We start from the raw sequence: 56445 nt of genomic DNA, 5'->3' as shown, positions 1-56445 counted from the left end.
TCTGGCTCAAGGGCCGATGCTCGAACACCCCGTCGGTCTCGTCGCGAACCTTCGCGATGCGCATCGACGCATTGCCCGCATCGACGGGACCGGATGGTTCGCCGGCGGGTAAGCGGCATCGGCGCAATCGCTCCGGGGCGGTCGCTGTGCACACGGCGATGTCGCGGACCGCCGTGCGACCGGGTGAGCGGCTCAGCATGAATGAGATAGAGGAAGCCCCTTCGCCACACCGGCCGATATCGGCGACGTACAACCCAAGGCTGCGCAGCCTCGGGCCGGCAGGGATCGTCGCGACCTGACCGGCACCGGCCGGACGGTACGTATGAACCGGCGCGATTAGACCCCCAATTTCGCTCCGGCCCGCATAGGGCCGCGACAGGCGCTGGATCCGCAAACCACGCCGCAAGCCGTACGGCGATCGCCCTCACGCTTCGCGATGGTTTTCCAGGAAACTATTGACAAGCCCTGAGCGCGCATGGTCTTCTCGACCCATGACGCAGCGCAGCAACCACCGCCGGACGAATTCGCAGGCCATCGCGGCCTCGAACGAATCCGCGCGCGCCGCGCAGCTCCGCGCCACCCTGCTCAAGGCCGCTCCGGCCATCGCAAGCATTATTCTTGCCCTCGTACTTATTACCTCGCTCACCAGCGCGGGATACGGGTTCGTGTAGAAAACCACACCACCCGAAGGTCGAAAGAACCTGAACCCCGCGCCCAAAAGGCGCGGGGTTTTTCGTTATACGGCCTCGGGTTCCTGGCAACACCGCACGCGGACGTGCGGCAACGGCGAAGGATTCGCCTCCAAGGAACGCCGTTCGTGAGAAGCAACGCCATCAAGCAAGGCCCGGCCCGAGCCCCCGCGCGCGCGATGTTGCGCGCCACCGGCTTGGATGACGCGGCCATCGCCAGACCGCTGGTCGCCGTGGTCCACACCTGGAGCGACGTTTCGCCCTGCAACATCACCCTGCGCGATCTGGCCCAGCACGTGCGCCGCGGCGTCGTTGAGGGCGGCGGCACGCCGATCGAGTTCAACACCATCGCCGTCACCGACGGCATCGCCATGGGCAGCGACGGCATGCGCGCCTCGCTGGCCTCGCGCGAGACCATCGCCGATTCGATCGAACTGGCGGTGTCGGGCCATTGCCTGGACGCGATGGTGCTGCTGGTCGGCTGCGACAAGACCATCCCCGCCGCGGCGATGGCCGCCGCGCGTTTGGATATCCCCACCGTGATCCTCTACGGCGGCACGATCATGCCGGGCCATTGCCCGTCGAAGAAAGGCACCGCGCAGGACAAGCCGCTGACCGTGCAGGACGTGTTCGAAGCGGTCGGCGCGCATTCGGCCGGACGCATCGACGACGCCGAGCTGCACCGGATCGAATCGCACGCCTGCCCCGGCGCCGGCGCCTGCGGCGGCCAGTTCACCGCCAACACCATGGCGATGGTGCTGACCTTCCTGGGCCTGTCGCCGCTGGGCTATAACGATGTTCCGGCGATCCACGAAGACAAGCCGGAAACCGCGCGCCTGTGCGGCGAACTGGTGATGCAGCGCCTGCGCGACGGTTCGCCGACGCCGCGCGAACTGATCACCGCCGCCTCCTTGCGCAACGCCGCGCGCGCGGTCTCGGCCACCGCCGGTTCGACCAACGCCGCGCTGCATCTGCTGGCGATCGCCCACGAAGCCGGCGTCGCCTTCGACCTGGAAGAATTCGAAGCCGCCGCGCACACCCCGGTGATCGCCGACCTGAAACCCGGCGGTCGCTACACCGCCGCGGAAATGTTCGAATTCGGCGGCGCGGCGCTGGTGGCGCGCGAGCTGGAGACGGCCGGTCTGATCGAGGATATTCCGACGGTCACCGGCCGTTCCTTTTTCCAGGAGCTGCGCGAGGCGACGATGGCCGCGCAGCAGGACGTGGTGCGCCCGATCAGCGATCCGCTCAAGCCGCGCGGCGGCTACTCGATCATCTACGGCAACCTGGCCCCGGAAGGCTGCATCCTGAAACTGGCCGGCCACGGCCGCGAGCACTTCGAAGGCCCGGCGCGGGTGTTCGATTCGGAAGAAGCGGCGTTCGCCGCGGTGCAGGCGCGGCAGATCGACGCCGGCGACGTGGTGGTGATCCGCTTCGAAGGCCCCACCGGCGGTCCGGGCATGCGCGAGATGCTGGCGGTGACCGCGGCGCTGGTCGGCCAGGGCCTGAGCAACGACGTCGCGCTGATCACCGACGGCCGTTTCAGCGGCGCGACCCACGGCTTCATGGTCGGCCACATCTCGCCCGAGGCTGCGCACGGCGGCCCGATCGCGCGGCTGCGCGAGGGCGACCGCGTCGTCATCGACGTCACCACCCGTACCTTGAGCGTCGCCGCCGACCTGGCCGCGCGCGAACCCGCGCGCATCGCCCCGCGCGTGACCACCGGCGTGCTGGCCAAGTACGCGCGCAGCGTCGGCTCGGCCTCGCGCGGCGCGGTCACCGCGCCCGGCCCGCTGCAGGCGCCGAAAAAGATCGAAGCGACCTTGATCGAAAACGCAGCTCTAGAACCCGAAGCATCCGAACCCGCCTGACCCGCTCTGCCTCACTCCTCACTTCTCTCCGCTCACTCCTCCCTACGAGATCCCGCCATGACCAGCACCGCCTCCCGTCCCAAGATCGCCGTCGTCGGCTACGGCAGCCAGGGCCGCGCCCACGCGCTCAACCTGCGCGATTCCGGCTTCGACGTCACCGTAGGCCTGCGCCCGGGCGGCCCGACCGAGATCAAGGCCAAGGCCGACGGCTTCACCGTCAAGAATCCGGCCGAAGCGGTCGCCGACGCCGACCTGGTCGCCGTGCTCACGCCGGACATGGTCCAGGCGCAGCTCTATCGCGACGTGATCGAGCCGAACATCCGCGAAGGCGCCTGCCTGCTGTTCGCGCACGGCTTCAACGTGCATTACGGCCAGATCGCGCCGCGCGCCGACCTCGACGTGGTTTTGGTCGCGCCCAAGGGCCCGGGCGCACTGGTGCGCCGCGAGTACGAGATCGGCCGCGGCGTGCCCAGCGTCTACGCCGTGCATCAGGACACCAGCGGCCGCGCCGAAGAGTTCGCCCTGACCTACTGCGCCGGCATCGGCGGCGCGCGCCAGAACGCGATCAAGACCACGTTCAAGGAAGAGACCGAGACCGACCTGTTCGGCGAACAGGCGGTGCTGTGCGGCGGCGCGACCAAGCTGGTCCAGGCCGGCTGGGAAACCCTGGTCGAAGCCGGCTATCAGCCGGAAGTGGCCTATTACGAGTGCCTGCACGAGCTGAAGCTGATCGTCGACCTGTTCTACGAAGGCGGCATCACCCGCATGCACGAGTTCATCAGCGAGACCGCCCAGTACGGCGCGCTGACCCGCGGCAGCTACGTCGTCGACGACAACACCAAGGCGCAGATGCGCAAGGTGCTGACCGAGATCCAGGACGGCACCTTCGCCAAGCAGTGGATCGCCGAATACGCCTCGGGCAACGCCAACTACAAGGCGCTCAAGCGCGGCGACCTGGAACACCCGATCGAAGCGGTCGGCAAGAAGCTGCGCGCGAACATGAAGTGGCTGGACAACGCTCCCAAGACCGCGGCCGCTCCGGCGGCCGCCCCGGCCGCGTCGCGCGGCGAACGACAGGAAGAGGCCGCCTGATGAACGGTGCCCGCTGGCTGGCGCAAGCGCTGGCCGCAGAAGGCGTGGATACGCTGTTCGGTTATCCGGGCGGCACGATCATGCCTTTCTACGACGCCCTGCACGGCTCGGACCTGAAGCACATTCTGGTCCGCCACGAGCAAGGCGCGGCTTTCGCGGCCAACGGCTACGCCCGTGCCAGCGGGCGAGTCGGCGTTTGCGTAGCCACCTCCGGCCCTGGCGCGTCGAACCTGGTCACCGGCATCGCCGATGCGATGCTGGACTCGGTGCCGATGGTCTGCATCACCGGCCAGGTCGCGACCTCGCTGATGGGCACCGATGCGTTCCAGGAACTGGACGTGTTCGGCATGACCCTGCCGATCGTCAAGCACAGCTTCCTGGCGCGCAGCGTTGACGACCTGCCGCGCATGCTCGGCGAAGCGTTCCGGCTGGCGCGTTCGGGCCGGCCGGGTCCGGTGCTGATCGATCTGCCCAAGGACGTGCAGAACGCCGACGCTTCGCATCTGCCCGCGCACACGCCGCTGCCCACCGATGCGGTTCCGGCGGCGCCGGACGCGTCCTACCACGAGGCCGCGGCGCTGATCGCGCACGCACGCAAACCGCTGGTCTACGGCGGCGGCGGCATCTCGCTGGGCGGCGCGGTCGAGTCGTTCCGCGCCTTCGTCGAGGGCAGCCAGATTCCGGCGGTGCTGACGCTGAAGGGATTGGGCGCGCTGCCGGCCGATCACGCCCTGAACCTGGGGATGCTCGGGATGCACGGCAACCGCGCCGCCAATCTGTCGGTGCAGGAATGCGATCTGCTGATCGTGGTCGGCGCGCGCTTCGACGACCGCGCCACAGGCAAGCTGGCCGAGTTCGCGCCGAACGCGCGGGTGGTGCACATGGACCTGGACGCCTGCGAGATCGGCAAGCTGCGCCACGCCGACGCCGGCGTGCGCGGTTGCCTGCGCCGCTCGCTGGACGCGCTGACCCCGGCGATCACCGCGCAGTTGCAGGGCCGCAACGGCGGCGCCCGCCGCGCCTGGCGCGATACCTGCCTGCAGCGCAAGCGCGAGTGCGCGCCGCGCTACGACGCGCCGGGCGAAACCGTGTACGCACCGGCGCTGCTGCGCACGCTGTCCGAGCGCGCGCCGCAGGCGGTGGTCGCCTGCGATGTCGGCCAGCACCAGATGTGGGTCGCCCAGCATTGGCGCTTCGACGACCCGCGCAAGCACCTGACCAGCGGCGGCCTGGGCGCGATGGGCTTCGGCGTGCCGGCCGCGCTGGGCGCGCAGTTGGAAAATCCGGAAGCGACCGTGATCTGCGTCAGCGGCGACGGCTCGTTCCTGATGAACGTGCAGGAGCTGGCGACCATCGCCCGCTATCGCCTGCCGGTGAAGATCGTGCTGCTCGACAACCAGGCCCTGGGCATGGTGCGGCAGTGGCAGGAACTGTTCTTCGAACGCCGCTATTCGGAGATCGACCTGTCCGACAACCCGGACTTCTGCGCGATCGCCGCAGCGTTCGGGATCAAGGCGATGTACGTCGACCGCGCCGATTCGGTCGAAGAAGCGCTGACTTACATGCTCGATACCCCCGGCCCCGTGCTGCTGCACGTGGCCATCGACCAGGCCGCCAACGTCTGGCCGCTGGTTCCGCCGAACCACAACAACGCGCAGATGCTGGATCCGGAAGCCAACGACGCCGACGCGATCGTCAGCCTGACGCCCCCCGCCGCCGAACAGGAGAGCGCCCATGCGATACCAGCTTGATCTGACCCTGCGCCAGGCCGAAGGCGCCCTGGCCCGGGTATTGGGCGCCGCCGAACGCCGCGGCTTCCGTCCCCTGTCGGTGGACGGCGAGGCGCAACCCGACGGCGACCGCTGGCACCTGCGCATGACGGTGGAAGGCGACCGCGCCGACACCGCGCTGCAGAGCCAGCTCGCCAAGCTCTACGACTGTCTTGCTGTCGAGGTTTCCTCATGCACATGAACACCGAAGTTCTGGAACGTCCCGAAGCCGCGCAGTCGCCGGCGCAGGCCGCTGCGGCCGTGCGCGAGCGTTCGCAGGCGCCGAGCCGCAGCGGTGAGGCTTTCGATGCGGCAGAAAGCTCTGAGTCCCGCGCTCGCAGCGAAGTCCCGGTTTCCCAACGCCAACCTCTCGTTTGGTTCGACGGCAAGTTCATCACCGCCGACGCCCCCGAAGCGCCGCTGACCACCCACGCCATGCACTACGGCACCGCGGTGTTCGAAGGCATCCGCAGCTACGCCACCGCCGACGGCGGCGCGGCGGTGTTCCGCCTGCCCGAGCACCTGGAGCGCATGCGCAAGGGCGCGGACATGTTCGGCATCGAGTTCGATATCGAACGCGCCGGCCGCGCGGTGCTGGACACGCTGCGCGCCAACGGCCACCGCGACGCCTACATCCGCCCGCTGACCTGGATGGGCACCGGCACGATCGGCCTGGACGTCGACCCGCTGACCCAGCACCTGATGGTCGCCACCCTGGCCAAGGTCGTGCATCTGGGCGGCGCGCGCACGCGCCTGACCGTGTCGCCGTGGAAGCGCAATCCGGCGACCTCGCTGCCGCCGCTGAAGCTGTCGGGCGCCTACGTCAATTCGATCCTGGCCAAGCGCGAAGCCAAGCAGCGCGGTTTCGACGAGGCGCTGTTCACCGACGACAAGGGCTATGTGGTCGAGTGCACCGGCGCCAACGTGTTCATGGTCAAGAACGGCGAAGTGACCTCGGTCGAGCATCGCGACGCGCTGCCGGGCATCACCCGCGACACCATGATCGCGCTGTCGGGCGCGCAGTCGCGCGAAGTCACCCTGCACGAGCTGCTGGATGCCGACGAAGTCTTCGTCTGCGGCACCGCGGCCGAAGCCTGCGCGATCAGCGTGCTGGACCGCCGCGAGTTCGGCGACAACCCGGTCACCCGCGAACTGGCGGCGCTGTACGCCCAGGTCGTGCGCGGCCAGGACGGCCGCTACGCGCACTGGCTGACGGCGGTCTGAGCATGGACGGCGACGTAGTACGCACCGAGACGACCGTCGGCGCCGCCGATCTGCTGGCGGCGCAGGCGCGGCTGCGCCGCTACCTCGCCGTCACCCCGCTGCATCATGCCGAACGCTTCGGCTGCTGGCTGAAGTTGGAAAACCTGCAGCGCACCGGTTCCTACAAGGTGCGCGGCGCGCTCAACGCGCTGCTGGCCGCGCGCGAACGCGGCGACCACCGTCCGGTGATCGCCGCCTCGGCCGGCAACCACGCCCAGGGCCTGGCCTGGGCCGCCTACCGCCTGGGCGTGAACGCGATCACGGTGATGCCGCGCTGCGCGCCGCAGACCAAGATCGCCGGCGTCGCCCACTGGGGCGCGACCGTGCGCCTGCACGGCGAGACCTACGACGAAGCCAAGGCCTTCGCCATCGAACTGGCGCAGCAGCACGACTACCGCCTGCTGTCGGCCTTCGACGACCCCGATGTGATCGCCGGCCAAGGCACGGTCGGCCTGGAGCTGGCCGCGTTCGCGCCCGACGTGGTGCTGGTGCCGATCGGCGGCGGCGGCCTCGCTGCCGGCGTGGCGTTGGCGCTGAAATCCCAGGGCGTGCGCATCATCGGCGCGCAGGTCGAAGGCGTGGACTCGATGGCGCGCGCGCTGCGCGGCGACCGCCGCCTGATCGAACCGGCCGCGACCCTGGCCGACGGCGTGCGGGTGAAAGACCCCGGCCGCCTGACCGAACGCCTGCTGTCGCAGTTGCTGGACGACGTGGTGATCGTGCGCGAAGCCGAGCTGCGCGAAACCCTGGTCCGGCTGGCGCTGGAAGAACACATCATCGCCGAAGGCGCCGGCGCGCTGGCGCTGGCCGCCGGCCGCCGCATCGCCGCCAAGCGCAAGTGCGCGGTGGTCTCCGGCGGCAATCTCGACGCCCTCGTGCTGGCGCAGCTGTTGTCGGATGTGCGACCGCGCGCACCGCGGCGGCCGCGCCGTCGCAATCGCGACACCTCGCTGTCGCGTGCCGGCGCCACCATCGAGGCGGACATTTACAAGCTCGCCAATCTGCCGCCGCCGCGCGCGGCCGCGTCGCCCCCTTCTTCTTCCCCTTCCCCGCATCGCACCGTTACAGAGGATGTCCCCGCATGAACGAGTCGCCCGGTCCGGTAGCGTCGATTAGCGACGCCCCCCAGCACGTCACCATCTTCGACACCAGCCTGCGCGACGGCGAGCAATCGCCCGGCTGCAGCATGAGCGCCAGCCAGAAGCTGCGCTTCGCCCATGCGCTCAGCGAACTCGGCGTGGACGTCATCGAGGCCGGCTTCCCCGCAAGCTCGGAGGCCGACCTCGAGGGCGTGCGCGCGATCGTGCGCGAAGTGCGCGGTTCGTCGCTGGCGACTCTGGCGCGCTGTCACCCCGGCGACATCGAAGCCTGCGCGCGCGCGCTGGAAGGCGCGGCCAAGCCGCGCATCCATGTGTTCATCTCCACCAGCCCGCTGCACCGCCAGCACAAGCTCAACCTGGACCGGCAGCAGGTGCTGGAACGCGCCGTCGCCGCGGTCGAGCAGGCGCGCCGCTACGTCGACGACGTCGAGTTCTCCTGCGAAGACGCGCTGCGTACCGAGCCCGAATACCTGGTCGAGATCTGCAGCGCGGCGATCGCCGCCGGTGCGCGCACGCTGAACATTCCCGACACCGTCGGCTACACCACGCCCAGCGAGATCCGCTCGCTGTTCGAATACCTGCGTTCCAACGTGCGCGACGCCGACAAAGCGGTGTTCAGCGCCCACTGCCACAACGACCTGGGCCTGGCCGTAGCCAACAGCCTGGCCGCGATCGAAGGCGGCGCGCGCCAGGTCGAGTGCACCATCAACGGCATCGGCGAGCGCGCCGGCAACTGCGCGCTGGAAGAACTGGTGATGGCGCTGCGCGTGCGCAACGCTTACTACAACGCCAGCACCCGCATCGACACCCGCCGGCTGGTGCCGACCTCGCGCCTGCTCTCGCGCATCACCGGCATGGTGGTCCAGCGCAACAAGGCGGTGGTCGGGCAGAACGCGTTCGCGCACGAGTCGGGCATCCACCAGCACGGCATGCTCAAGCACCGCGGCACCTACGAGATCATGGCGCCCGAAGACGTGGGCTGGGCCCAGTCGCAGATGGTCATGGGCCGCCACAGCGGCCGCGCCGCGCTGAACGACCGCCTGCAGGCGCTGGGCTTCAGCGTCGACGAGGCGCGCTTGAACTCGGTGTTCGCCGCGTTCAAGACCCTGGCCGAGAAGAAGCGCGAAGTGTTCGACGCCGACCTGGAAGCGCTGGTGCTCGGCGCCGATGCCAAGGCCGCGCGCGGCTACCGGCTGGTGCGCGCCCACGTCAGCACCGGCGTGGCCGACGGCAGCCTGCCGACCGCGAGCGTGCAACTGGTCGATCCCGACGGCGCCACGATCAGCGAAGCCGCGGTCGGCGACGGCCCGGTGCACGCGCTGTTCGCCGCGCTGGCGCGCGCCACCGGCCTGCGTCTGGCGATCGACAGCTACAACGTCTCCAGCGTGACCACCGGCGACGACGCGCAAGGCCAGGCCAGCCTGACCGCGCGCGTGGACGGCGTCGAGCTGACCGGTTCGGGCACCAGCACCGACATCATCGAGGCCAGCGCGCTGGCCTGGCTGGAGCTGGCGAACCGGCTGGTGCGCACGCAGCGGCAGACGGAGCCGGCGACGCAGCCGCGCAAGGTCGCCGCGACCGCATGAATTATCAAAGCCCCTCTCCCGCTCGCGGGAGAGGGGTTGGGGTGAGGGCACGCCCTCATCCGGCCCTTCGGGCCACCTTCTCCCGCTCGCGGGAGAAGGACGCATCAAACACCTTCAACGCCTAGAGCCATAGTCGCCTCCATCATGACTTCAGCCACTCAACCCACCACGCTGTTCGACAAACTGTGGACCGCCCACCTGGTCGCGCCCGAATCCGAGGCCGCGCCGGCGGTGCTGTACATCGACCTGCACCTGATCCACGAAGTGACCTCGCCGCAGGCCTTCGCCGAACTGGAATCGCGCGGGCTCTCGCCGCGCCGCCCGGATCTGACCAAGGGCACGCTCGACCATTCCACCCCGACCCTGCCCGCCGGCGCTGACGGCCGCCTGCCCTACTACACCGCCGAAGCCGAAAACCAGGTCGACACCCTGCGCCGCAACTGCGCGCGCCACGGCGTCGAGCTGTTCGATTACGACAGCGACCATCGCGGCATCGTCCACGTGATCGGCCCGGAACTGGGCCTGACCCAGCCCGGCCAGACCATCGTTTGCGGCGACAGCCACACCGCCACCCACGGCGCGTTCGGCGCGCTGGCCTTCGGCATCGGCACCAGCGAGGTCGGCCACGTGCTGGCCACCCAGTGCCTGCTGCAGCGCAAGCCCAAGACCCTGGCGATCAATGTCGAAGGCGAACTGGCGCCCGGCGTCGGCGCCAAGGACTTGATCCTGCACATCATCGGCGCGATCGGCGTCAACGGCGGCACCGGCCACGTCATCGAGTACCGCGGCTCGACCATCCGCGCGCTGTCGATGGACGAGCGCATGACCGTGTGCAACATGTCGATCGAGGCCGGCGCGCGCGCCGGCCTGATCGCACCCGATCAGACCACCTTCGACTACCTCGCGCAGACCCCGCGCGCGCCGCGCGGCGCCGACTGGGAGCGCGCGGTCGCGCGCTGGAGCGAGTTCAAGACCGACGAGGGCGCGCAGTTCGACCGCGAAGTGCGCATCCACGCCAGCGCGATCAAGCCGACCCTGACCTGGGGCACGCACCCGGGCCAGGTCGCAGCGATCGACGCGCACCTGCCGCAGGCGAACGACGCCGACGAAGCCAAGGCGCTGGCCTACATGGGCTTCGACGGCGGCGCGGCGATGGCCGGGCGGCCGGTGGACGTGGTGTTCGTCGGCAGCTGCACCAACTCGCGCCTGTCCGATCTGCGCCAGGCTGCGCAGGTGCTGCGCGGGCGCCGCGTGCATCCGCGCGTGCGCATGCTGGTGGTGCCCGGTTCCGAACAGGTCAAGCGCGCCGCCGAAGCCGAGGGCATCGATGCGGTGGTGCGCGCGGCCGGCGCCGAATGGCGCGAGCCGGGCTGCTCGATGTGCATCGCCATGAACGGCGACCTGGTCGGCGCCGGCCAGTTGGCCGTGTCCACCAGCAACCGAAATTTCGAAGGCCGCCAGGGCAAGGGCGCGCGCACCCTGCTGGCCTCGCCGCTGACCGCCGCGGCCTGCGCCGTGGCCGGGCACGTGGTCGATCCGCGCGACTATCTCGACGCTGTGAAGGAGGTTGCGTAATGTCCGCCGGTTTTTCCGAAGTCGTCTCGCGCACCGTAGTGCTGCGCGAACGCAACATCGACACCGACCAGATCATCCCAGCGCGCTTTCTGACCACGACCGAGCGCAAGGGCCTGGGCAAGTTCGCCTTCAACGACTGGCGCTACCTCGCCGACGGCTCGCCCAACCCGGAGTTCGAACTCAACAAGCCGGCCAACGCCGGCGCCGCGATCCTGGTGGCCGGGCGCAACTTCGGCTGCGGCTCCTCGCGCGAGCACGCGCCGTGGGCGCTGACCGACCTGGGCCTGCGCGCGGTCATCAGCAGCGAGATCGCCGACATCTTCCGCAGCAACTCGCTCAAGAACGGCCTGCTGCCGATCGTGGTCGAGCAAGACCTGCTCGACGAACTGCTGGACCAGCCCGGCATCGAGCTGCGCATCGACGTGCGCGAGCGCCGCCTGCACCTGCCCGACGGGCGCAGCGCGCCGTTCCCGCTCGACGCCTTCGCCCAGACCTGCCTGCTCGAAGGCGTCGACCAGCTCGGCTACCTGCTGCGCCAGCTCGACGCCATCCACGGGTTCGAACAACGCCGCGCCGCGGCCCAACAAGCATCGTTTTCACAGGAGCAAGTCCATGCGCGCTGACATCGTCGTTCTCGAAGGCGACGGCATCGGTCCGGAAGTCACCGCCGCCGCGGTCCAGGTACTGCAGGCGGTCGCCACCCGTTATCGCCATCAGTTCCAGTTGCATCGCCATCTGATCGGCGGCGCCGCCATCGACGCCACCGGCGAGCCGCTGCCGGCGGCCACGCTGCAGGCCTGCCAGCGCGCGGACGCCGTGCTGCTCGGCGCGGTCGGCGGCCCGAAGTGGTCCGACCCCAAGGCCAAGGTGCGCCCCGAGCAAGGCCTGCTGGCGCTGCGCAAGGGTCTGGGCCTGTACGCCAACCTGCGCCCGGTGCAGCCGCACGCGGCCACCCTGGGCGCCTCGCCGATCAAGCCGCATCTGCTGGCCGGGGTCGACCTGATCGTCGTGCGCGAACTCACCGGCGGCATCTATTTCGGCGACAAGCAGCGCAGCGACACCAGCGCCAGCGATCTGTGCGAGTACAGCGTGGCCGAGATCGAGCGCGTGGTGCGCCGCGCCTGCGAGCTGGCGCGCGGCCGCCGCAGCCACGTGGTCAGCGTGGACAAGGCCAACGTGCTGGAAACCTCGCGGCTGTGGCGCGAAGTCGCATCCAGGGTGGCGCGCGAGGAATTCCCCGACGTGACCTTGGAGCATCAGCTGGTCGATTCGATGGCCATGCACCTGATCGCCAAGCCGCGCGCGTTCGATGTCATCGTCACCGAGAACATGTTCGGCGACATCCTCACCGACGAGGCTTCGATGCTGGCCGGTTCGCTCGGCCTGCTGCCGTCGGCGTCGCTGGGCGAAGGCAAGGTCGGCCTGTACGAGCCGATCCACGGCTCGGCCCCGGACATCGCCGGCCGCGGCATCGCCAATCCCTGCGGCACCATCCTCAGCGCCGCGCTGCTGCTGCGCCACTCGCTGGGCCTGGAGGCCGAAGCGGCCTGCATCGAACAGGCCGTGGCCGCGGTGCTCGACGCCGGCGTGCTGACCGCCGACCTCGCGCCCGCGGGCGAAGCGGCGACCACCGCCGAGGTCACCGCCGCGGTGCAGGCCCAGCTCGACCTGCCCTGCCACGTCGCCGAACTGCGCGACTGAGCGCGCCCGGCGTCCCTCTCCCGCGCGGGAGAGGGACGCGGCCGCGATGGCCTGCGAACGATGCGAACTCCATGCACCACGACGGTCCGCCACTCATAACAAAGCGAACCCCACCGCTCTCTCCAGCAACACCATCCCCTCGCCCGATGCCCCCCCGCATCGGGCTTCTTTTTTGTGCCTCCAGTCCACGACCGACATCGATCCCTCACCCGTCATTGATGTGAACCCAGGCAACAATCGCCGCATCACGCTGTGCCATGATCCCGAGGCACCCTGGGCCGGCGCCAAGCAGCCCGCAGCCAGACGCGAACGCGCCCCGAAGCCGCATGACCGAAACAGAAGTACCCACGGCCGACCTGCTGATCGTCGGCGGCGGCATCAACGGCGCAGCGATCGCGCGCGACGCGGCAGGACGCGGTTTGTCCGTGATCCTGTGCGAACAGGGCGACATCGCCTCGCACACCTCCAGCGCCAGCACCAAGCTCATCCACGGCGGCCTGCGCTATCTGGAACAGTTCGAATTCGCCCTGGTCGGCAAGGCCCTGGCCGAACGCAAGCGCCTGCTGCGCATGGCCCCGCACATCATCTGGCCGCTGCGCTTCGTGCTGCCGCACCAGCCGCATCTGCGCCCGGCGTGGATGATCCGCATCGGCCTGTTCCTCTACGACCGCCTCGGCGGACGCCGCAGCCGCGACCTGCCGGGTTCGCGCTCGGTCAACCTGCGCAAGCACATCGCCGGGCGCGCGCTGCGCGAGGAGTTCAGCCGCGGCTTCGTCTATTCCGACGCCTGGGTGCAGGACGCGCGGTTGTCGGTGCTCAACGCGATGGACGCGGCCGAGCGCGGCGCGCAAGTGTCCGTGCGCACCGCCTGCGTCGCGGCCGAACGCGGCGCGGCGCACTGGGACGCGCAGCTGCGCGGCGCCGACGGCGCGGTACGCACGGTCCGCGCGCGCGCCCTGGTCAACGCCACCGGCCCGTGGGCGGCGAGCTTTCTCGACCGGGTCGCGCACGTCGCGCACAAGCGCAACCTGCGCCTGATCAAGGGCAGCCACATCGTCGTGCCGCGGCTGTTCGAGCACGACCACGCCTACATCTTCCAGCAGCCCGACCGCCGCATCGTGTTCGCGATTCCCTACGAACACGACTACACCCTGATCGGCACCACCGACGTCGACTATCGCGAAGACCCGTCGGCGCCGCGCATCTCCGGCGAGGAGATCGACTACCTGTGCGCCGCCGCCTCGCGCTATTTCCAGCGCCCGGTGCTGTCCGAAGACGTGGTGTGGACTTACAGCGGCGTGCGCCCGCTGCTCGACGACGACAGCGACAAGGCCTCGCAGATCACCCGCGACTACGTGCTCGACCTCGACCGCGAAGGCGCGCCGCTGCTGAGCGTGTTCGGCGGCAAGATCACCACCGCGCGCAAGCTCGCCGAAGAGGCCTGCGACACCCTGGCGCCGCTGCTGGGCAACCGCCGCCCGGCCTGGACCGGCGCCTCCAAACTGCCCGGCGGCGACCTGCCGAACGCCGATTTCGAGGGGTTTTTCGAGGATTTCAGCCTACGCCGGCCGTGGCTGCCGGATCCGCTGGCCTACCGTCTGTGCCGCAACTACGGCAGCCGCGCGCTGCGCATCGTCGAGAGCTGCGTGCGCCTGGAAGACCTCGGCCAGCGCTTCGGCGCCGACCTCTACCAGGCCGAAGTGGACTACCTGATCGACTTCGAATGGGCGCGCACCGCCGAGGACATCCTGTGGCGGCGCTCCAAGCTCGGCCTGCGCTTCGACGCAGCCGGCCGTGACGCTTTGCAGCGTTACATCGCACAGCGCGCCACAGCATGATTGCCGTGGGCTCTCGATTGCTCCCTGTAGGAGCGGCGCAAGCCGCGACCGCGACCTCGCGCTTGCGTCGTAGATGCGATGTCGCAGTCGCGGCTCGCGCCGCTCCTACAGGGAGATACCCAACCTCCGCGACATAAGGAAATCCACCGCAATGGCCTCACCGATGTCGCAATACCTCAGCGAGTTCATCGCCACCGCCATGCTGATCCTGCTCGGCAACGGCGTGGTCGCCGGCGCGCTGCTCAACCAGTCCAAGGCGCAAGGCGCCGGCTGGGGCGTGATCACCGCGGCCTGGGGCCTGGCGGTGCTGATCGGCATCTACATCGCCGGCCCGACCAGCGGCGCGATCATGAACCCGGCGCTGACCATCGCCCTGGCCGCGATCGGCAAATTGTCCTGGGCCGTGGTGCCTGGCTTCGTGCTCGCCCAGGTCGCCGGCGCCTTCCTCGGCGCCACCCTGGTGTGGCTGACCTATCTGGCGCACTGGCGGGTCAGCGACGATCCCGAACTCAAGCGCGCGATCTTCTGCACCTCTCCGGCGATCCGCGACACCAAGGCCAACCTGCTGACCGAAGCCATCGGCACCTTCGCCCTGACCTTCGGCGCGCTCGCCATCGGCGCCAACACCCTCGCCCCCGGCATGGGCCCGCTCGGCGTCGGCCTGCTGGTGGTGGTGATCGGCATGTCGCTCGGCGGCCCCACCGGCTACGCCATCAACCCCGCGCGCGACCTCGGCCCGCGCATCGCCCACGCGCTGCTGCCGATCGCCGGCAAGGGCGGCTCGGACTGGGGCTATGCCTGGGTGCCGGTGGTCGCGCCGATCGTCGGCGCGGTGCTGGGGGCGTTCGCGTTTCAGGCCGCTTATGGCTAGGCGATAGCGGACAGACGTTAGCGAACGCAGTCGCTCCCTATCCGCTCCCTGGCGCTTTTACTATCTCCCAACTCCTATCCGCTATCTCCTGACCCGGCGGCCGACCATGACCCAGCGCTACATCCTCGCCATCGACCAAGGCACCACCAGCTCGCGCGCCATGCTGTTCGACCGCGACGGCCGCGTCGTCGGCGTGGCGCAGCGCGAGTTCGAACAGATTTTCCCGCGGCCGGGTTGGGTCGAGCACGATCCGCGCGAGATCCTCGCCAGCGTGCAGACCACCGCGATCGAGGTGATGACCAAGGCCCAGATCAGCGCATCGCAGATCGCCGGCATCGGCATCACCAACCAGCGCGAGACCACCGTGGTCTGGGACCGCCACACCGGCCAGGCCGTGCACAACGCCATCGTCTGGCAGTCGCGCCAGACCGCGCAGATCTGCGAGCAGCTCAAGGCCGACGGCTATGAAGAAATGGTGCGCGAACGCACCGGCTTGCTGATCGACGCCTATTTCTCCGGCACCAAGGTCAAGTGGATCCTCGACAACGTCGAAGGCGCGCGGGCCAAGGCCGAGCGCGGCGACCTGCTGTTCGGCACCATCGACACCTGGCTGATCTGGAACCTGTCGGAGAACAAGGCTCACGTCACCGACTACTCCAATGCCTCGCGCACGTTGATGTACGACATCCACAAGCGCCAGTGGTGCCCGGAACTGCTGGAGATGCTCGGCGTGCCGGCCTCGATGCTGCCGGAGGTGCGCTCCAGCAGCGAGGTCTACGCCCACACCGGCGCGCGCCACTTCTTCAACAATTCGGTGCCGATCTGCGGCGTCGCCGGCGACCAGCAGGCGGCGCTGTTCGGCCAAGCCTGTTTCGAAGCCGGCATGGCCAAGAACACCTACGGCACCGGCTGTTTCCTGCTCATGAACACCGGCGAGAAGGCGGTGCGCTCCGACAACGGCCTGCTCACCACCATCGCCTGGGGCGTGGACGGCAAGGTCGAGTACGCGCTGGAAGGCAGCATCTTCGTCGCAGGCTCGGCGGTGCAGTGGCTGCGCGACGGCCTGCGCATGCTCGGCAAGGCCAGCGACTCGCAGGCCTACGCCGAACGCGCGCGCTCCACCGACGGCGTCTATTTCGTCCCCGCCTTCGTCGGCCTGGGCGCGCCGTACTGGCGCAGCGACGTGCGCGGCGCGGCGTTCGGCCTGACCCGCGGCACCAGCAAGGAACATTTCATCCGCGCCGTGCTCGAGTCCTTGGCCTACCAGACCCGCGACGTGCTCAGCGCGATGCAGGCCGACGCCGGCATCGAACTGACCTCGCTGCGCGCCGACGGCGGCGCCATCGCCAACGACTTCACCGCGCAGTTCCAGGCCGACATCCTCAACGTCGCGCTGCAACGCCCGCAAGTCAACGAGACCACCGCGCTAGGCGCGGCCTATCTGGCCGGGTTGGCGGTCGGTTTCTGGGAAAGCCGAGAGCAGATCGCGCAGCAGTGGCAGGTCGAGCGCAGCTTCGAGCCGCAGATGCTGGAGGCCGAGCGCGAGAAGCTGTATGCCGGGTGGAAGCGGGCGATCGAAGCGACGTTGGCGTTCAGCGTCGAGCACGCCTGAGAACGACCGGCATCGAATATCTCTTTCGTCATACCTAAATCGTTTTCCGACCTCTGCCGATCGAACCATGCAGGCAGACGGACACGGCTGCCTAATTGCCGCAACCACGGATCACTCCTTTGCTCCAATTGCAAACGAGCCCGTCGAAGCGCGCCACAAGAACGCAGCAAACCGCGAGCGCGAAAACCCGACTGAGATAGAAATCTCGTCCTAGCAGAGCAATGTCGGCCGGCCGCGCCGCAGTGGGGCCCGCAAGATCGGCACCATCGGGCGCCTTCACCTCGACCACTATCGCGCACCGGAACTGCAGAAGCGCCGTAAGCAATCGATATTGCGATCACCAAACCCGAAACATTGATCGGATCATGGCTACGGAAATTGCGGCCACCATCGACGCACCCTGCAACACTGCCATGCGCATAGGACTTTAGCTTCGTAAACAGTCTCTCCGCGACCGCGCACCAGATCCAGCGCTCTACACCTCAAGGACGCATGACCGTCACCCCGCCCCTAACAAGACGGCTCAATAAATGTTTATCGACACTTAGTCATATTCACATTTTTTCTACCTTTTCTTTGCGACCGAAGGGAAAGTACGCTTTGCCCCAGGCGACGACGCACGGAAAAGATCGAACGCATGGCATATAGCTCTGAAAATTCGCCCCTTCAGATCGACTCTAGCCCCTGCGGCTCTTCAACATCTTGCTCGATCGTGCGCACTCCTCGCATCGCTCTTCTCCTTCTAATGCTCTTCATGGCAACAAGCTGCCATCGGGAGGATGAGGGCCACACCCCGCCGCAACTCGCCCAGTCAGAACCTGCAAGCCAGCATGCAAATGCATCGCGCGCCCTTCCTTCCACCGAGGGAGGTAGCCGCCCCATCGCGGCCGCACGAATTGTTGCAACCACGACGAAGTACGCAGACCGCTACCCGGCGCTCAGCGCCTTGGCAGAATCGGGAGATGCGAGCGCGGCATTTCAGTTGTACGAAGACCTTAAGCGGTGCGCTTCCGCTGAAGCTCGCGAAGAAGCCATGGAAGCGCTTGCCGCAGAGTCCGGGGACAAGGCTCTCGTCTCCAACATCGTCGCTTCGCTTTCCGAAGATCGTGTCGTGTGCGCCGGCCTCAGCGACGAACAACTGGCCACAAGGGATCACTGGATCGACGTCGCGGCCCGACTCGGACAGCCCGAGGCCCAACTCGCATATTTCTCCGTAGCGACGGAGAAATTCGACACGCCCGAGAAAGTGGTCGCCAACATCGAAGAAATTGCGCGAATCAAGACCCAGGCATTGATCTACCTGACCTCGGCGGCCGAAAAGGGAAACCGCACGGCGATCTTCAATCTCGCGAATCATTATCACGATGGAACGCTGGCCAGGCGCGACCCCGTGAAGGCCTACGCGTACATGCGACTTCTGCAGCAACGAGGCGGAGTCGATTCGGCAACGAAGTATCTCGACCTTTGGCGCCGGGATATGACAACCGAACAAGTAATGAGCGCAGAGGCCATCGCGGCCGATGCAAACAAGCGGAGGGGCGCGAGATGAAATCGAAGTGGTTGTTAGGCACTGCGGGTATCGTCGGCATCGGTCTTGCGATCGCAGCGAACTATGGGACGTTCAACTGTACGAGCGGCTGCACTTTAGAGGGAGGAACGCCCGATCCGGAGACGGTGAGCTTCATCGTTTCCACAGTAAACCAGAAAGTCGAACAGTGGAAAGCAAAGGACACCGTAACCGTCTGCAATACCAGTACATGTGCGACCTATCTTATGGTTTCGGTCATGGGAGGCGTTTCTGGGATGCAACAGATTTCCAAAGTACAACGAGGCACCGGCGGCAGCGGCGGCCCAGACGGAGGTAGCGGCGGCGGCGGCAGCGGCGGTGGCTGGACGGGTGTCGGTGGCAGTGAATGCTTTGGCGACTGCGGCGGCAAGGTCATCGTTGGGCCGGTAAGGCCGCCGAATAAGGGATAAGACACCTCAATAGCATCGCTCCACCGACGGCGGCGCTTGATACTGCGCCGCCGTTACAAGTCCCCAAGCAGCGATCCGCGAATATCCCTACTTGAGAGGCTTACGTCTCCTGCGGCACCTTCACCTTGAACCACGCCGCATACAACGCCGGCAGGAACAACAAGGTCAGCGCCGTCGCCACCATCAACCCGCCCATGATCGCCACCGCCATCGGCCCGAAGAAGGCGCTGCGCGACAACGGAATCATCGCCAGGATCGCCGCCAGCGCGGTCAGTACGATCGGGCGGAAACGCCGCACGGTCGCATCGACGATCGCCTTCCACGGCTCGTGGCCCTCGGCGCGGTCCTGCTCGATCTGATCGACCAGGATCACCGAGTTGCGCATGATCATGCCCGCCAGCGCGATCGTGCCCAGCATCGCCACGAAGCCGAACGGCACCCGGAACACCAGCAGGAACACGGTCACCCCGATCAGGCCCAGCGGCGCGGTCAGCAGCACCATGAAGCTGCGCGAGAAGCTGCGCAGCTGCAGCATCAGCAGGGTGAACACCGCGAACAGGAACAGCGGCATGCCGGCGTTGATCGACTTCTGCCCGCGCGCGGAGTCCTCGACGCTGCCGCCGACGTCGATCGAATAGCCGTACGGCAGCTGCGCGCGCAACCCGTCCAGGGTCGGCGAGATCTGGCCCATCGCCGACGCCGGCTGGGTGCCGTCGTAGATGTCGGCGCGCACGGTCATGGTCGGCAGGCGGTCGCGGTGCCAGATGATGCCTTCCTCGAAGCCGTACTCCAGGGTCGCGATCTGGGTCAGCGGCACGCTGCGGCCGCTGCTGGTCGGCACCATCAGATTGCCGAGCATGTCGAGCTGGATGCGCTCCTCGCCGGGGCCGCGCAGCAGCATCTCGATCAGGCGGTTGCTCTCGCGGTAGGTGCTGATGTGCGAGCCCGACAGCGAACTGGACAGGAACTGCGACAGCTGCGCCGAACTCACGCCCAGGGCGCGCGCGCGTTCCTGATCGACCTGCAGGCGCACCACCTTGCTCGGCTCGTCCCAATCCAGGTTGACGTTGGCCACGTGCGGGTTCTCGCGGATCTTCTCGCGCACCTGGTAGGCGATCTTGCGCACCTGGTCGATGTGCTCGCCGGACACGCGGAACTGCACCGGATAGCCGACCGGCGGGCCGTTCTCCAATCGGGTCACGCGCAACTGCAGCTCGGGGAAGCGCGGCGCGACCTCCTGGATCACCCAGGTGCGCAGCGTTTCGCGCGCCTTGAGATCCTTGGGCATCAGCACGAACTGGGCGAAGTTGGCCGCCGGCAGCTGCTGATCCAGCGGTAGGTAGAAGCGCGGCGAACCGGTGCCGACATACGCGACGTAGTTCGCCAGGTCCTTGCGTTGCTTGAGCATCGCTTCCAACCGCGCGGCCTGCTCGGCGGTCTGGCGCAGCGACGAGCCTTCGGCCAGCTCCATGTCCACCATCAGCTCCGGCCGCACCGAGTCGGGGAAGAACTGCTGCGGGATGAAGCGGAACAGGAAGATCGAACCGACGAAGGCGGCCACGGTCACCGCGATCACCAACCAGCGCCGGCGCACGCACCACAGCACCCAGCCGCGGAAGCGCACGTAGAACTTGGACGCGTACGGGTCGTGGACATGGCCGTCGATCGGCGGCTTCGGCGCGATCGCGTCGGCCAGCGCCGGCACCCGCCGCGCCAGCGCTTCGCGCGCGCCGTTCCAGCGCGCAGCCAGCGAACCGGGCTTGGGCGGCTCAGCGGCGTGGCCGTAATCGGGCAGCAGCTTGTCGCCGAGGAACGGAATGAACGCGACCGCGGCGATCCACGACACGCACAGCGCGATGGTCACCACTTCGAACAGCGAGCGGGTGTATTCGCCGGTGCTCGAGGCCGCGGTGGCGATGGGCAGGAAGCCGGCGGCGGTGATCAAGGTGCCGGTGAGCATCGGGAACGCCGTGCTTTCCCAAGCGAAGGCGGCCGCGCGCAGGCGGCTGAAGCCTTGCTCCATCTTGATCGCCATCATCTCCACCGCGATGATCGCGTCGTCCACCAGCAGGCCCAGCGCCAGCACCAGCGCGCCCAGCGAAATCTTGTGCAGGCCGACGCCGAAGAAGTCCATGACCGCGAAGGTCATCGCCAGCACCAACGGGATCGACAGCGCCACCACCAAGCCGGTGCGCAACCCCAGCGAGAAGAAGCTCACCAGCAGCACGATCGCCACCGCCTCGGCCAGCACGCGCACGAATTCGCCGACCGATTCCTCCACCGCCGCGGGCTGGTCGGCGACCTTGCGCAGCTCCATGCCGGCCGGCAGGGTCTTCTGCAGACGCGCGAACTCGGTCTCCAAGGTCTTGCCGAGCTTGAGGATGTCGCCGCCTTCCTTCATCGACACGCCGATGCCGATCGCGTCCTCGCCCATGAAGCGCATGCGCGGTTGCGGCGGGTCGGCGAAGCCGCGGCGCACGTCGGCCACGTCGCCCAGGCGGAAAGTGCGGTCGCCGACGCGGATCGGGAAGTCGCGGATCTGTTCGACCGAGGTGAACTGCCCGCCGACGCGCACCGGCACGCGACTGGAACCCGTCTCGAAGAAACCGGCCGGCACCAGCGCGTTCTGCTGGTTCAGCGCGTCCTGCACCGCCTGCGCCGGGACGCCGAGGGTGGACAGCTTCACGTTCGACAGCTCGACCCAGATCTTTTCGTCCTGCACGCCGAACAGTTCGATCTTGCCCACGTCGGGCTGGCGCTGCAGCGCCAGCTGCACGCGGTCGGCGTAGTCCTTGAGCACGGCGTAGTCGAAGCCCTTGCCGGTCAGCGCGTAGATGTTGCCGAAGGTGTCGCCGAATTCGTCGTTGAAGAACGGGCCGACGATGTCGTCGGGCAAGGTCGGGCGGATGTCGCCGATCTTCTTGCGCGCCTGGTACCACAGCGGCTGGATGTCCTTGGAGCGCAGCGAGTCCTTGGCGGCGAAGATCACCTGCGACTCGCCCGGCCGCGAGTACGAGCGGATGAACTCGTACCGACCGGTCTCCATGAGCTTCTTCTCGATGCGCTCGGTGACCTGGCGCGAGACCTGCTCGGCGGTGGCGCCCGGCCACAGCGTGCGCACCACCATCACCTTGAAGGTGAAGGCCGGATCTTCGCTGCGGCCCAGGCGCAGGTAGGACATGGCGCCGGCCAGGGCCAGCACCAGCATCGCGTAGACGATCAGGCTGCGGTGGCGCAGCGCCCACTCGGAAAGATTGAAGCGCATGGGGTCAGCTCGTTAGGGCGAGGCGCGCGGCATCGCGCGCGCGGCCGGGCCGGGAACGGAAGCGGCTGCGCGTTGCGGCCGCACGCGAAGCGACGGCGCCGACGGCGCTCACCGCTCCACCGGATGGTTCTCGCGGTCCACCGGCAACACCTTCTGGCCGTCGCGCAGCAGATGGCCGCCGGCCACCACCACCCATTCGTCCGCGCCCAGGCCCGAGCGCACCGGCACCCGCTCGGCGCCGTAGGGGCCGGCGACGATCGGCTTGAGCTTGACCGTGCCGGCGCGCGGATCAGCCACGAACACCGCGGTGCCGCTGGCGGTCTGCTGCACCGCGGCCAGCGGCACGCTCAGGCCCGAGCCGGCCGGATCGGCCTGATAGATGCGCGCGCTCTGGCCCAGCTCCAGCGTCCCGGCCGGCGCGTCGACAGTGACGCGCGCGGCGTAGGTGCGCGAGGCCGGATCGGCCGCCGGCGCGACTTCGCGCACCCGCCCGGGCCAGCGCTTGCCCGGCATCGACCACAACTCCGCCTGCACCTGCTGGCCCGGCTTGAACGCGGCGATCGCGCCCTCGGGCACGGCGAAGGCGATCTCGCGCGCGCCGTCGGCGGCCAGCGCGAACACCTGCTGGCCGGCGGCGACCACCTGCCCGGCTTCGGCGCTGCGCGAGGCGATCACCCCGGCGGCCGGGGCGCGCAACTGGGTGTAGGCCGACTGGTTGCGCGCCACCTCCCAATTGGCCCGGGCCGAATTGAGCTGGCCCTGGGCGGCCTTGGCCTGGGCGTCCTGCGCGTCCTTGGCCGAGCGGCTGATCAGCTGATCCTTGGCCAACTGGTCGTAACGGACCTGATCGGCGCGGGCGCGGGCATACTCGGCCTCCGCCGCGGCCAACTGGGCCTGGGCGGCGCGGGTCTGGGCGTCCAGGTCGCCCGGGTCGAGCACGGCCAGCACCTGGCCGGCGGCGACATGGGCGCCGACGTCGACCTTGCGCTCGACCAGCTTGCCGGCGACGCGGAACGACAGCGGGCTCTCCTCGCGGGCGCGGACTTCGCCGGCATAGGCCGACACCGCGGTCACCGCGCCGCTGGGCCGGGCCACCAGCACCGGGCGGGCGGCTTCGACGGCCGGCTTGGCGCCGCCGCAGGCGGTCAGGGCCAGGCCCAGTGCCGCGGCCAGCCACCAACGGCGGCCGGTCGGGAGAGAATAGGAGGCGGAAGGAATCCGGCTGCGCATTGCGGACGGCCTCTCAGGCAATTAATGTACTCGTCAGTACTGTATAAATATCAAACCCGATAGTCCAGTATTCAATCATGGTCTCGCCCCGTCCCTCCAGCCCTACCGATACCGCCGGTCAGCCGCCGTCCGCCTCCAAGCCGGCCGGTCCCGGGCGGCCGAAGGATCTGAGCAAGCGCAACGCCATCCTCGAAGCCGCCAAGCGCTTGTTCCTGATCCAGGGCTACGACGGCGTGAGCATGGATCAGATCGCCGCCGAGGCCGGCGTCTCCAAACTCACCGTCTACAGCCACTTCGGCGACAAAGAGACGCTGTTCGCCGCCGCCGTGCGCGCCCATTGCGAGCAGCACCTGCCGCCGCAGCTGTTCGCGCCGGAGCCCGGCACGCCGCTGCGCGAGCGCCTGCTGGCGATCGCCCAGGCCTTCTTCGACATGGCCGCCGCGCCCGAAGCGATCCGCATCCACCGCCTGCTGTGCACGCCGCAACTGGCGCAGTCGCCGCTGACCCAGCTGTTTTGGGACGTGGGTCCGCATCGGCTGCACGAAGAATTCGCCGGCCTGCTGCGGCGGCGGAGCGAGGCCGGCGAGCTGGCGCTGGACGATGCCGACACCGCCTCGCGGCAATTCTTCGCCGTGCTCAAGGGCGAGCCGTACGCCTTGCTGATGCTGGGTTATCCGCTGCCCGGCGAGGCCGAAATCCGCGCCCATCTGGAGGCGTCGGTGGACATGTTCCTGCGCGCCTATGCCCGTGGCGAGCGCTGACTGTGCCGGGTCTGGCGCGCTCATGGCTGCGCGTAAGTGCGCGCCCTGCCAGGAGTTCTGGTGACTTTCGGCACTGAGCCCGCCCCGCGCGCTGGTTAATTCTTTTTCCCGCCGACAAGCGCGGTCCCGGTAGAATCCGCAGTCCCGCGCACGAATTCCGCAGACCCTTCACATGACTACGATCGATTACGCCAAGGCCCGAGAACTGATGGTCGAACAACAAGTTCGGCCCTGGGACGTGCTCGACCCGCGCGTGCTCGACGTGCTGGCCGCGTTGCCGCGCGAAGCCTTCGTCGCCGACGCGCACAAGAACCTCGCCTACGCCGACCTGGCCCTGCCGCTGGCGCACGGCGAATTCATGATGAAGCCGGTGATGGAAGGCCGCAGCCTGCAGTCGCTGGGCGTGAATCCCACCGACGACGTGCTCGAGATCGGCACCGGCAGCGGCTACCTGACCGCCTGCCTGGGCCGGCTGGCGCGCGAAGTGGTGAGCCTGGAGATCCACCCGGACCTGGCCGCCGCCGCGCGCGAGCGCCTGGCCGCGCAGACCATCCTCAACGCCCAGGTGGTCGACGCCGATGCGCTGAACTACAGCACCGACCGCCGTTTCAACGCGATCTGCGTCACCGGCGCGGTGTCGCAGATTCCCGCGCAGTGGCTACAGTGGCTGCAGCCGGGCGGCCGCCTGTTCGTCGTGCGCGGCCGTTCGCCGGCGATGGAAGCGGTGCTGGTCGGCGGCGGCGAGCGCAACGAAGTCAACGCTTCGCGCATCCAGTCGTTGTTCGAAACCGATCTGCCTTATCTGCAAGGCGCCGCGCCCGCGCCCGCCTTCGAGTTCTGACCGTCCTGTCAGGCCAGCGTCAGCCCACCGTAAGAGCCCGCGTGCCAGCATGCGGACCCATCAATACATGCAAGTCCAAGGAAGCCGCATGATCCGCCGTCCGCTCGTTCTTGCCCTCGCTCTTGGCCTGCTGCCGGCCGCCGCGTCCGCCGAAGACCTGCTGCAGACCTACGAGCAGGCGCGGCAGAGCGACCCGACGCTCGCCCAGGCCGAGTCCAACCGGCTGGCGACCAAGGAAGACCGCATCCAGGCGCGCGCGCGGCTGCTGCCGTCGCTGAGCGGCGAGGCCAGCTTCACCCGCAGCCGCACCGAGAGCGAATCGGGCGGCGGCTCCAGCGATCCGACCGATCCCAACGCGCCGGTGATTCCCAGCGGCACCAACATCACCAGCGAAAGCAGCAGCCGCCGCTACGGCGTCAGCGCCAATCAGGTCGTGTACAACCGTTCGCTGATCAAGGGCCTGCAGAGCCAGAACAAGCTCAGCGAAGCCTCCGACTACACCCTGGAGGCCGCCGGTCAGGACCTGATCGTGCGCACCTCGCAGGCCTACTTCAACGTGCTGGTCGCGCTGGAGAACCTGGCCGCGACGGTGGCTTCGGAAACCGCGCTGCAGAAGCAGTTCGACTACACCACCAAGCGCCTGGAAGTCGGCCTGGCGCCGATCACCGACGTGCACGAAGCGCGCGCCCAGTACGACAACGCGCGCGCCCAGACCATCATCGCCCGCAACACGGTCGAGGATAACTACCAGGCGCTGAGCCAGATCACCGGCCAGCCGGTGACCACGCTCAAGGCGCTGCCGGCCGACTTCAAGCCGAACCTGCCGGAAAGCCAGCAGGTCGACGCCTGGGTCGAGAACGCGATCAACGCCAATCCCTCGCTGCGCGCGCAGAAGCTGGCGGTGGAATCGGCCGAGCTGGGCGTGGAAACCGCGCGCGCCGGCCACTGGCCGACGCTGGCCTTGAACGGCGGCTACAGCGACAGCACCACCTGGAGCGACCGCCGCTTCCTCGGCCAGACCTACGACCAGCCCTCCAGCGCCGGCCACGGCCCGAACATCGGCATCACCCTGTCGATCCCGCTGTATTCCGGCGGCGCGGTGCAGTCCGGCGTGCGCCAGGCCCTGGCCCGCCGCGACGCCGCCCAGGACCAGTACGAATTCCAACGCCGCCAGTTGGTGCGCAGCACCCGCAACGCGTACCAGACCCTGGTCGCCGGCATCAGCGAAGTCGAAGCGCGCCGCCTGGCCGTGGTCTCGGCGCAGGCCGCCTACGACGCCTCGCAGGTCGGCCTGGAAGTGGGCACTCGCACCGTGCTGGACGTGTTGAACAACCAGCGCACCCTGTTGCAGGCGCAGCAGGCCTACGCCCAGTCCAAGTACAACTTCCTGCTCAACCGCCTGCTGCTGGAGCAATCCGCCGGCTCGCTCGACATCGCCGACGTGCAGGACGTGAACCGCCTGCTGAGCGCCGACGCCGCTACCAACCTGGCGCCGCCGCCGACGATGCGCTGAGCAGCGCCGCGCACGCCGCGACGAACCGAGAGCCGCCGGGAAACCGGCGGCTTTTTCTTTGCGCGCGCGAATGCTGTGCGCGATGTGCGGTGCGAGCGAGCGAATTCTTTCGACTGGACATTGCTTTCGTAGACGCATCACAAATCCGCGCGTCGCGATCGATCTTCTTGCAGGCGCAGCGGACGCAGGCTCGACGCGCGCGAACGATCGCAACCGCGCGATCCGCGTTCTGCCCGTCGATGCAGCGCAAGTCCGCGCATCGCGGCGGCGCATCTGCGCTTGTGCGCCGATCACGTTGTGCGTTGCGCGATGAATGACGCACGAAACATCAGACTCGTCTGATTCAGCGATCTTTCCATCAACGCATCACAAGTTCGCGCATCGACCCCGCGTGCGATGCAACCTTCCGCGGCGAAGGCGGCGCTCATCATTCGAACGCAGCGCATCGCGCGCCGATACAGGGCCCGCGCTGCAGTTCCGTGTGTAGCGACCATCCCCTTCGTCTATTGGAGACAACGCATGAACATCCGCAGCATCGCTCTGACCGTCGCCGCGTCCACCGTCCTGTTCGCCGGCGCCGCCAACGCCCGCGCCGAGCGCTTCCAGGCGACCGCGCTGGGCTCGGGCAGCACCGAGGCGGCCGCCGCCAACCGCGCCAAGCAGGCCGCGGTGCAGCAGTGCACGTCCGCCGGCGGCCGCACCGCAGGCGCGCCGACCGCCACCTTCTTTCGCGCCTTCGGCACCAACCAGGCCGGCCCCGACGTGGTGATCGTCGGCTACGAGTACCTGGGCTCGGTGAGCTGCACCAAGCAGGTCGCGGACGACGGCGGCCCGCAGTTCGGCGAGGTCTGAGTCCGGCGCCAGCGGCACGGTTGCGCCGGGCTCGGTCCGGCGCAACCTGCACGGACGCGGCTCGTCGCGGGCCGCGTCCGCCGTCGTCGCATCGCGGCGATCGTCGTCATCGTTTTGCGCGACCGATCGGATCGCGTCGCCCGCACTGTCCAACGCGGCGCCGGTCGAGCAATCGAACCGCCGCGCGAATGCGCCGCTCAATCCCGCGGCGGCAACGCCGGTTGCAGCAGCGCCATCGTCCGCGTCAGCGCGCCGCGGCCGGTTTCCACCAGCGCGCGGCCGGCGGCGACCATCTGCGCGCGTTCGGCCGGATCGGCCAGCAGCCGTCCCACCGCCGCTTCCACCTGCTCGGCGTCCTGGCCGATGCGCAGCGCGCCGGCGTCGTCCAGGCGCTGGGCGATCTCGACGAAGTTGTGCAGGTGCGGGCCGGTGACGATGGCGGTGCCGGTCGCGGCCGGCTCGAGCAGGTTGTGGCCACCGATCGGCTGCAGGCTGCCGCCGACGAAGGCGACGTCGGCGCAGGCGTAGAAGCTCATCAGCTCGCCGAGCGTGTCGATCACGAACACATCGTCGCCCGGCTGCGGCCAGCGCGCGCGCGAGCGCGTGGACACCTGCCAGCCGGCGCTGCGCGCGTTCTCGGCCACCACCCGGAAGCGCTCGGGATGGCGCGGCGCCCACAGCAGCAGCAGATCGGGAAAGCGCTCGCGCAGGTGCCGGTGCATGGTCACCGTCACCGCTTCTTCGTCTTCGTGGGTGCTGGCGGCGATCCACACCGGGCGCTCGCCGGTGTGGCGATGGCATTCCTGCGCGAACGCCTCCAGCGCATCGGGCACGCTGACGTCGAACTTGAGGTTGCCGGTCTCCACCACCTGGCGCGGATCGGCGCCGAGTTCGACGAAGCGCTCGCCGTCGGCGCGCGATTGCGCCGCGACCGTGCGCACCGTGCGCAGCGCGCGGCTCACCAGCGGCGCCAGCACCCGGTAGCCGCGCAGCGATCGCTCCGACAGGCGCGCGTTGAGGATGTAGGCGGGAATGCCGCGATCGCGGCAGCCGAACAGCAGGTTCGGCCACAGCTCGGTTTCCATGATCAGCGCCGCGCACGGCTTATGGTGCTTGAGGAAACGGCCTACCGCGCCGGGCAGGTCGTAGGGCAGATAGACGTGTTCGACCGAATCGCCCCAGGCCGCGCGCGCGCGGTCGGCGCCGGTCGGCGTGATCGTGGTCACCAACAGGCGCAGGTCCGGGCGGCCGCGGCGCAGCGCGTTGACCAGCGGGATCGCGGCGTTGACCTCGCCGACCGAGACCGCGTGCAGCCACAAGGTGCGGGTCTGAGCCGGGCCGCGGTAGACCGCGTAGCGCTCGAGCCAGCCGCGGAAATACGCAGGCTGGCGGAAGCCGCGCCAGATCAGGTGATACACCGTGACCGGGGCCAACAGGTACAGGGCGACCGAATACAGGCCGCGCAACAGGCGCTCGATCAAATCCTTCCGCATGGCGCCAAGGATAAAGGCTGCGGCGGCGATTCGGGGTGGGGGCGGTCGCGCACGGGGCATTCAGGCCCGCAACGAATAAACTATCGCCATGGCCGAACCCGCCCTGCCCCCCCGTCCTTCCCTGCTGTCGCCGCGGCTGTGGCCGATGTGGCTGGCGCTGGCCGTCATGTGCGCCGGCGCGCGCCTGCCGTGGGCGCTGCAACGCGGGCTGGGCGCGCTGATCGGCGCGTTCGCGCTGCGCGTGGCCGGCACCCGCCGGCGCGCGGCGCAGGTCAACCTGAAGCTGTGCTTCCCCGAAAAGAGCCAGGCCGAGCGCGAGGCGCTGCTGCGCGAGAGCTTCCGCGACCTGGGCATCGGCTTCTTCGAGTTCGCCCGCGCCTGGTGGGGCGGGGTCGAACCGATGCGGCGCACGGTGCGGATCGAGGGCGTGGAACTGCTCGACGAGGTCCGCGCCGCCGGCCGCGGCGTGCTGATGGTGTCGGGCCACTTCATGACCCTGGAAATGTGCGGCCGGCTGATGTGCGACCGCTTGCCGCTGGCCGGCATGTACCGCAAGCACCGCAACCCGGTGATGGAATGGGCGGTCAAGCGCGGGCGCCTGCGCTACGCCGCGGCCATGTTCACCAACGAAGAGATCCGCCCGGCGATGCGCCACCTCAAGCAGGGCGGCTTCCTGTGGTACGCGCCGGACCAGGACATGCGCGGCAAGGACACGGTGTTCGCGCCGTTCTTCGGCGTGCCGGCGGCGACGATCACCGCCACCCACCAGTTCGCGCGCCTCGCCGGCTGCGCGGTGGTGCCGTTCTTCCATCGCCGCGAAGGCGCCGACTACGTGCTGCGCATCGGTGCGCCGCTGCCCGATTTCCCCTCCAGCGACGCCACTGCCGACAGCGCGCGGGTCAACGCCCAGATCGAGGCGATGGTGCGGCAGGCGCCGAGCCAGTACCTGTGGATCCACCGCCGCTTCAAGCGCCGGCCGGAAGGCATGATTTCGCCCTACAAGCAGCAACCGTAAGCCGCGACCGCTGCCTGTAGGAGCGGCGCGAGCCGCGACCGCGACAACGCAGCTACGCCGCAGGCCTCATCGCAGTTGCGTTGTCGCGGTCGCGGCTCGCGCCGCTCCTACAAAAAGCAGCCTGCGTCGCTCACTCGCTGCGCGGTTGCGCGAGCAAACTGCCGGCATACAACGCCGCCAACAGCAGCGTCAGCCCGCCCCAGAACGTCGAATAGAACGCCAGGTGGGTGTTGAGCGGAAACACCGTCACCGCCAACGCCACCATCGCCGGGCGGGCGCGGTCGCGCGCCTGCACGTCGGCGAAGACCCAGGCGCGCCACGCCAGCGCGGCGCCGGCCAGCCACATCAACAGACCGAACGCGCCGGTTTCGCTGAGCACTTCCAGGATCAGCTGATGCGCGTGCAGCGCCGGGCCGTAGCCCCACGAGGTGTTGACGCCCGGCATCGGATCGCAGGCGGGGAAGGCCTCGCGGAAACCGCGCGCGCCGACGCCGTTGATCGGGTGCTGCGCGATCATGCAGCCGGCCGCGCGCCAGATCCGCGCGCGCCCGGACAGCGCATCGTCGATGCCGGACATGTCGGCGCTGACGATGTGCGCGGTGCGCACCAGCCGCTCGTGCACCTGGGTCGAGGTGCGATCCAGCACGACCAACGCGAGCAGCCCGCAGGCGAACAGCGCCAGCAGCTTCTTCCATCCCAACAACCGCCAGCCGCTGAGCAGCAGCACCAGGGCGAAGGTGATCCACGATGCGCGCGAGCCGGCCAGCACCACCACCACGCCGGTCAGCGCGGTCGCGCCGAGCCAGCCGCCCAGGCCGTAGCGACGGCCGGCGGCGTAGAGCAGGAACGGCGAGAAACTGGCGATGACCTGGCCGAGCTTGAGATTGCACGGGCCGAGCACGCCGCCGAGGCGGTCGGCCAGCGCCAGTTCGGCCGCGCTGCACATGCCGTGGCCGCTGAGCGCGTGCTTGGCCGAGTCGATGGCGCGGAACAGCGGGCTTTCGCTGGTGCCCGACAGCGCTTGCAGCAAGGCGTCGGCGATCCACAGCGCGAGGATCAGCGCCAGACCGCCGAAGGTGACGCGGCGTCCGCGCGGCGATGCCACCGCCGCGGCGACCAGCCACAGGAACGGCAGGTAGCGCAGGTCCACCGCGGCTTCGCGCAGGGCGCGCGCCGGGTCGACCGCGTCGATCGCCGAGACCAGTTCGGGCAGCCAGTACGCCGCGAACAGCGCGCTGGTCAGCGCCCAGGCCGCGTCGCTGAGCAGGCGCGGGCCGGTGCGCATGCGGCCCAGCGCCAGCTTCACCAACATGGTCAGCGCGCCCAGGCTCAGCACCGCCTCGGCGAAGCCGGGCGCGAACAGCAAGGCGACGTAGGCCAGCACCCACACCGGCGCCCAGCGCCAGCCGACGATCTCCGGCGGCGGCGTGCGCGGCGCATCGGGCGGCATCGTGCCCGCCGACGCGGGGCCCAACGCCGCCGGCGACGACGCGGCCGGCTCAGGCATCGACGAGTTCGGCATAGACGGCAAGCGTGGCCTCCTGCATGGCCCGCAAGGAAAACGCCATCGTATCCACTGGCGCGGGCGCGTGCGTTAGCAATTCGCAAGCGCCGGCCCGCAAGGCCTGCGGATCGAACGGCGCGACCGCGCCGCGCGGTTGCAGGCGCGCGAGCAGTTCGCCGACGCCGCCGTGGTTCCAGCCCAGCACCGGCCGGCCGCAGGACAGCGCCTCGACCACGGTGCGGCCGAAGGCTTCGGGCTTGCGCGAGAGTTGCAGCACCAGATCGCTGGCGGCGTAGGCGCGCGCGATCGCGTCGGTCGGCGCGGTGAAGGCGACCGCGTCGGCGATGCCGAGGTCGTTCGCGAGCGTCTGCATTTCGTCGATGTAATCCTCGCGGCCGGCTTCGCGCGCGCCGGGCAGCCACAAGCGCGCGTCGAAACCCTCGCCGCGCACGTCGGCCAGCAGTTGCAGGCCGTCGGCGTGGCCTTTCAGGCGCGTGCCGCGGCCGGGCAGCAACAACAGCGGGCCGGCGCCGGCCAGCGCCGGATGCTGCGCGGCGGCCCAGGCGCGCGCCTCGCGGTCGGGCCGCGGCGCGCGCGGGAACGCGGCCGGGTCGATCCCGCGCGGCACCACCCGCAGCTTGGCCGGGTCGGTGTCGGGATAGTGTTGGAGCACGTAGTCGCACACGGTGTCGGACACGCAGATCACCCGCTCGCCGCGGGTCATCACCTGGCTGTAGCGCGAGGGCGAGTTGAGCCCGTGCACGGTGGTCACCAGCGCCGGCCGCGCGTCCTCGGGCAGGCCGCGCCAGGCCAGCAGGCCGACCCAAGCGGGAAGGCGCGAGCGCAGATGCAGCACGTCCACGCGCAGCTCGGTCATGAGCCGGCGCAGCTTGAACGCATGCAACAAGGTCGAAGGCGACTTGCGCCCGATCGGCAGTTCGATGTGCTCGGCGCCGAGCTGCAGCAGCCGCGGCACCATGCGGCCGCCGGCGGAGACCACGATCGCGCGATGACCCGCGCGCACCAGCGCCTCGGCGATTTCCAGGGTGGAACGCTCGACGCCGCCGGATTCAAGCGCCGGCAGCAACTGCATCGCCGTCAGCCGGCGCGTGGAGGTCGGCTGCGGCGAAGTCATGGCGGCGCGGTCAGTCGACCAAGGTGTAGTGCGCGCCGCAGTACGGGCACTGGCATTCGCGCTCGGCCTCGATCGGCAGGTACACGCGCGGATGCGAGTTCCACAGCGCCATCGACGGCAGCGGGCAGCTCAGCGGCAGGTCGGCGCGGGTCACGGTGTAGCGCTGATCGGCGTTGGCCTGGGTGGGGTGGGCGTTGGCTGCGGTGGTCATTGGGGCACGACGGGTGGCGACGCGGGCAGGCATTTTAGCAGCGTGGGCGTAGCGGCGCGTGCAGGTGGGCGGCGACTGGCAAGGCAGCCGCCGCGTCGGGCTGGGATTGGCGGCCGATGCGGTCAAACGGCGCTGGGCGCGGCTCGGCGGAGGGGGGATGGCCGCGGCGGAGACGAAAGCGTCGGGCCTGAAGGCCCTCCCACAGGGTGGAAGCGCCGGGTCTGAAGGTTCTCCCACAGGATGGGAGCGTCGGGTCTGAAAGCTCTCTAACAGGATGAAAGCGTCGGGCCTGAAGGCTCTCTCACAGGATAGAAGCGGCGGGCCTGAAAGCCCTCCTACAGGGTGCCTGGATTGTGGGAGGGGCTTTAGCCCCGACGCCTTTCGCTCCGCCCTGGGCGGATGGGACACCGCGCGCACGCTCAAGCCAGCGACGGCAGCTCCAGCAGCAGCGCCTGCGCGCCATCGGCGCCCGCCGCCAGGACCAGTTCGCCGGATTCTCCGATCAGGCCCAACGCATCGCCCGCAGCCAGCGCTCGCCCTTGCGCCTGCGCGCCGCCGGCGAGCATCTGCAGCCAATACGAACGGCCCGCATCGAGCGCGCGCCGCGCCTGCGCGCCCGCCGCCAGATCGAGCGAATACAGCCGCAGATCCTGGCGCACCGGCAGGCCGCCTTCGGCGCCATCGCGCGAGGCGCGCAAGATCCAGCCGCCCTCGCCCACCACCGGCGCCGCCGACAGCGCATAAGCCGGCCGCGCGTTGAGCCGGTCGGGCTGGACCCACAATTGCAGGAAACGCAGCGGCGCAGCGGCCGCCGGGTTGAACGCGCGATGGCGCAGGCCGTGGCCGGCGCCGAGCCATTGCAGCTCGCCGGCGCGGACCGTGCCGCGTTCGCCGTCCTCGCCTTCGGAGCCGTATGCGCCTTCGAAGCCCATCGCGCCTTCGAGCACATAGCTGAAGACGTCCATATTGGCGTGCCGGTGCAGCGCCAGGCCGGCGCCGGGATCGACGCGCAGCTCGCGCACCGCGCGCAAGGCGCCGAACCCCATCCACGCCGGATCGTAATAGGCGCCCGCGGAAAACGTCAGCAGGCTCTCGACCCCGTCGGCCGATGCGCGGCCGCGGTCGTGGGAAGGGCGTTGGATGATCATCGCGCCATTTTAGGCGCTACGCGCGCCGCGCACGAGGCGCGGCGCGCATCCGCCGGCGCGGTCGCGCGCCGGCCGGCCGCCGGTACCGTCGCCGATACCGACAGCCGCATGCGCCGCTTACTTCTTCGGCACGATCGCTTCGGTGGTGATGCGGATCTTGACCTCGTCGCTGACGTTGGGCACGTACTTGCCGATGCCGAACTCGCTGCGCTTGAGCGTGGTGGTGGCGTCGAAGCCGGCCGCCGCGCGCTTGGCCATCGGCTGCTCGCCGACCTTGTTGATGTTCACGTCCAGCACCGCCGGCTTGGTCACGCCGTGCACGGTCAGGTCGCCGGTGACCTTGAGCTTGTTGGCGCCGGCCGCTTCGACCTTGGTGCTCTTGAAGGTGATGTTCGGGTACTTGGCGGCGTCGAAGAAGTCGGCGCTCTTGAGGTGCTCGTCGAAGTCCGGCACGTGCGAATCCAGGCCGTCGAGCGGGATGGTGACCTGCACCGACGAAGCCGCGGGCTTGGCCGCGTCGTAGGTGATCGAGCCGTCGACCTTGCCGAAGTGGGCGATCGGGTTGGAGAAGCCGAAGTGGCTCCAGCTGGCGACCACGTCGGTGTGGTTGGGATCGATCTTGTAGGTCACCGGGGCGGCGCTGGCGGCGCCGGCGAAAGCCAGGCCCAGGGCGGCGGCGAGCAGGATGCGCTTCATTGGAGAACTCCTCGAAAGTGTCGTCGGGTGGGGCTGGTTATGGGATGTCGCGGTGTTGCGGGGAAACCACTATGGCGCCGCAAGCGCGGCGCCGGGCGGACGCCGGCGCGGAACCGTGCCGGCGCGCACGCATCACTCGATCCGCGCGGCCTCGTCGAACGGCAGCCGCGGCGAACGCGGGAACAGCTTGTCGTGCTCGCCATAGCCCAGGTTGATGAGGAAGTTGGACTTGATCTTGGTGCCGGCGAAGAAGGCCGCGTCGACCTTGGCGTTGTCGAAGCCCGACATCGCGCCGGTGTCCAGGCCCAGCGCGCGCGCGGCCAGGATCAGGTAGGCGCCCTGCAGGCTGCCGTTGCGGAAGGCGGTGGTGTTGATCGCCGCGTCGTTGCCGGCGAACCAGCTGCGCGCGTCGTCGTGCGGGAACAGGTAGGGCAGCTTTTCGTAGAACTCCAGGTCGTGGGCGACGATCACCGTGACCGGCGCGGCCAGGGTCTTGGCCAGGTTGCCTTCCGACAGCGCCGGGCGCAGCTTTTCCTTGGCCTCGGCGGACTTCACGAACACGAACCGCGCCGGCGAGCCGTTGGCGCTGGTGGGGCCCCACTTGGTCAGGTCGTAGAGCTGGCGCAGGGTCTGATCGCTGATCTCGCCGCCGAGCACGTTGTGGGTGCGGGCGCTGCGGAACAACTGATCGAGGGCGTCGTCGCTGAGGACCTTGGACATCTTCTTCTCCATGGGGCTGCCAAGCTGGGCAGGTGATCGGGAGACGGAAGTGTAGAGTCTCGACCCGGCCGCTAAATCGACACCCCCGGAACGGATTACCTGCATCTGTGCAACGAAACGGCATTTCGGCGAAGAATGACGCCACTACTGCAACCTGGTTATTGACCGACGGGCTGGCCGGCAACCAGCGCCAGGCCTCGGCCTTGGCGCTGGCCCTGGGGCGCGCGGCGCGGCACTGGGTGCTGCAGCCGCAGGCGCCCTGGCGCTGGCTGGCGCCGCGGCGGCTGCCCGGCGCGGACCGGGCCTTCGGCGAGGATTTCGCCCAGGCGCTGCGCGGCGAGCGCCCGCAGCTGACCATCGGCTGCGGCCGCCAGGCCGCGCTGGCGACCCGGCTGATGCGCAGCGACGTCACCCGCGCGGTGCAGATCCTCGACCCGCGCATCGCGCCCTCGCACTGGGACCTGGTGATCGCGCCCGAGCACGACGGCCTGCGCGGCCCCAACGTGATCACCCTGCTCGGCAGCCTCAACCCGGTCGACGACCTGTGGCTGGCCGGCGCGCGCAAGACCTTCCCCGCCTTCGGCCAGCTGCCCGGGCCGCGCACCGCGCTGCTGCTGGGCGGCTCCAGCGCCCACGCCCGCTTCGACCGCGCCGCCTTCGACGCGCTGGCCTCGCGGCTCGCGGCGCAGCTCGACCGCGAAGGCGGCAGCCTGCTGGCGACCACCTCGCGGCGCACCCCGGCGGACATCCGCGCGCGCCTGCGCGAGCGGCTGGCCGCGCTGCCGCAGGTGTCGTGGTACGAACCCGGCGAAGGCGCCAACCCCTACCCCGGGTTGCTCGGCTGGGCCGACCGCATCGTCTGCACCGCCGACTCGGTCAACATGCTGTCCGAGGCCGCGGCCACGCGCGCGCCGCTGTTCGTGTTCGGCATCGACCGGGTCGAAGGGCGGCCGCGGCGCTTCATCGACAGCCTGCTCGGCCTGCGCCGCGCGCACGCCTTCGATCCGCACCTGCGCGCCTATCCGGTCACCCCGCTGCGCGAAACCGCGCGGGTCGCGGCGGAAGTGCGGCGGCGCCTGTCGCTGAACGACTGAACCACGCCGGCGGTGGCCGGCGCGGCCGCCGCGCCGCGTTCAGCTGAGCATCGGGCCGCGCTTGCACCAGGGGTCCGGACGCGGACGCGGCCTTGAGGCGGCGTCCGCGTCCGGAGAGCGCCGCCGCCATCGACCGGGAACGACGGCAATGACTGCCGCGCGTGCACGCACCGTCGCGACCTCGCTGCTGCTGGCCCTGTCCGCGGCCGGCGCCGGCTGCGCCACCGTCGCCGTCGACACCGACGCCGGCACGATCCGCGCGAGCGGCTTGTTCGGCGCCCGCGTGCTGCCCTACGCGCACGCGCCGTTCGCGGTGCGCAGCCGCGGCCTGGGCGTGTTCGCCGGCCCCGGCGAACTGAGCCTGGGCCTGCACTCGCGCGTCGCGCTCTACGTACCCGACCCGGCCGCCTGCCGGGTCGTGCTCATCGGCCAACGCCCGGAGCAGACCCAGCGCCTGATCGAGGTGCTGGAGCAGGGCGGGGTCAAGGCTGCGGACATTTGCACCGACACAGGGGAAGCCAGGCAATGAACGTTTTGAAGTATTCGCCATTGGCCGCGGCGCTGCTCGCGCTGTGCGGTTGCGCCACGCTGGAACAGGCGCCCCTGGTGTATTCGTCCAAGACCTCGGTCGGCGTGGACATCGCCACCACCTCGACCGAGACGCCGGGGCTGTCGATGAGCGTGGGCTTCAAGCAGGTCGATGCCGCCTACGTGCCGGTGGCGGTGTCCAAGGCCTGCCAGACCAACAACAACAGCGCCACCTGCGAAGCCGGCCTGCACCAGGTCAAGGTGATCGGCGGCAGCGAACAGCTCGGCGATTCGCCGGGCGCGGTATCGCCGGTCAACACCGACGCGGTCAACGACGCGCTCAAGCAGTTGCTCAACAGCTACAACAGCGCCGCGGCCACTTCGCAGGCCGCGACCGCGGCGCGCGCGGCGGCCGAGCAACAAAAGAAAGCGCTGGAAGACGCGTGGAAGAAGCAGCAGGACTACCAGAAGGAACTGGCCGCGCTGGCGCCGTTGCAGACCCAGGCGCTGAGCCCGAACGCGAGCGACGACGACAAGAACAAGTACCACGATCAAAAAGCCCGCGCCGACGCCAAGCAACTGTCGACCGTGGAGCAGGCGCTGGTCGCGAACCTCGGCAGCCAGGGCCTGTACGACAAGGCCGTGGCCGACATCGGCGACCACATCCGCACGCTCAAGGATCGCGAAGCCAGCGCGATGAAGGCCGAGACCGATCAGTTGAACCGGTTCAAGGAAGCCCGTTCGGCGCTGACCAATCGCGGCGATTCGTATTCGGTGTTCGGCAGCTTCCGTTCGCGCAGCGGCGCCGAAGCCGCCGCCGGTTCCAGCCCGGGCGTGGGCGCCAGCATCGGCCTGGGCAAGATCTTCGCCACCGGGGTGGCGTCGCAGACGATTTCGCGCGGGCTCAGCGATTACTACGCCAACAGCAACCGCGGCCAGGACAAGTGCTATCGCGCCGTGGCCGAGGCCGCCGGCGCCGGCAAGGTGCAGAGCGACGCGCTGGCGGCCTTGCTCAAGGGCTGCTCCGGCCTCGACGAGAAGTGAGGCGCGCGCGGCAGCCGCTCAGGCGGCCGCCTCGCGCAAGCCGGCCGCGCGCATCGCCGCGTCGATCGCCGAGCGCGCGGTAGCGATCTCCTCGGTCTCGACCACGCGTCGCGGCCGCCGATCCAGCGTGCATTCCAGCCCAGCGGCGAGCAAGGTCAGGTGCGCCGCGCGCAGCGCCGTCGCGGTGGCCGCATCCAACGCGCCGGCGCCTTCGGCCGCGTCGATCAGCCCCGGCGTGTCGCGTGGCGCCAGCAGCGCCGGCGCGCGCGCGCTGTCGCGCAGCACCAGGTATTGCAGCTGGAACTCCAGGTCGACCAGACCGCCCTCGCCCTGCTTGAGGTCGAAGAACGCGGCGTCGCTGCGGTCGAGTTCGGCGCGCATGCGCGCGCGCATCGCGGCGACGTCGCCGCGCAGCTTGTCGGCTTCGCGCGCACGGGTCAGGGTGCGCGCGCGGACTTCGTCGAAGCGCGCGTGCAGGGCTTCGTCGCCGGCGACGAAGCGCGCGCGCACCAGCGCCTGGTGCTCCCAGGTCCAGGCGCGCTCGTCCTGGTACTCGGCGAAGCTGGCCAGCGACGACACCAGTAGGCCTTTGGCGCCGTCCGGGCGCAGCCGCACGTCGACATCGAACAAACGTCCGGCCGCGGTCACCGCGCCGAGCAGGGCGACGATCTTCTGCGCCAGCCGCGCGAACCAGCGCGGCGCGTCGAGCGAACGCGCGCCATCGGAGGCGGCGCCGCCCTCCACCGCCGGCGCGTCGTACAGGAACACCAGATCCAGGTCGGAACCGAAGCCCAGCTCTTCGCCGCCGAGGCTGCCGTAGCCGAGCACGGCGAAGCGCGCGCCCGGCACCCGGCCGTGAGCGGCGGCGACTTCGGCCTGCGCCATCGCCAGCACCTGCGCCACCACCGCATCGGCCAGCCACGCCAGCTGCCGCGCGCTGTCCTGCGCCGACTGGCGGCCGTCGCGCAAGGCCATGGCGATGCGGAAGCTCAGCGCCTGACGGGTTTCGTTGATCGCCTGCAAGGCCTCTTCGACATCGCCGCCGGCGTCGAACCCGGCGCAGGCGGCGAGCAGTTCCTCGCGGTCCGGCAACGGCCCGGCCACGCGCGCGTCGAGCAATTCGTCCAACAGCAGCGGATGCGAGGCCAGGCGCTCGGCCAGCAGCGCGCTGCGCGACACCACCTCGACCAGGCGCGACAGCGCCGCCGGTTGCTCATCGAGCAGGGCCAGATAAGCGCTGCGGCGCAGGACGTTGTGCAGCAGCGCCAGCAGCCGCTTGAGCGCGAGCATCGGCTGGCTCGAAGCGGCCGCGGCCTGCAACAGCGACGGCAGCACCCGGTCCAGGCGCGCGCGCGCCGCATCCGACAGGCCGCGCACGCCGGGGCTGCGGGCGAAATCGCGCAGCGCCGCATCGGCGTCGCCGGCGGCGTCGAAGCCGGCGTCCAGCAGCGCCTGCGCCTCGCCGGATTCAGGCAGCGCGCGCCAGTACGCGGTCAGCGCATCGGGCGCGGCGCGGCGGCGGCGCGGCGCCAGCAGCGCATCGAACTCGGCGGTGATGCGTTCGCGCCGGCGTTCCAGTTCGGCGCGCAGCGCGTCCCAATCGGCATAGTCGAGCCCCACCGCGATGCGCGCGCGCTCGGCCTCGCCTGCGGGCAGAGCGTGGGTCTGCGCGTCGCGCAGCATCTGCAGGCGGTTTTCCAGGCGGCGCAGGAAGCGGTAATCGTCGGCCAGCGCAGCGCCGGCGTCCTCGCCGATCTGGCGCTGCGCGACCAGCGCCTGCAAGGCCGGCAGCAGGCGGCGGCCGCGCAGTTCGGCCTCGCGCCCGCCGCGGATCAGCTGCAACGCCTGGACCAGGAATTCGATCTCGCGGATGCCGCCGGGCCCGCGCTTGATGTCGTCGGCCAGTTCCTTGCGCGCGACTTCGGCGCTGATCGCGGCCTTCATCGCGCGCAGGCCGTCGAGCGCGCCGAAGTCGAGATAACGCCGGTACACGAACGGACGCAGCGCCTCGACGAAGCGCTCGCCGGCGTCGAGATCGCCGGCCACCGGCCGCGCCTTCTGCCAGGCGTAGCGCTCCCAGTCGCGGCCTTCGCGCTGGAAATACTGCTCCATCGCCGCGAACGACCACGCCACCCGGCCGGCGTTGCCGTACGGCCGCAAGCGCAGATCGACGCGATGGCTGAAGCCTTCGGCGGTGGGCTCATCGAGCAGACGCGCCAGTTGCTGGCCGAGCTTGGCGAAGTAGCTCTCCGCATCCAGCGCGCGCGCCGGGTCGCGGCCGTCGAATTCGGTGCTGCCGTCGTGCTCGTAGGCGTAGACCAGATCGACGTCGGAGCTGAAATTGAGCTCGCCGCCGCCGAGCTTGCCCAGGCCGAACACCACCAGCCGCACGCGCTCGCCGGCCGGCGTGCGCAGCGCGCCGTAGCGGCGCTCGAACTCGTCCTCGAGCGCGTCGTGGGCCAGGCGCAGGCAGGTTTCGGCCAGCTCGGTGCTGCCGCGCAAGGTGTCGGCGACCGCATCCAGGCCGAGCGCGTCGCGCCAGATCAGGCGGGTGGAACCGGCGGCGCGGTAGCGGCGCAGGCGCGTGGCCCAGTCGGCGCGGCCTTCGGCGTCCAGTTGCGGCGGTGGCGGCTCTTGGGCGCCGTCGTCGGCGGCCAGCGCGAGCAGCAGCGCCGGCTGGCGCACCAGGGTGTCGATGGCGAAGTCGCTGACCGCCGCCACGCGCGCGACGCGCTGCGCCAGCGCCGCGTCCTCGAGCGCGGCGCGGGCCGGCTCGGATGCGTTGCGCAGGCGCGTGAGCGCGCGTTCGGTCAGGGCGGAGAAGTCGGGAGCGGCGGCGGCGCCGGAAGCGGAATCGTGCATGCGCGGATGATCGCATGGCGGTGCGGGCCGGCTTGCGCGGCGGGCGGCGGGCGCGACGGCGCGAAGCGAGTGGCGAAAGTGCGTTCGATGCGGCGCGCACTGCGCTCGCCTGGGCCGGGTCGCCGCGGCGCCCTGCTGCTCGCGCGCCGTGTCGATGCGGGCGGGCGGCGCGAACGATAAAAATCGTGGGCAATAAAAAAGCCCGCTCCCGGATGAACCGGTTGCGGGCTTGCTCCCTCCCCCACGTCGGGATGCGGGCTGATCGTGAAGGAAGCGTTATTGGGTTTGCACGCTGCACTGCAAAACAGAACTTGCCGGTACATTTGAAACGCTCTCGCGTGGATCGGGCCGCGAACGCGAAAACCTTGCGGCACAAGGCTTGTTACCGATGACAGGTCGAACCGGTCCGCGCGCCTACGTCTACGAGCCCGCCGCCGCGGCTCGAACCTGAACAGGCGGGGCGCGCCCGATTTGCGCCAAACCGCATTCCACCCGTGCCGCCGGTCGCAGGCGCGATGTGTGCCCGGGCGCGCTGGCCATCGTATCCCTGGGCGTGTTCGGTCACCGCCGTAGCGCCGAGCGGACGTCGCGCGATCACGGCGCACGCCGATCGCAACGACCGCCCGCATGCGGCGCGACGCTGCAATCGCGTTCGCCAAGCCGCGCGCTGCGCCGACGCCCCATCGCGCTTGCGCCATCGCCCTCGATCCCACCGCCGGCCTGGAGATCGACGCGCTCCGCGATCCGAGCTTCGCGCAACTCCGGACCCCGCTCCAGACCCGCGCCGCAGCGCTCGCCGCGTACGCACAACGCCGCAAGCGCTGTCCTCGCGCACAAGCTTTCGCCGTTCATCAAGCGAGCGCGACCGGAGACGGCACGTACTCGGCGCCGTGGCGACGCGCGCAGTGCGATGCGGTTCGCGTTCGACCACGCACCGCCCGCACATTCGCGCGTCGCATGCGCACCGCAGCGGCAGCGCGGCGCCGCAGGGGCAGTAAGCACAGAGCCACCCACCGCCGATCCGGCGCCGCGCCTGAGCGCAGCGCGCGCATCGGCACCACCGTGCCGCGACGGCACGCTTCATGCCAACAGGGGTTCCGCATGAACACTCCCGCTTTCCGTTCCCTCCACGCGCCGCCGCGCGCCGCGCTCGCGCTGTGCCTGGCGCTGGCCCTGCCCGGCGCCGCGCTGGCGCAGGACGCGCCCGCCGCCGCCGCCGAACGCGTCGCCGCACCGCCGGTGCTGGCGCGCATGCTGCGCTCCACCGACGCGGCCGAGACCACCCAGAAGCTGCTCACCACCGCCGGCGCGCGGCCGCTGGACACGCGGGAGGCCAAGCTCGACTTGGTCGTCGGCGTGACCACCTCGAAGATCTGGAACCCGGCCACCTCGCGCTACGACACCGTCGAGCTGCGCTCCTACCAAAGCCCGGGCACCAATCCGGCGATTCCCTTCCTTGCCCCGACCGTGGTCACCGCGCCCGGCGAAACCGTGCGCATCGCGCTCAAGAACGACCTCAAGCCCGAACCCGACTGCGCCCAGCCCAGCATCAACACGCCGCACTGCTTCAACTCCACCAACCTGCATTCGCACGGTCTGTGGGTCAGCCCGACCGGCAACAGCGACAACGTGCTACTGACGCTGCGGCCGGGCGTATCGTTCGAATACGAATACAACCTGCCGGCCGACCATCCCTCCGGCACGTTCTGGTATCACCCGCACCTGCACGGCTCCACCGCGCTGCAAGTCTCCAGCGGCATGGCCGGCGCGCTGATCGTGCGCGGCGAACGCCTGCCCTCGCCGCTGCGCAACGGCGATCTCGACACCCTGCTGCGCGAGGCGTCCAACCAGCCGATACCCGAGCGCCTGGTGATGTTCCAGCAGGTCGCCTACGCCTGCCGCGACGGCGCCGGCAATATCAAGACCGCCCCCGACGGCCGCTGGATCTGCGATCCCAAGGACGTCGGCCGCATCGACAACTACGCCGACCAGTTCGGCTTCGGCACCTGGAAGAAATCCGGCCGCTACACCAGCGTCAACGGCGTGGTGCTGCCGACCTTCACCGGTTTGCAGGCCGGCCGCCTGGAGCGTTGGCGCCTGCTGCACGCCGGCGTGCGCGACACCGTCAACCTGCAATTGCGCGAACTGCGCAGCCGCAGCGCGGTGCCGGCGGGGCTGGCCGGCAAGGCGCTGGAAACCTGGGTCGACAAGAACTGCACCGGCCCGGTGCTGAGCCAGTTCGAAGTCGCCTCCGACGGCCTCACCCACGGGCGCATGATCGAGAAGCGCGAGAACGTGCTGCAGCCGGGTTATCGCAGCGACGTGCTGGTGGCGTTCCCCAAGCCGGGCCGCTATTGCGTGATCGACGCCGCCGCGCCGGCCAGCGCCAGCGTCACCCAGGCCGCCGAGGACCGCCAGTTGCTCGGCTTCGCCGAAGTCACCGGCCTGGGCGAGCAGATCGACACGCGCGCGCTGATCCTGCGCCAGCTCAGCGCCTCGGCCGAGCGCAACATGCCCGCCGACGTGCTTGCGCGCGTGCTCGCCGACCTGCGCGACGACCTCAAGCTCAGCGCGTTCGCGCCGCATCGCGACATCGCCGAGAAGGACGTCGTCGGCACCCAGAAGCTCGAGTTCAACATCACCAAGGCCGACGAGTACCAGATCGACGGCAAGTCCTACGCGCCCAACCAGGCGCGCGACCTGGTGCTGGGCCGCACCGAGGAATGGCACCTGACGTCCCTGGTCGGCGGCCATCCCTTCCACATCCACGTCAATCCGTTCCAGGTCGCGGCGATCTACGACCCCAGCGGCAAGGACGTGAGCGAAACCGGCGAGAAGGACGATCCGCAGTACGCCGGCCTGCGCAATACCTGGAAAGACACCTTGTTCGTCAAACAAGGCTATCGGGTCGTGGTGCGCACCCGCTATGAGCGCTACATCGGCGAATACGTCCTGCACTGCCACATCCTCGATCACGAGGACCGCGGCATGATGCAGAACGTGCGCATGCTGGTGCCCGACGGCAAGGGCGGCGGGATTCTGCCGGGCCACCAGCACTAAGCCGCGCGCTGCGACGGCGCGCCGCCGCGGCGGCGACGCTCAGCGCTTGCCGCGGCTCTCGTAGTTGTCCGCGTCCTCGTGCAGGATCCGCCGCAGTTCGGCGATCGCCTGCGGCGTTTCCTGCACGCTGTGGCCGGACACCACGATCTTTTCCGACACCGCGCCGTCCAGGTGCGCGCTCGGGTACGGCACCACGCCGTCGCTGGATTGCGCCAGCGGCAGCTTGGGATCGCGCTGGGCCACGATCACGTGGTACGGCAGCCCCGGCTCGACGCCGAGGTCGCGGGTGCTGCGCATGAACAGCGAATTCGGGCTGAGATCGTCCGGCCCGGTCGGCGGGCGGCCCTTGCGGAAGCCGATGTGTTCGAGCTCGTCCGCGCTCACGTGGTTGCGCTGGATCAGCTCGGCGGTATCGCGCAGCACGTCGAACGGCAGCCGGATCAGCTTGCGCACCATGCGCAGCGGCCAGCCGTCGGTGACCACCGCGCCGCGCTGCGGCGCGGCCATGAACACCGCGCGGCCGAACTGCGGCATCGGCCGGAACACGGTCAGCTCGCGCACCATCGGGTCGGCGCGCAGCCGTTGCGCGGCGTCGGCCGGCAGGCCCGCCAGCGAGGCGTCGATCACCCGCTCGCCGCTGTCGGCCAGCAGCAAGCGCCCGATCACCCCGCCCATGCTGTGGCCGACCAGCACCGCATCGTGGCTGGCGATGTCGTCGCCCTGCGGGTCGTAGTGGGCGAAGGTGCGCTGCAACGCCGAAGCGATCGCGGCGCGGTTGGAGAGCATGCCCAGGTTGGTCGGATAGAACACCTGCCACAGCTGATAGCGGCGGCGCAGGGTTTCGTCGCCGAGCAGTTCGTTGGCCAGGTTCACCCACGCCTCCGGGCTGCTGGCCAGGCCGTGGATCAGCACGATCACGCGCTTGTTCGGATCGTAGGGCTGATTGAGGTAGATGCGCGGCTGGAACGCGCGCGCCTGCTTGGGCCGCAGCAGGCTCGTCAGGCTCAACCGCGCCAGGTCCGAGCGCGCCAGCCACACGCCGTAGGCGGCCGAGTAGTTCGCCGCCAGCGGTATGCGCCGGCCGGCGATGGTCTCGCTGTCGATGCGGTAGGGGTTGTAGACGTCCATGCGCGCGCCGGTGCTGGCGAGCATGCCGTCGAGGCCGTCGCCGTCGAAACGCAGGGTCGCGGTGACCGGCAGGTAGCGGGTGTCGCGGTAGGGCGCATCGTCGGACGCGTCGCCAGCCACGGCGGTGGCGCCGCGCGAGACCGCGTCGGCCGGGTTCGCCGGCGCGGCGGCGGGATTCGCGGGCTGCGCTTGATCGCTGCCTGTCTCGCTCGCTGTCGAGCTCGCCGTTGCGCCCGCCGCAGCCACAGCGCCGCGGCGCGGGAACACCGCGACCAGCCCGGTGCCGAAGCCGTCGCGCCGGTACACCGCGCGCAGGTTGGCGAAGCCGAGCGTGTCGGAGGCGAGCAAGGCCTCGGGCTGCTGCTGGATTTCGGAGGATTCGTAGCCGTGCAGGGCGACCTCGAGGCTCAAGCCGCCGACCCGCAGCGGTGTCGCCCCGACCTGGCCGGCGCTGGCCTCGAACGCGGCCTGCGCGATCACCTCGACCGCGCGGTTGTAGTACTGCAGCACCTGCTGCTGGCGCGCTTCGAACACGCGCTGTTCGGGCGTGCGCGCGGTCGCGAACAGGTAGGCGTAGGCATAGCGCGCGATGGCGACCGCGGCGCGGGTGCGCGGGTCGTCGTCGGTGGCGGGCGCCGCTGGCGCGGGCGCGGCCGGCGCAGCATGGGCGCCGCCGCGGCGCGAGAACGCGGCGGCTTCGGCCGCCTTGCTCACCGTCGCCGGCAACGCGTTCATGCGCAGCAGCTGCAGTTCGGCCGAGGTCGCCAGCCATTCCTCGGCCGTGGCCAAGGGGCGCAACTGGGCGATGCAGGGATCGGGTTCGCGCGCGCACGCGGCCGGATCCAGGCCGGCGGAGTTCAGCGTCGAGGCCGCGGCGGTGCTCAGGCGCCCGCCGCTGAGCGCGTCGAGGTTGCGCTCGGCGGCGATCTCGCCGAACCCGCGCTCCTTGATCTTGACCACGGCGCAACCGCTGCCGCCCAGCAGCAACAGTCCCGCCAACAAGCCCACTGCAACGCGCATGTCCGATCCACCGGGGGAAATCCGTTGGCATTGTCGAGCGCGCCCGCCCCGCCGTAAACACCGGCGGCGGCGTCCCCTTGCGCGCCTTCACGTTCGGCCCCCTCAGGACATCTTCTTACCGATCCCTCCGCCTTCTTTCTTCGGCGCACGAGGCGCCCGCCATGCACCCGTCCGCAAATCCCGCAGAATCCGGCCCGACCGAACTGTTCGTCCAGCACATCGCCTGCGCCAACAACGCCGCGTTCACCATGCGCTTCGTCGTCCAGCGTCTGGACGGCGAGCGGGTGATCAGCCAAAGCGCGCCGATCGGCACCTTCGCGGCCGGCCAGGTCCGCAGCGTCGACCTGGGCGCGCTGCGCTTCCACGGCCGCACGCTGAAAGTGGGCGACCGCGTGCGCATCCGCGCGCGCGCGATCGGCGGCACCCGCCGCAACGGCCCGTCGGTGGCTTATGCGCCCAACGGCCACACCGCCAGTTTCAGCGTGCGCGGCACCACCTTGAGCTTTTCGATCAACCGCATCTGAGGCATTCGCCCATGGGCGCGTCCCACGCATTGGAAGGCCAGCCCGTCGATTGGCTGCGCGACGGCAGCAGACTGCAGGTGCGCTTCGGCCTCAACCTGGAAGACGCCGACGCGCGCCGCCGCAACCAGGGCGCGCAGGCGCTGATGTTCGCCGACGCGACGCTGCCGCAGGCCGCGCCGGACCGGACGTTTCCGAACGTGGTCGCGGTGACCCGCGGCGCGGCGCTGTCGATCCAGGTGCGCGCGCACTCGTCCTCGCCGCTGGGTTTCGGCTTCCGCATCGCCACCGGCGCCGGGCCGGTGGTGGATCGCCTGTACGCGGTCGACCGTCCCGATCCGCTGGGCTATCGCAGCGCCACCGTGCGCCGGTTCCAGCGCGAGGCGAACCTGATCACCGTCGACCTGATGCGCGAGCGGCTCAGCCATTCGCACGATCTGGCCGCGTTGCAGGCGCTGTGGACCTGCGACATCACCGCCTGGGAGGTGCACCAGTTCCTCGAGCCGATCAGTGCGCGGGTCTTCACCCGGCGCCATCCGCGCTTCGGGCCGACGCCACCCGCCGCGGGCATCGACACCCGGCGCGGCGGCCTGCGCGATGCGGCCGACGGCGCTGCGCCACGGGTCAACGCCGGGGTGATCTGGGCCGACGACAGCGCCGAGCAGGTGTTCGAACGCATCCAGGTGCAGGCCGAAGCCGATCCGGAGCGGGAATTCTTCGGCCGCCTGCGCGTGCATTTTTTCGTCGTCGACCCGGAGTGAGCGGCCGCGCGCCGCAGCTCCCGTACCGCGCCACCGAGGATTCCGCATGCTCGTCACCATCGCCTTCGCCGGCCAGCCCGACCGCGACCTGGTCCTGCGCCTGGAACCGGACATCTCGTTGCAGCGGGTGCGCGAACAACTCGCGGCGCTGGATGCGATGGCGCCGGAGGACCGCTTCAGTTTCCGCAATGCGCGCATGGCCCCGTCGATCGAGGCCGACACCAAGCTCAAGGAAGTGATCGGCGAGGATGCCGTGCTCGCCGTGCGCCCGGCGCCGCCCGAGCCGGAGCCGGAACCCGAGCCCGAGCCGGAGCCCGAACCGGACCCCGAACCCGTGCCGGAGCGGCCACCGCCGCGTCCCGCCGTGCGCCCGGACGCGCCGCGGGCGCAGCCCGGCGAAGCGAGCTGGGGACTGCGCGGCGACGACGAAACGCCCGACTTGCTGGCGCATTTGCAGAGCCAGCTGGCCGGCGCGACCGTGCGCACGCCGGACGATTTCACCGCCTTGCCGCTGGCCACGGTGCAGGCGCTGTTCGCCGCGCGCCGGCTCGACCGCGGCCTGCGCTTCGGCGCCAATCCGGGCGACGCGCTGTTCGGCGCGCGCTCGCCGCGTTCGCCGGTGGTCTATCGGCATCCGCAGCGGCCGCCGCATTCGGGTGGGGTCGCCTTCACCTTGCGCTGGAACATCAGCGCCACCGCCAGCCGGGTGCTGCACGAGCTGCACACGCGCAGCATCCACAACGCCAACGGCGGCGGCGGCGTCAACGGCTTCGGCGTGGCCGCCGATTTCCGCCGCGACCTCGAACGCCTGCGGCGCAACGAAGTCACCACGATCCATCTGACCGACGAGATGATCGTGCCCAAAGTGCTGCTGATGCTGGACCCGGACACCGACCTGGACGTCGCGCCCGAGTTGGTCGAAGCGGTCGAAGACGCGCTGTCCGAGTCCAGCCGGCTCGGCCAGTACAACGCGCTGCACACGCGGGTGTTCGCCGCGTTCGGTTATTTCTTCCCGTGCGAGGCGCTGCTCGGCGGCACCCGCATGCGCACGCTCAGCACGGTCAGCGAAGACCTGCAGGAGCAGCAACAACTGCTGTCGGGGTTCGGCTTCGGCGCCGCCGCCAAGGACGTGCCGACCCGCTTCGGCCCGGCCAGCGGCGACATCGGCTATGCCCGCGGCGACCAGGAACTGCTGAGCCATCGCCAGATCCGCCAATTGCGCAAGCAGAGCATCTACACCATCGGCGGGCATCCGGCGCTGGGCCTGACCGACGAACTGGCGAAGCGGTGGATGGCCGGGCTGGACGCGGTGGAGCAGTGGGCCACCATCGGCCATCGCCGGCTGGTGCCGATCCTGCGCTTCCTGCCGCCGCGCCAGCGCGACCGCTGCGTCAGCGTGATCGAGCAATTCGCCGGTTCCCGCGCCCTGGAGCCGCACACCGTGCTGGACATGGCCGCCTACGTGGCGCCGCTCAACCGCGATCTGCTCGGCAGGATCCTGTGATCCGCTGATCCGCAGCTTTCGCGTGCAGCACGTGCGCGCGACGCGCGACGCGCAGGCGAAAAAAAACCCCGCCTCGCGGCGGGGTTTTTTCGGTTCGCGCGAGCGCGAACGGCCGGATCAGAAGTCCATGCCGCCCATGCCGCCCATGCCGCCGCCGCCCGGCATCGCCGGCTCGTCCTTCTTCGGCAGCTCGGCGACCATGGCTTCGGTCGTGATCATCAGACCGGCGATGGAAGCCGCGTTCTGCAGCGCGGTGCGGGTGACCTTGGTCGGATCCAGGATGCCGGCCTCGATCATGTCGACGTACTCGCCGGTGGCGGCGTTGTAGCCGTAGGCGCCCTTGCCTTCGATGACCTTGTTGAGGATGACCGACGGCTCTTCGCCGGCGTTGGTCACGATCTCGCGCAGCGGCGCTTCCATCGCGCGCAGGGCGATGGCGATGCCGTGGTTCTGGTCTTCGTTGATGCCCTTCAGGCCGGCGATCGCGGCCTTGGCGCGGATCAGCGCGACGCCGCCGCCCGGGACGATGCCCTCTTCCACGGCAGCGCGGGTGGCGTGCAGCGCGTCTTCGACGCGGGCCTTCTTTTCCTTCATCTCGACTTCGGTCGCAGCGCCGACCTTGATCACCGCAACGCCGCCGGCCAGCTTGGCCACGCGCTCCTGCAGCTTCTCGCGGTCGTAGTCCGACGAGGTCTCTTCGATCTGCGCCTTGATCTGCTTGATGCGCGCTTCGATGCCCGAGCTCTCGCCGGCGCCGTCGATGATCGTGGTGTTTTCCTTCGAGACCTGGATCTTCTTGGCGCGGCCCAGATCCTTGATGGTGGCCTTCTCGAGCTGCAGGCCGACTTCCTCGGAGATCACGGTGCCGCCGGTCAGCACGGCCATGTCTTCCAGCATCGCCTTGCGACGGTCGCCGAAGCCCGGAGCCTTGACGGCGCAGACCTTGACGATGCCGCGGATGGTGTTGACCACCAGGGTCGCCAGCGCTTCGCCTTCGACTTCCTCGGCGACGATCAGCAGCGGCTTGCCGGCCTTGGCGACGCCTTCCAGCACCGGCAGCAGGTCGCGCACGTTGGAGATCTTCTTGTCGTGCAGCAGGATGAACGGATCGTCCAGCTCGGCCTGCATCGACTGCTGGTTGTTGATGAAGTACGGCGACAGGTAGCCGCGGTCGAACTGCATGCCCTCGACGACGTCGAGTTCGTTCTCCAGGCCCGAGCCGTCTTCGACGGTGATCACGCCTTCCTTGCCGACCTTGTCCATCGCCTGAGCGATCAGGTCGCCGATGTTGTGGTCCGAGTTGGCCGAGATCGCGCCGACCTGGGCGATTTCCTTCGAGGTCGAGGACGGCTTGGACAGCTTCTTCAGCTCGACCACGGCCTCGGTCACGGCCTTGTCGATGCCGCGCTTGAGGTCCATCGGGTTCATGCCGGCGGCGACCGCCTTCATGCCTTCGCGGATCAGCGCCTGGGCCAGCACGGTCGCGGTGGTGGTGCCGTCGCCGGCGTTGTCGGAGGTCTTGGACGCGACTTCCTTCACCATCTGCGCGCCCATGTTTTCGAACTTGTCGGCCAGCTCGATTTCCTTGGCGACGGACACGCCGTCCTTGGTGATCGTCGGCGCGCCGAAGCTCTTCTCGAGCACGACGTTGCGGCCCTTCGGACCGAGGGTGGCCTTGACGGCGTTGGCGAGCACGTTGACGCCGCGCACCATCTTGGCGCGAGCGTCTTCACCGAAACGAATTTCTTTGGCAGCCATTGTTGCGAACTCCGGAAATAAAGAATGGGGTATGGAAAACGGGAAGAGCGGGGATCGGCGAGCGGGGCGTCAGCGCAAGCGCTCTACGCTTCCCGATTCGCCGGCGCCGGCTCTCAGCCCACGATCGCCAGGACGTCGTCTTCGCGCAGGACCTTGTATTCGATGCCGTCCTGCTTGTAGCTGCTGCCCGCGTACTGGCCGTAGATGACCTTGTCGCCGACCTTCAGCTGCGGCGCGCGCACGCTGCCGTTGTCCAGCGCCTTGCCCGGACCGACGGCGACGACTTCGCCCTTGGTCGACTTTTCCTTCGCGGCGTCCGGGATGATGATCCCGCCGGCGGAGACTTCGTCGGCTTCGATGGGCTTGACGACAACGCGGTCGTGGAGCGGCTTGAGATTCATGGCGACCTCTGTAAGTAATTGAATTGGCGGATAAAGAACGGGAATTTTAGCAGTCGGACCCGGCGAGTGCCAATGCCGGGGACGAAAGCGCCCGACTGAGCCGGGACCTGATCGGAGATAGGGCGCCCCGGACGGCTTTCAAGGGGGCCGGGGCAATCCTGCGCCGGATCGGTGACAGGCGTCGGCGCGGGGCCTGGTTGTGGCCGGGCCTCCAGGCCTAGTGGGAGGGCCTGCGGACGTTGCGGGAGGGCCTTCAGGCCCGAGGCCTTTCGGTCGGTTCGCCGCGATCGGGCCGGAAGGCCTGAGGCCTGAAGGCCCTCCTACAAGAGCCGCCCGCCCCCCTCGCCGACCTCAGTCCGTCGCACCGTCCTGCGGCCCGCGCAGGTAGCGGCTCGGCGCCGCGCCGAGGTGGCGGCGGAACATCGCCGTGAACGCGCTGACGCTGTCGTAGCCCAAAGCCAGCGCCACCGTCGTCACCGCCTCCCCGGCCGCCAGCCGCTCCAGCGCCTGCAGCAGGCGCGCGCGCTGGCGCCATTGCAGCAGGCTGTAGCCGGTCTCGCGGGCGAAGCGGCGGCTCAGGCTGCGCTCGGACAGGTGCGCCCAGTCGGCCCAGGCGGCCAGGCCGCGGTCGTCCTGCGGCGCGTCGGCCAGGGCGCGGGCGATGCGCAGCAGGCGCGGGTCCTGCGGCAGCGGCAGGCCCAGGCGGTCGGGGCGGCGGTCGTCGGCGCAGGCCAGGGCGATCTCGTCCAGCAGCACCCGCGCCAGCCGCGCCTGCGCCGGGTCCAGCGCCTTGCCCGCCGGCCAGCCGGCCGCGCGCGCCACCGCCTCGCGCAGCAACGGCGACACCGTCAGCGCGCAGGGCTGGGCCGGCAGCGCCGCGCAGTCGGCTTCGGCCACGTAGACGCTCCAGCCGCTGAAGCCGGCGCCGTGCGAGCGCAGCGAATGCGGCTGGTGCGGCGGCACCCACACCGCGTCGCTGGCCGGCACCAGCCAGCGGCCGCGGCCGGTGCCGACGCTGAGCAGGCCGCGGTAGGCGCCGAACAGTTGGCCGCGCGCGTGGGCGTGCTCGGGCGTGTCGCGCACGCCGGGCGCGCGCAGGCTCACGGCGAGGACGAACGGCGCATCGGCGGCGTCCAGGCGGGCGCGCGCCAGCAAAGGGTCGGACATTGGCCGCAACGCGATAGCGGATGGCCGCGGCAACGTAGCAGAGCCGGCGCGCGCGGCCCAGCATGGCATTCACCTCAACCGCCACAGGAACCGCCGCATGCGCGCCCAGGACGTTCTTCCCGATCACCGCAACGAAGTCCGCATCGGCGAGGTCGTCGCCCGCAAGGGCTCGGTCGCCGCGTTCCTGGCCAACGCGCGCGTGCTCGCCGACCCGGCCGCGCCGGCGCCGGCGCGCGCGCAGGCCGAACGCGACACCCGCGAACTGCTGCCGGCGCTGCGCGCGCTGGGCCTGTTCGAGGTGATGGAGCTGCGCGATCCGCAGCTGCGCGCCTGGCTCGACGCGCAGCCATAACCGCCCCTGCAGGAAGCGACTGTAGGAGCGACGCAAGTCGCGACCGCGCCACCGCACACACCGGCGCCGCGCTTCCCGTGCGCGCGAACATCCGGACCTTCGATCGGTTGCGCCGGCGCATGCAGCGGCGCGGTCGCGACTCGCGTCGCTCCTACAGGGGGCGGGCGCGATTGCGTCGCGGCCGTGGTATTACATCGCCTCAGCCGCCGCCAGGAATCGCCATGTCCGTCGCCTCCCCCGCCCGCATCGCCGCTGCGCTGGCCGAACTGTGGTCGCCGCGCGTCGTCGCCGAAGTCGACGATGCCTACGTCAAGGTCGCGCGCGTGCACGGCACCCTGGCCTGGCACGCGCACGCCGACGAGGACGAGTTGTTCTATGTGCTCAAGGGCCGGCTGCGCATCGAGATGGAAGCGCGCACGGTCGAACTCGGCGAAGGCGAGCTGTTCGTCGTGCCCAAGGGCGTGCGCCACAATCCGGTCGCCGACGAGGAATGCCACCTGCTGCTGATCGAACGCAAGAGCACCCAGCACACCGGCGATGAAGTCACCGACAAGACCCGCTCGCTCGCCGAGCAGTTGCGGCCGCTGGAGTGAGGGACGTTCGCGACGCGCAACGCACGCATCGTGCCTGACGCTGCGAGCGTTCGCGCCGGCCTTCGCAAGCGGCGCGGCGTTTGGGCTTGAGGCCTTTCGCCGCTAGCGACGACCGCACAAAACAAACGCACAAAAGAAAAGAGCGCGTCCCGTGGAACGCGCTCTTTGGTGCGGAGATGGCCGTCCTACGCATGGCGCTATCCCGCGCCCTTTCCCCCGAACCGACGTCGTGTCGTTAGCCGACGTCCGTATCAGCGTGGAGCCATCTTCCGAACTCCCTTTTACACTTGCTACTCGCCGATTCGCCCATCCAGGCTACTTCCGGTCGCTCGAACACTTGTTCGATCCGGCAAGCTGTTGCAATCATTGGATCGCTTCCGTCGCGACGACAGCGAAAGCGCACAGGCTCCGGCGTCTATCGCTCACCTGGCGAGGATTGGTAGCACATGGCAAAAACCCCTGGAATTTATGAGCAGGAGGTCACATGACGCCACAGCAGCGCATCCGCCTGGCGCGCCGCCACGCCGGCCTGTCGCAGGCCGCGCTCGGCGCCGCGGTCGGGGTCCAGCGCAGTGCGGTCGGGCACTGGGAATCGACCCAGGGCAAGTCGCCCAACGTCGCCCACCTGCGCGAAGTCGCGCTCGCCACCGGCGTGCAGTTCGAGTGGCTGGCCACCGGCCGCGGGCGCATGAACCTGTCGCAGGACACGGCGATGGATTCGGTCGCCGCCGCCGACGCGCTGTTGGTCGACGACTCGCTGGAGCTGCGCCTGATCGCCGCGTTCCGCGAAGCGCCGGCGCGGGCGCGGGTGCCGCTGGTGGAAATCGCCGAGCAACTGGCGCAGTCGCGCACCGGCCGCAGCCGCGCGCTGGGCAAGGCCCGCGGCGGCGCGTGACCGCCGGCGCGCGCGGGCCGTGCCCGCGGTCGCAGGCCGATTCGCCATTGCGCGACCCGGGTCGCGTTTTTCCCGTCCGGCCCTGGCCGCCGGTCGCGGGCGGTGTCACAAAGGCCCTCTAGACTCGAACGCGCGTCCTGGGGAGGGCGCGTCTTCCCCCGCCGATGCGCCGCCGCGTTCCGCACGCGGCCGCCCGGCGCCATCCACAAGGAGCCGTTTGATGCGCAAGTCAGTTTCTGGCTGTTCCCTCGCTGTGTCCGTGCGCGCCGTATCCGTGCGTAATGTTTTCGCGCGCCGCGCCGGCGTTCTCTCGCTGGCGATCGCCGCGCTGTTGCCGTCGATGGCGTCGGCGGCGGTGTTCGTCAACGAATTCCATTACGACGACGCGACCTCTTCCGGCGACGTCGGCGAGCGCATCGAGGTCGTGGCCACCGCCGGCGAAACCCTCAGCGACTACCGCATCGTGCTGTACAACGGCGCCACCCCGTCGGCGGCGGTGCAATACGACAGCGACCCGGTCCCGGCCGGCAGCCTGGTGACCTGCGGCGGCACGGTGCGCATCGCCACCGTGAGCTACCCCACCAACGGCCTGCAGAACGGCCCGAACGACGGCTTCGCCCTGGTCGACGGCGCCGGCAACGTGGTCCAGTTCCTCAGCTACGAAGGCCAGATCACCGCCAGCGGCGGCGCCGCCTCGGGCAAGACCAGCGTCAACCTGCCGGTGTCCGAATCCGGCTCGACCGCCGCCGGCACCTCGCTGCAGCTGTCGGGTAGCGGCAGCCAGTATTCGAACTTCAGCTGGCAGAACTCCGCCGCCCAGACCTTCGGCGCCTGCAACAACGGCCAGACCTTCAGCGGCGCGCCGGCCAACACGCCGCCGAGCGTGGCCTCGACCGTGCCCGCCGCCGGCGCCACCACCTTCCCCGCCGCCGGCGACCTGTCGGTCGTCTTCAGCGAAGCGGTGAACCTCGCCGCCGGCGCGCTGACCCTGCAATGCGCGACCTCCGGCGCGGTGACCCTGTCCTACCCGGCCAGCGGCACCAACGTCACCGCGTCCACCGGCACCGCGCTGCACGCCGGCGAGGCCTGCACCTTCACCGTGGTGGCGAGCAAGGTGACCGACAGCGGCGGCCTCGCGCCGGCCGCCAACACCGTGGTCAACTTCAGCGTCGCCGGCGGTGGCGGCGGCACGCCGACGGGCTACTACAGCCACGTCAACACCTCCAGCGCCAGCCAGTTGCGCTGCTCGCTGCACGAGACGATCAAGGGCCACACGGTCTATCCGTACAGCGGCGGCACCACCAACACCTGGAGCATCCTGGAGATCGCCGACGAGGATCCCAACAACTCCGGCCGCATCCTCGACGCCTACCGCAACCGCAGCTTCGTCAAGGTCACCGACCGCGCCGGCAGCGGCAGCGGCCTGAAGTACAACCGCGAGCACACCTGGCCGAACTCGCTGGGCTTCGGCACCGCCACCGGCAACAAGGGCCTGCCGAACGCGCCGTACACCGACACCCACATGCTGTACCTGACCGACTCGGCCTACAACGCCGACCGCGGCAACAAGCCCTACGCCAACTGCTCGCTGAGCGGCGGCTGCGGCGAGCGCGTCACCGAAGCCAACGGCGGCTACGGCGGCGGCAGCGGCGCGTACCCGGGCAATTCGAACTGGTTCAAGACGCCCGACGGCAACGCCGGTTCGTTCGAGGTGTGGGGCCATCGCAAGGGCGACATGGCGCGCGCGGTGATGTACATGGCGATCCGCTACGAAGGCGGCAACGACGCCAACACCGGGCAGGGCGAGCCGGACCTGGAGCTCACCGACGACCGCAGCAAGATCGTCATCACCTCGTCCTCGCCGGCCTACATGGGCCTGCTCAGCACCCTGCTGCAGTGGCACCAGGCCGACCCGCCGGACGCGGCGGAGAAGGCGCGCAACGAGGTGATCTTCAGCTTCCAGGGCAACCGCAACCCGTTCATCGACCATCCGGAGTGGGCGACCTCGTCGCTGTTCACCTCGGCCAAGCCGGCGAACTGCCAGTTGATTCCCTGATCGGTTGGTGCGGTTTGCGGGGCGATTGATGGTGAGTCGATCGCGGACCGGTTGATCGCAAATCGATGTTGAACACGAACGCCCGCGCGATGCGGGCGTTCGTTTTTTGTGGGGCGGTTTCGCGCAGCCGCTTTCGTCTTTGCGAACTCAGGGATCCAGATTTAAATCGCAGCCGGCGGGCGCATGGCCGGCCAGTTTTCGCCCCACCCACCTTCAGCAAGTCGCTGTTGCTGTGGCTCTTCGCTCCCCCGGCCGCCCCGAACTCGCCACAGGCAAACAGAGACCCGGAGGGCGGCGCGCAGGACGCGCGCCGTGCGCCACCCAGGCCATGGATGGCCTGTGTGGCGCATCCCGGCGCAAGCTCCGACCCCTA

General features: G+C 69.8%; 46 protein-coding genes and 2 pseudogenes. 33 read left to right on the top strand and 15 right to left on the bottom strand.

The features are described 5' to 3' along the window. The first annotated feature begins 491 nt into the window (after positions 1 to 491). The 16 genes from BLU84_RS23460 to BLU84_RS26840 all read left to right on the top strand — a co-directional run bounded on the left by BLU84_RS23460 (position 492) and on the right by BLU84_RS26840 (position 18944). Entirely contained in the window at positions 492 to 671 is a 180-nt protein-coding gene (locus tag BLU84_RS23460; RefSeq protein ID WP_074872882.1) for a hypothetical protein, read from the top strand. Positions 672 to 817: 146 nt separating this feature from the next. Beyond that, positions 818 to 2560, top strand: a complete 1743-nt coding sequence (gene ilvD, locus BLU84_RS23455; RefSeq protein WP_083383060.1) for a dihydroxy-acid dehydratase — start codon at positions 818 to 820, stop codon at positions 2558 to 2560. Positions 2561 to 2617: 57 nt separating this feature from the next. Next, positions 2618 to 3652: a ketol-acid reductoisomerase gene (gene ilvC, locus BLU84_RS23450; RefSeq protein ID WP_074872879.1), complete on the top strand. Its 1035-nt coding sequence runs from the start codon at positions 2618 to 2620 to the stop codon at positions 3650 to 3652. Continuing rightward, entirely contained in the window at positions 3652 to 5403 is a 1752-nt protein-coding gene (gene ilvG, locus BLU84_RS23445) for an acetolactate synthase 2 catalytic subunit (protein WP_074872875.1), read from the top strand. Before ilvC ends, ilvG begins: the two co-directional genes overlap by 1 nt. Continuing rightward, a complete protein-coding gene (locus tag BLU84_RS23440) occupies positions 5387 to 5623 on the top strand; it encodes an ACT domain-containing protein (RefSeq protein ID WP_074872870.1) in 237 nt (78 codons plus the stop codon). Before ilvG ends, BLU84_RS23440 begins: the two co-directional genes overlap by 17 nt. Further along, positions 5620 to 6645, top strand: coding sequence for an aminotransferase class IV (locus BLU84_RS23435; RefSeq protein WP_170849234.1), 1026 nt, complete (start codon positions 5620 to 5622; stop codon positions 6643 to 6645). Before BLU84_RS23440 ends, BLU84_RS23435 begins: the two co-directional genes overlap by 4 nt. Positions 6646 to 6647: 2 nt before the next feature. Beyond that, on the top strand, positions 6648 to 7769 hold the full coding sequence (locus BLU84_RS23430; protein ID WP_074872867.1) for a threonine dehydratase: 1122 nt from the start codon (positions 6648 to 6650) through the stop codon (positions 7767 to 7769). Next, complete coding sequence (locus tag BLU84_RS23425) at positions 7766 to 9370, top strand: 2-isopropylmalate synthase (protein ID WP_074872863.1); 1605 nt, start codon at positions 7766 to 7768, stop codon at positions 9368 to 9370. Before BLU84_RS23430 ends, BLU84_RS23425 begins: the two co-directional genes overlap by 4 nt. A 144-nt stretch (positions 9371 to 9514) precedes the next feature. Continuing rightward, the gene (leuC, locus tag BLU84_RS23420; protein WP_074872860.1) at positions 9515 to 10945 is read left to right on the top strand and encodes a 3-isopropylmalate dehydratase large subunit; all 1431 of its coding nucleotides are present in this window, start codon (positions 9515 to 9517) and stop codon (positions 10943 to 10945) included. Further along, on the top strand, positions 10945 to 11568 hold the full coding sequence (leuD, locus tag BLU84_RS23415) for a 3-isopropylmalate dehydratase small subunit (RefSeq protein WP_074872857.1): 624 nt from the start codon (positions 10945 to 10947) through the stop codon (positions 11566 to 11568). Before leuC ends, leuD begins: the two co-directional genes overlap by 1 nt. Further along, a complete protein-coding gene (leuB, locus tag BLU84_RS23410) occupies positions 11558 to 12646 on the top strand; it encodes a 3-isopropylmalate dehydrogenase (protein ID WP_074872854.1) in 1089 nt (362 codons plus the stop codon). The genes leuD and leuB overlap by 11 nt, the downstream gene beginning before the upstream one ends. A 326-nt stretch (positions 12647 to 12972) precedes the next feature. Then, entirely contained in the window at positions 12973 to 14484 is a 1512-nt protein-coding gene (gene glpD / locus BLU84_RS23405) for a glycerol-3-phosphate dehydrogenase (protein WP_074872850.1), read from the top strand. 151 nt (positions 14485 to 14635) lie between these two features. After that, entirely contained in the window at positions 14636 to 15355 is a 720-nt protein-coding gene (locus BLU84_RS23400; protein WP_324610492.1) for an MIP/aquaporin family protein, read from the top strand. 106 nt (positions 15356 to 15461) lie between these two features. Next, positions 15462 to 16967 carry a glycerol kinase GlpK gene (glpK, locus tag BLU84_RS23395; protein WP_074872844.1) on the top strand — a complete coding sequence of 502 codons (1506 nt, stop codon included), beginning with the start codon at positions 15462 to 15464 and terminating at the stop codon, positions 16965 to 16967. A gap of 637 nt (positions 16968 to 17604) precedes the next feature. After that, positions 17605 to 18516 carry an SEL1-like repeat protein gene (locus BLU84_RS26845; RefSeq protein ID WP_139175212.1) on the top strand — a complete coding sequence of 304 codons (912 nt, stop codon included), beginning with the start codon at positions 17605 to 17607 and terminating at the stop codon, positions 18514 to 18516. Then, a complete protein-coding gene (locus BLU84_RS26840) occupies positions 18513 to 18944 on the top strand; it encodes a hypothetical protein (RefSeq protein ID WP_139175211.1) in 432 nt (143 codons plus the stop codon). The genes BLU84_RS26845 and BLU84_RS26840 overlap by 4 nt, the downstream gene beginning before the upstream one ends. A 100-nt stretch (positions 18945 to 19044) precedes the next feature. Here the strand turns inward: BLU84_RS26840 and BLU84_RS23385 are convergent, their stop codons facing one another. Then, a complete protein-coding gene (locus BLU84_RS23385; protein ID WP_074872837.1) occupies positions 19045 to 22209 on the bottom strand; it encodes an efflux RND transporter permease subunit in 3165 nt (1054 codons plus the stop codon). A gap of 108 nt (positions 22210 to 22317) precedes the next feature. Then, the gene (locus tag BLU84_RS23380; RefSeq protein WP_083383058.1) at positions 22318 to 23439 is read right to left on the bottom strand and encodes an efflux RND transporter periplasmic adaptor subunit; all 1122 of its coding nucleotides are present in this window, start codon (positions 23437 to 23439) and stop codon (positions 22318 to 22320) included. 77 nt (positions 23440 to 23516) lie between these two features. On the opposite strand from BLU84_RS23380, the gene BLU84_RS23375 reads away from it, so the two are divergent. From BLU84_RS23375 to BLU84_RS23360, 4 genes are all read left to right on the top strand, one after another. Continuing rightward, positions 23517 to 24200 (top strand): TetR/AcrR family transcriptional regulator, encoded by a 684-nt coding sequence (locus tag BLU84_RS23375; RefSeq protein ID WP_074872834.1) that lies wholly within the window; start codon positions 23517 to 23519, stop codon positions 24198 to 24200. Positions 24201 to 24372: 172 nt separating this feature from the next. Then, positions 24373 to 25041, top strand: a complete 669-nt coding sequence (locus tag BLU84_RS23370; RefSeq protein WP_074872831.1) for a protein-L-isoaspartate O-methyltransferase family protein — start codon at positions 24373 to 24375, stop codon at positions 25039 to 25041. Between the two features lie 88 nt (positions 25042 to 25129). Beyond that, positions 25130 to 26554: a TolC family outer membrane protein gene (locus BLU84_RS23365; RefSeq protein ID WP_074872826.1), complete on the top strand. Its 1425-nt coding sequence runs from the start codon at positions 25130 to 25132 to the stop codon at positions 26552 to 26554. 519 nt (positions 26555 to 27073) lie between these two features. Further along, entirely contained in the window at positions 27074 to 27406 is a 333-nt protein-coding gene (locus BLU84_RS23360) for a hypothetical protein (protein ID WP_074872823.1), read from the top strand. A gap of 197 nt (positions 27407 to 27603) precedes the next feature. Here BLU84_RS23360 and waaA read toward each other — a convergent pair whose 3' ends face one another. After that, entirely contained in the window at positions 27604 to 28899 is a 1296-nt protein-coding gene (waaA, locus tag BLU84_RS23355) for a lipid IV(A) 3-deoxy-D-manno-octulosonic acid transferase (protein ID WP_074872818.1), read from the bottom strand. Between the two features lie 88 nt (positions 28900 to 28987). Here waaA and lpxL point away from each other — a divergent pair, with 88 nt between their 5' ends. Then, entirely contained in the window at positions 28988 to 29914 is a 927-nt protein-coding gene (lpxL, locus tag BLU84_RS23350; RefSeq protein WP_074872815.1) for an LpxL/LpxP family Kdo(2)-lipid IV(A) lauroyl/palmitoleoyl acyltransferase, read from the top strand. Between the two features lie 130 nt (positions 29915 to 30044). On the opposite strand, the gene BLU84_RS23345 is transcribed toward lpxL, so the two are convergent. The 6 genes from BLU84_RS23345 to BLU84_RS23320 all read right to left on the bottom strand — a co-directional run bounded on the left by BLU84_RS23345 (position 30045) and on the right by BLU84_RS23320 (position 35328). Continuing rightward, entirely contained in the window at positions 30045 to 31364 is a 1320-nt protein-coding gene (locus BLU84_RS23345; RefSeq protein ID WP_074872992.1) for an O-antigen ligase family protein, read from the bottom strand. Positions 31365 to 31413: 49 nt separating this feature from the next. Further along, positions 31414 to 32553, bottom strand: coding sequence for a glycosyltransferase family 4 protein (locus BLU84_RS23340; RefSeq protein ID WP_074872811.1), 1140 nt, complete (start codon positions 32551 to 32553; stop codon positions 31414 to 31416). Positions 32554 to 32563: 10 nt separating this feature from the next. Further along, on the bottom strand, positions 32564 to 32764 hold the full coding sequence (locus BLU84_RS23335) for a zinc-finger domain-containing protein (protein WP_057946305.1): 201 nt from the start codon (positions 32762 to 32764) through the stop codon (positions 32564 to 32566). Between the two features lie 419 nt (positions 32765 to 33183). Then, positions 33184 to 33912 (bottom strand): pirin family protein, encoded by a 729-nt coding sequence (locus BLU84_RS23330; protein WP_074872808.1) that lies wholly within the window; start codon positions 33910 to 33912, stop codon positions 33184 to 33186. A gap of 117 nt (positions 33913 to 34029) precedes the next feature. Then, positions 34030 to 34608: a YceI family protein gene (locus BLU84_RS23325; protein ID WP_074872805.1), complete on the bottom strand. Its 579-nt coding sequence runs from the start codon at positions 34606 to 34608 to the stop codon at positions 34030 to 34032. Between the two features lie 132 nt (positions 34609 to 34740). Beyond that, positions 34741 to 35328 carry a malonic semialdehyde reductase gene (locus BLU84_RS23320; protein ID WP_074872988.1) on the bottom strand — a complete coding sequence of 196 codons (588 nt, stop codon included), beginning with the start codon at positions 35326 to 35328 and terminating at the stop codon, positions 34741 to 34743. 161 nt (positions 35329 to 35489) lie between these two features. On the opposite strand from BLU84_RS23320, the gene BLU84_RS23315 reads away from it, so the two are divergent. From BLU84_RS23315 to BLU84_RS23305, 3 genes are all read left to right on the top strand, one after another. Further along, complete coding sequence (locus BLU84_RS23315) at positions 35490 to 36422, top strand: mitochondrial fission ELM1 family protein (protein WP_233431212.1); 933 nt, start codon at positions 35490 to 35492, stop codon at positions 36420 to 36422. 148 nt (positions 36423 to 36570) lie between these two features. After that, entirely contained in the window at positions 36571 to 36951 is a 381-nt protein-coding gene (locus tag BLU84_RS23310) for a hypothetical protein (RefSeq protein ID WP_074872801.1), read from the top strand. Further along, a complete protein-coding gene (locus tag BLU84_RS23305) occupies positions 36948 to 37994 on the top strand; it encodes a hypothetical protein (protein WP_139175210.1) in 1047 nt (348 codons plus the stop codon). The genes BLU84_RS23310 and BLU84_RS23305 overlap by 4 nt, the downstream gene beginning before the upstream one ends. Positions 37995 to 38012: 18 nt before the next feature. Here the strand turns inward: BLU84_RS23305 and glnE are convergent, their stop codons facing one another. Further along, positions 38013 to 40856, bottom strand: coding sequence for a bifunctional [glutamate--ammonia ligase]-adenylyl-L-tyrosine phosphorylase/[glutamate--ammonia-ligase] adenylyltransferase (glnE, locus tag BLU84_RS23300; RefSeq protein ID WP_074872795.1), 2844 nt, complete (start codon positions 40854 to 40856; stop codon positions 38013 to 38015). Between the two features lie 1101 nt (positions 40857 to 41957). Here glnE and BLU84_RS23295 point away from each other — a divergent pair. Beyond that, a complete protein-coding gene (locus BLU84_RS23295) occupies positions 41958 to 43916 on the top strand; it encodes a multicopper oxidase family protein (protein WP_083383057.1) in 1959 nt (652 codons plus the stop codon). 39 nt (positions 43917 to 43955) lie between these two features. Here the strand turns inward: BLU84_RS23295 and BLU84_RS23290 are convergent, their stop codons facing one another. Beyond that, positions 43956 to 46064, bottom strand: a complete 2109-nt coding sequence (locus tag BLU84_RS23290; protein WP_074872791.1) for an esterase/lipase family protein — start codon at positions 46062 to 46064, stop codon at positions 43956 to 43958. 161 nt (positions 46065 to 46225) lie between these two features. On the opposite strand from BLU84_RS23290, the gene BLU84_RS23285 reads away from it, so the two are divergent. The 3 genes from BLU84_RS23285 to BLU84_RS27615 are packed head-to-tail and all read left to right on the top strand — an operon-like array spanning position 46226 to position 48850. Beyond that, complete coding sequence (locus tag BLU84_RS23285) at positions 46226 to 46588, top strand: hypothetical protein (protein ID WP_074872788.1); 363 nt, start codon at positions 46226 to 46228, stop codon at positions 46586 to 46588. A gap of 11 nt (positions 46589 to 46599) precedes the next feature. After that, entirely contained in the window at positions 46600 to 47346 is a 747-nt protein-coding gene (locus tag BLU84_RS23280; RefSeq protein WP_074872785.1) for a hypothetical protein, read from the top strand. Positions 47347 to 47392: 46 nt separating this feature from the next. Beyond that, positions 47393 to 48850 carry a hypothetical protein gene (locus tag BLU84_RS27615; protein WP_074872783.1) on the top strand — a complete coding sequence of 486 codons (1458 nt, stop codon included), beginning with the start codon at positions 47393 to 47395 and terminating at the stop codon, positions 48848 to 48850. 117 nt (positions 48851 to 48967) lie between these two features. Here the strand turns inward: BLU84_RS27615 and groL are convergent, their stop codons facing one another. The 3 genes and pseudogenes from groL to BLU84_RS29040 all read right to left on the bottom strand — a co-directional run. Next, complete coding sequence (gene groL, locus BLU84_RS23270) at positions 48968 to 50608, bottom strand: chaperonin GroEL (RefSeq protein WP_074872780.1); 1641 nt, start codon at positions 50606 to 50608, stop codon at positions 48968 to 48970. Positions 50609 to 50721: 113 nt separating this feature from the next. Further along, entirely contained in the window at positions 50722 to 51009 is a 288-nt protein-coding gene (locus BLU84_RS23265; protein ID WP_057946296.1) for a co-chaperone GroES, read from the bottom strand. A gap of 138 nt (positions 51010 to 51147) precedes the next feature. After that, a pseudogene (locus BLU84_RS29040) lies at positions 51148 to 51321 on the bottom strand (DUF6053 domain-containing protein); the annotation flags it as partial. On the opposite strand from BLU84_RS29040, the pseudogene BLU84_RS28940 reads away from it, so the two are divergent. After that, positions 51266 to 51397, top strand: a pseudogene (locus tag BLU84_RS28940) (DUF6053 domain-containing protein); the annotation flags it as partial. The pseudogenes BLU84_RS29040 and BLU84_RS28940 sit on opposite strands and share 56 nt — an antisense overlap. Here the strand turns inward: BLU84_RS28940 and BLU84_RS23260 are convergent. Continuing rightward, complete coding sequence (locus tag BLU84_RS23260) at positions 51361 to 52176, bottom strand: AraC family transcriptional regulator (protein ID WP_074872777.1); 816 nt, start codon at positions 52174 to 52176, stop codon at positions 51361 to 51363. The pseudogene BLU84_RS28940 and the gene BLU84_RS23260 sit on opposite strands and share 37 nt — an antisense overlap. A gap of 97 nt (positions 52177 to 52273) precedes the next feature. On the opposite strand from BLU84_RS23260, the gene BLU84_RS23255 reads away from it, so the two are divergent. The 4 genes from BLU84_RS23255 to BLU84_RS23240 all read left to right on the top strand — a co-directional run bounded on the left by BLU84_RS23255 (position 52274) and on the right by BLU84_RS23240 (position 56072). After that, the gene (locus tag BLU84_RS23255) at positions 52274 to 52528 is read left to right on the top strand and encodes a hypothetical protein (protein WP_074872774.1); all 255 of its coding nucleotides are present in this window, start codon (positions 52274 to 52276) and stop codon (positions 52526 to 52528) included. Between the two features lie 221 nt (positions 52529 to 52749). Next, the gene (locus BLU84_RS23250) at positions 52750 to 53121 is read left to right on the top strand and encodes a cupin domain-containing protein (RefSeq protein WP_074872772.1); all 372 of its coding nucleotides are present in this window, start codon (positions 52750 to 52752) and stop codon (positions 53119 to 53121) included. 484 nt (positions 53122 to 53605) lie between these two features. Next, on the top strand, positions 53606 to 54016 hold the full coding sequence (locus BLU84_RS23245) for a helix-turn-helix transcriptional regulator (protein WP_074872768.1): 411 nt from the start codon (positions 53606 to 53608) through the stop codon (positions 54014 to 54016). Between the two features lie 340 nt (positions 54017 to 54356). Beyond that, positions 54357 to 56072, top strand: a complete 1716-nt coding sequence (locus BLU84_RS23240; RefSeq protein WP_074872979.1) for an endonuclease — start codon at positions 54357 to 54359, stop codon at positions 56070 to 56072. Positions 56073 to 56445 lie beyond the last annotated feature (373 nt).

This window comes from Lysobacter enzymogenes (assembly GCF_900106525.1).
GTDB lineage: Bacteria > Pseudomonadota > Gammaproteobacteria > Xanthomonadales > Xanthomonadaceae > Lysobacter > Lysobacter enzymogenes.
The sequence above is the reverse complement of the archived record's forward strand: the minus strand, read 5'-3'. Positions and strand labels throughout refer to the sequence as shown.

What these genes read in the sequence shown, in the direction of transcription:
- ilvC (WP_074872879.1), top strand. Translation starts at nt 2,618, where the DNA reads ATGACCAGCACCGCCTCCCGTCCCAAGATCGCCGTCGTCGGCTACGGC.
- BLU84_RS23285 (WP_074872788.1), top strand. Translation starts at nt 46,226, where the DNA reads ATGCACCCGTCCGCAAATCCCGCAGAATCCGGCCCGACCGAACTGTTC.
- BLU84_RS26845 (WP_139175212.1), top strand. Translation starts at nt 17,605, where the DNA reads ATGGCATATAGCTCTGAAAATTCGCCCCTTCAGATCGACTCTAGCCCC.
- BLU84_RS23325 (WP_074872805.1), bottom strand. Translation starts at nt 34,608, where the DNA reads ATGAAGCGCATCCTGCTCGCCGCCGCCCTGGGCCTGGCTTTCGCCGGC.
- BLU84_RS23370 (WP_074872831.1), top strand. Translation starts at nt 24,373, where the DNA reads ATGACTACGATCGATTACGCCAAGGCCCGAGAACTGATGGTCGAACAA.
- BLU84_RS23250 (WP_074872772.1), top strand. Translation starts at nt 52,750, where the DNA reads ATGTCCGTCGCCTCCCCCGCCCGCATCGCCGCTGCGCTGGCCGAACTG.
- BLU84_RS23460 (WP_074872882.1), top strand. Translation starts at nt 492, where the DNA reads ATGACGCAGCGCAGCAACCACCGCCGGACGAATTCGCAGGCCATCGCG.
- leuC (WP_074872860.1), top strand. Translation starts at nt 9,515, where the DNA reads ATGACTTCAGCCACTCAACCCACCACGCTGTTCGACAAACTGTGGACC.
- BLU84_RS23265 (WP_057946296.1), bottom strand. Translation starts at nt 51,009, where the DNA reads ATGAATCTCAAGCCGCTCCACGACCGCGTTGTCGTCAAGCCCATCGAA.
- BLU84_RS23255 (WP_074872774.1), top strand. Translation starts at nt 52,274, where the DNA reads ATGCGCGCCCAGGACGTTCTTCCCGATCACCGCAACGAAGTCCGCATC.
- BLU84_RS23365 (WP_074872826.1), top strand. Translation starts at nt 25,130, where the DNA reads ATGATCCGCCGTCCGCTCGTTCTTGCCCTCGCTCTTGGCCTGCTGCCG.
- BLU84_RS23435 (WP_170849234.1), top strand. Translation starts at nt 5,620, where the DNA reads ATGAACACCGAAGTTCTGGAACGTCCCGAAGCCGCGCAGTCGCCGGCG.
- lpxL (WP_074872815.1), top strand. Translation starts at nt 28,988, where the DNA reads ATGGCCGAACCCGCCCTGCCCCCCCGTCCTTCCCTGCTGTCGCCGCGG.
- BLU84_RS23320 (WP_074872988.1), bottom strand. Translation starts at nt 35,328, where the DNA reads ATGTCCAAGGTCCTCAGCGACGACGCCCTCGATCAGTTGTTCCGCAGC.
- BLU84_RS26840 (WP_139175211.1), top strand. Translation starts at nt 18,513, where the DNA reads ATGAAATCGAAGTGGTTGTTAGGCACTGCGGGTATCGTCGGCATCGGT.
- leuD (WP_074872857.1), top strand. Translation starts at nt 10,945, where the DNA reads ATGTCCGCCGGTTTTTCCGAAGTCGTCTCGCGCACCGTAGTGCTGCGC.
- BLU84_RS23360 (WP_074872823.1), top strand. Translation starts at nt 27,074, where the DNA reads ATGAACATCCGCAGCATCGCTCTGACCGTCGCCGCGTCCACCGTCCTG.
- BLU84_RS23425 (WP_074872863.1), top strand. Translation starts at nt 7,766, where the DNA reads ATGAACGAGTCGCCCGGTCCGGTAGCGTCGATTAGCGACGCCCCCCAG.
- leuB (WP_074872854.1), top strand. Translation starts at nt 11,558, where the DNA reads ATGCGCGCTGACATCGTCGTTCTCGAAGGCGACGGCATCGGTCCGGAA.
- glnE (WP_074872795.1), bottom strand. Translation starts at nt 40,856, where the DNA reads ATGCACGATTCCGCTTCCGGCGCCGCCGCCGCTCCCGACTTCTCCGCC.
- waaA (WP_074872818.1), bottom strand. Translation starts at nt 28,899, where the DNA reads ATGCGGAAGGATTTGATCGAGCGCCTGTTGCGCGGCCTGTATTCGGTC.
- ilvG (WP_074872875.1), top strand. Translation starts at nt 3,652, where the DNA reads ATGAACGGTGCCCGCTGGCTGGCGCAAGCGCTGGCCGCAGAAGGCGTG.
- groL (WP_074872780.1), bottom strand. Translation starts at nt 50,608, where the DNA reads ATGGCTGCCAAAGAAATTCGTTTCGGTGAAGACGCTCGCGCCAAGATG.
- BLU84_RS23290 (WP_074872791.1), bottom strand. Translation starts at nt 46,064, where the DNA reads ATGCGCGTTGCAGTGGGCTTGTTGGCGGGACTGTTGCTGCTGGGCGGC.
- BLU84_RS23305 (WP_139175210.1), top strand. Translation starts at nt 36,948, where the DNA reads ATGAACGTTTTGAAGTATTCGCCATTGGCCGCGGCGCTGCTCGCGCTG.
- BLU84_RS27615 (WP_074872783.1), top strand. Translation starts at nt 47,393, where the DNA reads ATGCTCGTCACCATCGCCTTCGCCGGCCAGCCCGACCGCGACCTGGTC.
- BLU84_RS23240 (WP_074872979.1), top strand. Translation starts at nt 54,357, where the DNA reads ATGGCGTCGGCGGCGGTGTTCGTCAACGAATTCCATTACGACGACGCG.
- glpK (WP_074872844.1), top strand. Translation starts at nt 15,462, where the DNA reads ATGACCCAGCGCTACATCCTCGCCATCGACCAAGGCACCACCAGCTCG.
- BLU84_RS23330 (WP_074872808.1), bottom strand. Translation starts at nt 33,912, where the DNA reads ATGATCATCCAACGCCCTTCCCACGACCGCGGCCGCGCATCGGCCGAC.
- BLU84_RS23260 (WP_074872777.1), bottom strand. Translation starts at nt 52,176, where the DNA reads ATGTCCGACCCTTTGCTGGCGCGCGCCCGCCTGGACGCCGCCGATGCG.
- BLU84_RS23310 (WP_074872801.1), top strand. Translation starts at nt 36,571, where the DNA reads ATGACTGCCGCGCGTGCACGCACCGTCGCGACCTCGCTGCTGCTGGCC.
- BLU84_RS23295 (WP_083383057.1), top strand. Translation starts at nt 41,958, where the DNA reads ATGAACACTCCCGCTTTCCGTTCCCTCCACGCGCCGCCGCGCGCCGCG.
- glpD (WP_074872850.1), top strand. Translation starts at nt 12,973, where the DNA reads ATGACCGAAACAGAAGTACCCACGGCCGACCTGCTGATCGTCGGCGGC.
- BLU84_RS23400 (WP_324610492.1), top strand. Translation starts at nt 14,636, where the DNA reads ATGGCCTCACCGATGTCGCAATACCTCAGCGAGTTCATCGCCACCGCC.
- BLU84_RS23380 (WP_083383058.1), bottom strand. Translation starts at nt 23,439, where the DNA reads ATGCGCAGCCGGATTCCTTCCGCCTCCTATTCTCTCCCGACCGGCCGC.
- BLU84_RS23440 (WP_074872870.1), top strand. Translation starts at nt 5,387, where the DNA reads ATGCGATACCAGCTTGATCTGACCCTGCGCCAGGCCGAAGGCGCCCTG.
- BLU84_RS23430 (WP_074872867.1), top strand. Translation starts at nt 6,648, where the DNA reads ATGGACGGCGACGTAGTACGCACCGAGACGACCGTCGGCGCCGCCGAT.
- BLU84_RS23280 (WP_074872785.1), top strand. Translation starts at nt 46,600, where the DNA reads ATGGGCGCGTCCCACGCATTGGAAGGCCAGCCCGTCGATTGGCTGCGC.
- BLU84_RS23335 (WP_057946305.1), bottom strand. Translation starts at nt 32,764, where the DNA reads ATGACCACCGCAGCCAACGCCCACCCCACCCAGGCCAACGCCGATCAG.
- BLU84_RS23385 (WP_074872837.1), bottom strand. Translation starts at nt 22,209, where the DNA reads ATGCGCTTCAATCTTTCCGAGTGGGCGCTGCGCCACCGCAGCCTGATC.
- BLU84_RS23245 (WP_074872768.1), top strand. Translation starts at nt 53,606, where the DNA reads ATGACGCCACAGCAGCGCATCCGCCTGGCGCGCCGCCACGCCGGCCTG.
- BLU84_RS23340 (WP_074872811.1), bottom strand. Translation starts at nt 32,553, where the DNA reads ATGACTTCGCCGCAGCCGACCTCCACGCGCCGGCTGACGGCGATGCAG.
- BLU84_RS23345 (WP_074872992.1), bottom strand. Translation starts at nt 31,364, where the DNA reads ATGCCGCCCGATGCGCCGCGCACGCCGCCGCCGGAGATCGTCGGCTGG.
- BLU84_RS23375 (WP_074872834.1), top strand. Translation starts at nt 23,517, where the DNA reads ATGGTCTCGCCCCGTCCCTCCAGCCCTACCGATACCGCCGGTCAGCCG.